Source organism: Nonomuraea sp. NPDC004354, assembly GCF_053602555.1.
Genome location: NZ_JBSGDV010000010.1, coordinates 167,706 through 224,519, shown reverse-complemented (window position 1 = coordinate 224,519; position 56,814 = coordinate 167,706). Strand labels below are relative to the sequence as shown.

General features: G+C 72.6%; 48 protein-coding genes, 3 tRNA genes and 1 pseudogene (2 of these 52 running past the window's edge). 21 read left to right on the top strand and 31 right to left on the bottom strand.

What is annotated here, in order from left to right; translation table 11 throughout:
• The 3 genes from ACWENQ_RS26745 to ACWENQ_RS26735 all read left to right on the top strand — a co-directional run.
• On the top strand, positions 1-149 hold the final stretch of the coding sequence (locus tag ACWENQ_RS26745; protein ID WP_452416717.1) for a MetQ/NlpA family ABC transporter substrate-binding protein. Its footprint begins 673 nt before the window's first position; the window shows 149 of its 822 coding nt (coding positions 674-822); its start codon lies beyond the left edge, outside the window; it ends in the stop codon at positions 147-149.
• A 238-nt stretch (positions 150-387) separates the two neighbouring features.
• Positions 388-1,914 carry an acyl-CoA synthetase gene (locus ACWENQ_RS26740; protein WP_452416716.1) on the top strand — a complete coding sequence of 509 codons (1,527 nt, stop codon included), beginning with the start codon at positions 388-390 and terminating at the stop codon, positions 1,912-1,914.
• A 298-nt stretch (positions 1,915-2,212) separates the two neighbouring features.
• Complete coding sequence (locus tag ACWENQ_RS26735; RefSeq protein WP_452416775.1) at positions 2,213-3,349, top strand: S1C family serine protease; 1,137 nt, start codon at positions 2,213-2,215, stop codon at positions 3,347-3,349.
• 69 nt (positions 3,350-3,418) lie between these two features.
• Here the strand turns inward: ACWENQ_RS26735 and ACWENQ_RS26730 are convergent, their stop codons facing one another.
• The 5 genes from ACWENQ_RS26730 to ACWENQ_RS26710 all read right to left on the bottom strand — a co-directional run bounded on the left by ACWENQ_RS26730 (position 3,419) and on the right by ACWENQ_RS26710 (position 8,459).
• Complete coding sequence (locus ACWENQ_RS26730; RefSeq protein ID WP_449925979.1) at positions 3,419-4,159, bottom strand: ABC transporter permease; 741 nt, start codon at positions 4,157-4,159, stop codon at positions 3,419-3,421.
• Positions 4,152-5,033 (bottom strand): ABC transporter ATP-binding protein, encoded by an 882-nt coding sequence (locus ACWENQ_RS26725; RefSeq protein WP_354920776.1) that lies wholly within the window; start codon positions 5,031-5,033, stop codon positions 4,152-4,154. Before ACWENQ_RS26725 ends, ACWENQ_RS26730 begins: the two co-directional genes overlap by 8 nt.
• Entirely contained in the window at positions 5,030-5,332 is a 303-nt protein-coding gene (locus ACWENQ_RS26720) for a transcriptional regulator (RefSeq protein ID WP_354920773.1), read from the bottom strand. Before ACWENQ_RS26720 ends, ACWENQ_RS26725 begins: the two co-directional genes overlap by 4 nt.
• Positions 5,329-5,943: a hypothetical protein gene (locus ACWENQ_RS26715; RefSeq protein WP_452416714.1), complete on the bottom strand. Its 615-nt coding sequence runs from the start codon at positions 5,941-5,943 to the stop codon at positions 5,329-5,331. The genes ACWENQ_RS26720 and ACWENQ_RS26715 overlap by 4 nt, the downstream gene beginning before the upstream one ends.
• 161 nt (positions 5,944-6,104) lie before the next feature.
• The gene (locus ACWENQ_RS26710) at positions 6,105-8,459 is read right to left on the bottom strand and encodes an ExeM/NucH family extracellular endonuclease (protein WP_452416713.1); all 2,355 of its coding nucleotides are present in this window, start codon (positions 8,457-8,459) and stop codon (positions 6,105-6,107) included.
• Between the two features lie 124 nt (positions 8,460-8,583).
• Between ACWENQ_RS26710 and ACWENQ_RS26705 the strand changes: the two genes are divergently transcribed.
• A complete protein-coding gene (locus ACWENQ_RS26705; protein ID WP_449925989.1) occupies positions 8,584-9,969 on the top strand; it encodes a pentapeptide repeat-containing protein in 1,386 nt (461 codons plus the stop codon).
• Positions 9,970-10,037: 68 nt separating this feature from the next.
• Positions 10,038-10,706, top strand: coding sequence for a permease prefix domain 1-containing protein (locus tag ACWENQ_RS26700; RefSeq protein ID WP_354912490.1), 669 nt, complete (start codon positions 10,038-10,040; stop codon positions 10,704-10,706).
• A gap of 7 nt (positions 10,707-10,713) precedes the next feature.
• On the opposite strand, the gene ACWENQ_RS26695 is transcribed toward ACWENQ_RS26700, so the two are convergent.
• Positions 10,714-11,058, bottom strand: a complete 345-nt coding sequence (locus ACWENQ_RS26695) for a helix-turn-helix transcriptional regulator (RefSeq protein WP_449925993.1) — start codon at positions 11,056-11,058, stop codon at positions 10,714-10,716.
• Between the two features lie 90 nt (positions 11,059-11,148).
• Here ACWENQ_RS26695 and ACWENQ_RS26690 point away from each other — a divergent pair, with 90 nt between their 5' ends.
• The 7 genes from ACWENQ_RS26690 to ACWENQ_RS26660 all read left to right on the top strand — a co-directional run bounded on the left by ACWENQ_RS26690 (position 11,149) and on the right by ACWENQ_RS26660 (position 23,116).
• Positions 11,149-12,321, top strand: coding sequence for a cytochrome ubiquinol oxidase subunit I (locus ACWENQ_RS26690; protein ID WP_449925996.1), 1,173 nt, complete (start codon positions 11,149-11,151; stop codon positions 12,319-12,321).
• 1 nt (position 12,322) lies between these two features.
• The gene (locus ACWENQ_RS26685) at positions 12,323-13,051 is read left to right on the top strand and encodes a cytochrome d ubiquinol oxidase subunit II (RefSeq protein WP_449925999.1); all 729 of its coding nucleotides are present in this window, start codon (positions 12,323-12,325) and stop codon (positions 13,049-13,051) included.
• A 32-nt stretch (positions 13,052-13,083) separates the two neighbouring features.
• On the top strand, positions 13,084-14,883 hold the full coding sequence (cydD, locus tag ACWENQ_RS26680; protein WP_452416712.1) for a thiol reductant ABC exporter subunit CydD: 1,800 nt from the start codon (positions 13,084-13,086) through the stop codon (positions 14,881-14,883).
• Positions 14,880-16,685 (top strand): thiol reductant ABC exporter subunit CydC, encoded by a 1,806-nt coding sequence (gene cydC / locus ACWENQ_RS26675; RefSeq protein WP_452416710.1) that lies wholly within the window; start codon positions 14,880-14,882, stop codon positions 16,683-16,685. The genes cydD and cydC overlap by 4 nt, the downstream gene beginning before the upstream one ends.
• 91 nt (positions 16,686-16,776) lie before the next feature.
• Entirely contained in the window at positions 16,777-19,953 is a 3,177-nt protein-coding gene (locus tag ACWENQ_RS26670) for an FtsX-like permease family protein (RefSeq protein WP_452416708.1), read from the top strand.
• Positions 19,950-22,679: an FtsX-like permease family protein gene (locus tag ACWENQ_RS26665; protein ID WP_452416706.1), complete on the top strand. Its 2,730-nt coding sequence runs from the start codon at positions 19,950-19,952 to the stop codon at positions 22,677-22,679. The genes ACWENQ_RS26670 and ACWENQ_RS26665 overlap by 4 nt, the downstream gene beginning before the upstream one ends.
• A gap of 59 nt (positions 22,680-22,738) precedes the next feature.
• Complete coding sequence (locus tag ACWENQ_RS26660) at positions 22,739-23,116, top strand: thioredoxin family protein (RefSeq protein WP_449926013.1); 378 nt, start codon at positions 22,739-22,741, stop codon at positions 23,114-23,116.
• Between the two features lie 47 nt (positions 23,117-23,163).
• Here ACWENQ_RS26660 and ACWENQ_RS26655 read toward each other — a convergent pair whose 3' ends face one another.
• From ACWENQ_RS26655 to ACWENQ_RS26640, 4 genes are all read right to left on the bottom strand, one after another.
• A complete protein-coding gene (locus tag ACWENQ_RS26655; RefSeq protein WP_452416705.1) occupies positions 23,164-23,940 on the bottom strand; it encodes an SAM-dependent methyltransferase in 777 nt (258 codons plus the stop codon).
• A 235-nt stretch (positions 23,941-24,175) separates the two neighbouring features.
• Positions 24,176-25,504 (bottom strand): class II 3-deoxy-7-phosphoheptulonate synthase, encoded by a 1,329-nt coding sequence (locus tag ACWENQ_RS26650; protein WP_354912471.1) that lies wholly within the window; start codon positions 25,502-25,504, stop codon positions 24,176-24,178.
• A gap of 138 nt (positions 25,505-25,642) precedes the next feature.
• Positions 25,643-26,809, bottom strand: coding sequence for an FAD-dependent oxidoreductase (locus ACWENQ_RS26645; RefSeq protein WP_452416703.1), 1,167 nt, complete (start codon positions 26,807-26,809; stop codon positions 25,643-25,645).
• 45 nt (positions 26,810-26,854) lie between these two features.
• Entirely contained in the window at positions 26,855-27,802 is a 948-nt protein-coding gene (locus ACWENQ_RS26640; RefSeq protein ID WP_452416701.1) for a LysR family transcriptional regulator, read from the bottom strand.
• A 75-nt stretch (positions 27,803-27,877) separates the two neighbouring features.
• On the opposite strand from ACWENQ_RS26640, the gene ACWENQ_RS26635 reads away from it, so the two are divergent.
• Positions 27,878-30,142 carry a M64 family metallopeptidase gene (locus ACWENQ_RS26635; protein ID WP_452416700.1) on the top strand — a complete coding sequence of 755 codons (2,265 nt, stop codon included), beginning with the start codon at positions 27,878-27,880 and terminating at the stop codon, positions 30,140-30,142.
• Here the strand turns inward: ACWENQ_RS26635 and ACWENQ_RS26630 are convergent.
• The 7 genes from ACWENQ_RS26630 to ACWENQ_RS26600 all read right to left on the bottom strand — a co-directional run bounded on the left by ACWENQ_RS26630 (position 30,139) and on the right by ACWENQ_RS26600 (position 37,613).
• A complete protein-coding gene (locus tag ACWENQ_RS26630; RefSeq protein ID WP_452416698.1) occupies positions 30,139-31,116 on the bottom strand; it encodes a phosphotransferase in 978 nt (325 codons plus the stop codon). The two genes, ACWENQ_RS26635 and ACWENQ_RS26630, sit on opposite strands and share 4 nt — an antisense overlap.
• Complete coding sequence (locus tag ACWENQ_RS26625) at positions 31,116-31,943, bottom strand: aldose 1-epimerase family protein (RefSeq protein WP_452416697.1); 828 nt, start codon at positions 31,941-31,943, stop codon at positions 31,116-31,118. The genes ACWENQ_RS26630 and ACWENQ_RS26625 overlap by 1 nt, the downstream gene beginning before the upstream one ends.
• A 48-nt stretch (positions 31,944-31,991) precedes the next feature.
• The gene (locus ACWENQ_RS26620; protein WP_452416695.1) at positions 31,992-32,996 is read right to left on the bottom strand and encodes a LacI family DNA-binding transcriptional regulator; all 1,005 of its coding nucleotides are present in this window, start codon (positions 32,994-32,996) and stop codon (positions 31,992-31,994) included.
• Positions 32,997-34,397 carry a GH1 family beta-glucosidase gene (locus ACWENQ_RS26615; protein ID WP_452416694.1) on the bottom strand — a complete coding sequence of 467 codons (1,401 nt, stop codon included), beginning with the start codon at positions 34,395-34,397 and terminating at the stop codon, positions 32,997-32,999.
• The gene (locus tag ACWENQ_RS26610) at positions 34,394-35,236 is read right to left on the bottom strand and encodes a carbohydrate ABC transporter permease (RefSeq protein ID WP_354912458.1); all 843 of its coding nucleotides are present in this window, start codon (positions 35,234-35,236) and stop codon (positions 34,394-34,396) included. The genes ACWENQ_RS26615 and ACWENQ_RS26610 overlap by 4 nt, the downstream gene beginning before the upstream one ends.
• Positions 35,233-36,189 (bottom strand): carbohydrate ABC transporter permease, encoded by a 957-nt coding sequence (locus tag ACWENQ_RS26605; RefSeq protein WP_452416692.1) that lies wholly within the window; start codon positions 36,187-36,189, stop codon positions 35,233-35,235. Before ACWENQ_RS26605 ends, ACWENQ_RS26610 begins: the two co-directional genes overlap by 4 nt.
• 86 nt (positions 36,190-36,275) lie before the next feature.
• Positions 36,276-37,613 carry an ABC transporter substrate-binding protein gene (locus ACWENQ_RS26600; protein ID WP_452416690.1) on the bottom strand — a complete coding sequence of 446 codons (1,338 nt, stop codon included), beginning with the start codon at positions 37,611-37,613 and terminating at the stop codon, positions 36,276-36,278.
• Positions 37,614-37,880: 267 nt separating this feature from the next.
• Between ACWENQ_RS26600 and ACWENQ_RS26595 the strand changes: the two genes are divergently transcribed.
• The gene (locus tag ACWENQ_RS26595) at positions 37,881-38,510 is read left to right on the top strand and encodes a TetR/AcrR family transcriptional regulator (RefSeq protein ID WP_449926045.1); all 630 of its coding nucleotides are present in this window, start codon (positions 37,881-37,883) and stop codon (positions 38,508-38,510) included.
• A gap of 164 nt (positions 38,511-38,674) precedes the next feature.
• A complete protein-coding gene (locus ACWENQ_RS26590) occupies positions 38,675-40,048 on the top strand; it encodes a hypothetical protein (RefSeq protein ID WP_449926048.1) in 1,374 nt (457 codons plus the stop codon).
• A gap of 102 nt (positions 40,049-40,150) precedes the next feature.
• Here ACWENQ_RS26590 and ACWENQ_RS26585 read toward each other — a convergent pair whose 3' ends face one another.
• Both ACWENQ_RS26585 and ACWENQ_RS26580 read right to left on the bottom strand, forming a co-directional pair.
• Entirely contained in the window at positions 40,151-41,671 is a 1,521-nt protein-coding gene (locus ACWENQ_RS26585) for an MFS transporter (RefSeq protein ID WP_452416688.1), read from the bottom strand.
• Positions 41,672-41,697: 26 nt separating this feature from the next.
• Positions 41,698-42,243, bottom strand: a complete 546-nt coding sequence (locus ACWENQ_RS26580; protein ID WP_452416687.1) for a hypothetical protein — start codon at positions 42,241-42,243, stop codon at positions 41,698-41,700.
• A gap of 86 nt (positions 42,244-42,329) precedes the next feature.
• Here ACWENQ_RS26580 and ACWENQ_RS26575 point away from each other — a divergent pair, with 86 nt between their 5' ends.
• Positions 42,330-43,727, top strand: a complete 1,398-nt coding sequence (locus ACWENQ_RS26575) for a helix-turn-helix domain-containing protein (protein ID WP_452416686.1) — start codon at positions 42,330-42,332, stop codon at positions 43,725-43,727.
• A gap of 165 nt (positions 43,728-43,892) precedes the next feature.
• On the opposite strand, the gene ACWENQ_RS26570 is transcribed toward ACWENQ_RS26575, so the two are convergent.
• Together ACWENQ_RS26570 and ACWENQ_RS26565 are read right to left on the bottom strand one after the other, a co-directional pair.
• Positions 43,893-44,864: an alpha/beta hydrolase gene (locus tag ACWENQ_RS26570; protein WP_452416685.1), complete on the bottom strand. Its 972-nt coding sequence runs from the start codon at positions 44,862-44,864 to the stop codon at positions 43,893-43,895.
• Between the two features lie 274 nt (positions 44,865-45,138).
• The gene (locus ACWENQ_RS26565; RefSeq protein ID WP_452416683.1) at positions 45,139-45,903 is read right to left on the bottom strand and encodes a VOC family protein; all 765 of its coding nucleotides are present in this window, start codon (positions 45,901-45,903) and stop codon (positions 45,139-45,141) included.
• A gap of 138 nt (positions 45,904-46,041) precedes the next feature.
• On the opposite strand from ACWENQ_RS26565, the gene ACWENQ_RS26560 reads away from it, so the two are divergent.
• Entirely contained in the window at positions 46,042-46,290 is a 249-nt protein-coding gene (locus ACWENQ_RS26560) for a hypothetical protein (RefSeq protein WP_354912439.1), read from the top strand.
• A 314-nt stretch (positions 46,291-46,604) separates the two neighbouring features.
• On the opposite strand, the pseudogene ACWENQ_RS26555 reads toward ACWENQ_RS26560, so the two are convergent.
• The 7 genes and pseudogenes from ACWENQ_RS26555 to ACWENQ_RS26525 all read right to left on the bottom strand — a co-directional run.
• Positions 46,605-47,108: pseudogene (locus ACWENQ_RS26555) on the bottom strand (O-acetyl-ADP-ribose deacetylase); the annotation flags it as partial.
• 30 nt (positions 47,109-47,138) lie between these two features.
• A complete protein-coding gene (locus ACWENQ_RS26550) occupies positions 47,139-48,542 on the bottom strand; it encodes a dihydrolipoyl dehydrogenase family protein (protein WP_452416681.1) in 1,404 nt (467 codons plus the stop codon).
• A gap of 34 nt (positions 48,543-48,576) precedes the next feature.
• A complete protein-coding gene (locus tag ACWENQ_RS26545) occupies positions 48,577-48,744 on the bottom strand; it encodes a hypothetical protein (protein WP_452416679.1) in 168 nt (55 codons plus the stop codon).
• A 43-nt stretch (positions 48,745-48,787) separates the two neighbouring features.
• Positions 48,788-48,862 (bottom strand) — tRNA-Val (locus ACWENQ_RS26540).
• Position 48,863: 1 nt separating this feature from the next.
• Positions 48,864-48,934: transfer RNA gene (locus tag ACWENQ_RS26535), tRNA-Cys, on the bottom strand.
• Between the two features lie 29 nt (positions 48,935-48,963).
• Positions 48,964-49,035, bottom strand: a tRNA-Gly gene (locus tag ACWENQ_RS26530).
• A 56-nt stretch (positions 49,036-49,091) separates the two neighbouring features.
• Positions 49,092-49,745, bottom strand: coding sequence for an ACT domain-containing protein (locus tag ACWENQ_RS26525; RefSeq protein ID WP_449926070.1), 654 nt, complete (start codon positions 49,743-49,745; stop codon positions 49,092-49,094).
• 137 nt (positions 49,746-49,882) lie between these two features.
• On the opposite strand from ACWENQ_RS26525, the gene dusB reads away from it, so the two are divergent.
• From dusB to ACWENQ_RS26510, 3 genes are all read left to right on the top strand, one after another.
• Positions 49,883-50,992, top strand: coding sequence for a tRNA dihydrouridine synthase DusB (gene dusB, locus ACWENQ_RS26520; protein WP_452416677.1), 1,110 nt, complete (start codon positions 49,883-49,885; stop codon positions 50,990-50,992).
• 67 nt (positions 50,993-51,059) lie between these two features.
• A complete protein-coding gene (locus tag ACWENQ_RS26515) occupies positions 51,060-52,946 on the top strand; it encodes a TRAP transporter permease (protein WP_452416675.1) in 1,887 nt (628 codons plus the stop codon).
• Positions 52,943-53,926, top strand: a complete 984-nt coding sequence (locus ACWENQ_RS26510) for a TAXI family TRAP transporter solute-binding subunit (RefSeq protein ID WP_449926079.1) — start codon at positions 52,943-52,945, stop codon at positions 53,924-53,926. Before ACWENQ_RS26515 ends, ACWENQ_RS26510 begins: the two co-directional genes overlap by 4 nt.
• 46 nt (positions 53,927-53,972) lie before the next feature.
• On the opposite strand, the gene ACWENQ_RS26505 is transcribed toward ACWENQ_RS26510, so the two are convergent.
• Positions 53,973-54,467 (bottom strand): DUF2087 domain-containing protein, encoded by a 495-nt coding sequence (locus ACWENQ_RS26505; protein ID WP_449926082.1) that lies wholly within the window; start codon positions 54,465-54,467, stop codon positions 53,973-53,975.
• 48 nt (positions 54,468-54,515) lie between these two features.
• Here ACWENQ_RS26505 and ACWENQ_RS26500 point away from each other — a divergent pair, with 48 nt between their 5' ends.
• Entirely contained in the window at positions 54,516-55,112 is a 597-nt protein-coding gene (locus tag ACWENQ_RS26500; RefSeq protein WP_452416673.1) for a hypothetical protein, read from the top strand.
• A 213-nt stretch (positions 55,113-55,325) separates the two neighbouring features.
• On the opposite strand, the gene ACWENQ_RS26495 is transcribed toward ACWENQ_RS26500, so the two are convergent.
• A complete protein-coding gene (locus tag ACWENQ_RS26495) occupies positions 55,326-56,510 on the bottom strand; it encodes an ROK family transcriptional regulator (RefSeq protein WP_452416671.1) in 1,185 nt (394 codons plus the stop codon).
• A 69-nt stretch (positions 56,511-56,579) separates the two neighbouring features.
• On the bottom strand, positions 56,580-56,814 hold the 3' portion of the coding sequence (locus ACWENQ_RS26490) for a DEAD/DEAH box helicase (RefSeq protein WP_354912421.1). Its footprint extends 2,270 nt past the window's final position; 235 of the gene's 2,505 nt are visible here — the last part of the coding sequence; its start codon lies off the right edge, out of view; its stop codon occupies positions 56,580-56,582.

Below are 56,814 nucleotides of genomic sequence, written 5' to 3'. Positions count from 1 at the left end.
CGGAGGGCAACCCGTACGCCAACGGTCTGGTCGTGCAGGAGGGCAAGCAGAGCGACCCGCGGGTGCAGAAGCTGGCCAAGCTGCTGCAGAGCCCCGAGGTCAAGAAGTACATCCAGGACACCTACAAGGGCGCGGTCATCCCCGCCTGAACCGTCCTGACCGGCGCCCGGTCGCCACGGCGGGCCGGACGGCTTCGACCCCGGCCGGCTTCGCCCCCGGACGGCTTCCGTTCGGGTCGGCGTGACCTCCACCGCGAGACCGTGATCCCGCACGCGGGATCACGGTCTCGGCGTTTCCGGAACGGGACGTGAGCGGCAGGCCGGGCCTCGCCCGCGGGGCCTTGCGGGGGCCTTCCGAGGGAAGTGGTGACCGAATACTGTTCTGGTCATGTATCCGGGAGCCATCGCAGCAGTCACCCCCGACAAGCCCGCTGTGATCATGGCGGGCTCCGGGGAGGTCGTCACCTACCGCCGGCTCGAGGAGGAGTCGAACAGGCTCGCGCACCTGTTCCGCTCCGCCGGGCTCAAGCCGGGCGACCACATCGCCTTCATGCTCGAGAACCATCCTCTTTTCCTGGTCATCGCCTGGGCCGCGCACCGCTCAGGGCTCTACTACACCGCCGTCAGCTCCCGCCTGCAGAGCGAGGAACTGTCCTACATCGTCGACAACTGCGAGGCCAGGGTCTTCATCTCCTCGGCGCGGCTCGCCGGCGTGGCGGGCGCGATCGAGGCTCCCGGCGTGGAGCTCAGGCTCATGATCGACGGGGTGGCCGACGGTTTCGTCTCCTACGAGGAGGCCGTCGCGGTCCATCCGACGACGCCCATCGCCGACGAGTGCCAGGGCGCCGACATGCTCTACTCCTCGGGCACCACGGGCCGGCCCAAGGGCGTCAAGCCGACGCTCTCGCAGGCGCCGCTCGACACGCCGGGGCCGTTGCTGCAGCTCATCCAGTTCCTCTTCGCGCCGTCGGCCGACAGCGTCTACCTGTCGCCCGCCCCGCTCTACCACGCCGCGCCACTGCGCTACTGCCTGCAGTTCCAGCGACTGGGCGCGACGGTGGTCGTCATGGAGCGCTTCGACCCCGCCGAGTACCTCGCCCTCGTCGAAGGCCACCGGGTCACGCACACCCAGCTCGTGCCGACGATGTTCATCAAGATGCTCAAGCTGCCCGACGAGGTCAGGGCCGGGCACGACCTGTCGTCGCTCCGGTGCGCGATCCACGCGTCGGCGCCGTGCCCGGTGCCCGTCAAGGAGCGGATGCTCGAGTGGTGGGGGCCGGTCATCCACGAGTACTACGCCGGAACCGAGGGCAACGGCTTCCTCTACGCCGGACCCGCCGACTGGCTGGCCCACCCGGGCACGGTCGGCCGCGCCCTGCTCGGCGTGGTGCACGTCTGCGACGAGGAGGGCAACGAGCTGGGGCCCGGCGAGCACGGCACCGTCTACTTCTCCGACGGCCCCCGCTTCGAGTACCACGGCGACCCCGACAAGACCCGCTCCGCGCAGGATCCCCAGGGCAGGGGCTGGACCACCCTCGGCGACATCGGCTACCTGGACACGGACGGCTTCCTCTACCTGACCGACCGCCGCTCCTACATGATCATCTCGGGCGGGGTGAACATCTACCCCCAGGAGGCCGAGAACGTACTGGCCCTCCACCCCAAGGTCGCCGACGTGGCCGTGTTCGGGATCCCGGACGAGGAGATGGGCGAGCAGGTCAAGGCCGTCGTCCAGCCCGCCGACGACGTCGCGGCGGGCCCGGCGCTGGAGGCCGAGCTGATCGAGTACTGCAGGGCACGGCTGGCGCACTACAAGTGCCCCAGGTCGATCGACTTCCGCGACGAGTTGCCGCGCCATCCCACCGGCAAGCTCTACAAGCGGCTGCTGCGCGCGGAATACCTTAAAGTTCCATGAGAGCCGGACCCGGCACCCCCGTCGCGACCTCGCCTGATAAGGCGTGCGTCAGGGGGTGCGCCACGCCCTGTTCGACGGCTTAAGCAGTGCTTACACCCTCATTGGCACCCTGGAAGTACGACGGCACGCCACAGTGGCGCGCCAGAGCGGCTTCTTGGGGATGGACATGAACACGAACGAGCCTCGTGAGCACGGCGAAGGCACTGTGGGTGGGGGTTGGACCCAGTTCGGTTCCAAGCCTCCGGTCGCCGGCGAGTTCCAGCACGGCGCGCCGTCGCCGGGTGGCGACACCACGATCATGCCGGTGCCTTCGGTACCGAAGCGGCAGTCGATGTTCACGGCCGGGCAGAAGGCCGTCGCCGGACTCGCCCTGGCGGCGACGGCGCTGGTCGGTGGCGTGGTGGGGGCCGCGACCGTCAGCGCCCTGGGCGGCGGGGGAACCACGAGCGTGGCGGCCGCGCCCAGCCCGGCCTTCAAGCCGGCGTCGAACGCCATGACCGTGGCCGACGTCGCCCAGAACGTGCAGCCGTCGGTCGTGATGATCCAGGGTCAGACCGGCGAGGGATCCGGCGTGGTGCTGTCGGAGGACGGCCTGATCCTCACCAACAACCACGTGGTGGTCGGCGCCGGCCAGGGCGGCGGGTCCATGACGGTGAAGTTCAGCGACGGCAGGACCGCCAAGGCGTCGGTCGTCGGCACCGACCCGGCCACCGACCTGGCCGTCATCAGGGCCACTGGCGTGTCGGGTCTGACCAAGGCCACCCTCGGCGACAGCGACGCGCTCAGGGTCGGCGACGCGGTGCTGGCCATCGGCAGCCCGCTCGGCCTGGACGGCTCGGTCACCGCGGGCATCGTCAGCGCGCTGGACCGCACGCTCACGGTCGGCGACCAGGACCGGCAGCAGCTGCCGCCCGGCTGGGGCAACCAGCGCGAGCAGTCGCAGTCCTCGACCACCACGATCGGCGGCGCCATCCAGACCGACGCCGCCATCAACCCCGGCAACTCCGGCGGCGCGCTGGTCAACGCGTCAGGCCAGCTGATCGGCATCAACACGGCGATCGCCACGGGCGGTGGCACCGGCAACATCGGCGTGGGCTTCGCCATCCCGATCAACACCGCCAAGCAGGTGGCCCAGCAGCTCATCGACAACGGCAAGGTGAGCCACGCCTACCTCGGCGTCAGCGTCACCGACGCCTCGGGTGACGTGCCGGGTGCTCTGGTACGGCAGGTGCAGGAGGGAAGCCCCGCCGCCAAGGCCGGGCTGAAGACGGGCGACCTGATCACGAAGATCGGCGAGACGCCGGTTGACGGGGGAGATACCGTAGTGGGACAGGTCAGAGGTTTCAAAGTGGGCCAGCAGGTCAAGATCAGCTACATGAGGGACGGAAAGACCCAGGAGGTCACCGTCACCCTCGCGGAGAAGACGGGCGAGTAGAACCCCCCTCGTGAAACGGAGGTGCCGTCGAGATCGCTGCGGACTCGGCGGCACCTCCCCCCATGCGGTTCAGCGGAACCTGCGGCCCTCGTCCCTGCGGTAGGCCCACACGGCGGCCGCCGCGCCCGCCACCGTCCAGACCGCCAGCATGACCAGCGGCAGCGGCCGGGGCGGCACACCCGCCGTGGCGGCCCACACCAGCTCCATCGCGCCCCTGCTGGGCAGGTACGGCGCGACCGCCCCGATGAAGGCGGGCGGGTCGAGCGGGTTGCCGAACATCCCGCCGCCGATCGCGATCGGGAAGAACAGCACCTGCGAGACCGCGATGGCCGCCTTCGACGGCAGCGCGTAGCCGACGAGCAGCCCCAGCATCATGAACGGCAGCGCGCCCACGATCAACGCGCCCAGGCCGGACAGCAGCTGGAGCGGGGTGGCCGTGGCCTCGGTGAGGAAGGCGGCGACCAGCACCACGGGCACGACCGCGATCAGCATGATGGCCAGCGAGGTCAGCATCCGTCCCGCGAACCGGGGGAAGGGGCCCGCGGGCAGCGTGCGCACGTAGGGGTCCCAGGGCTTGCCGCGGTCGTCGGCCACGCCGATGGCCAGCCCCATCAGCGAGCTCGACATGACGGCGAACAGCGTCATCGACGCCGTGCCGACGGTGGCCATCAGCGGGTCGTCCCCGGTGAACGGCACGACGAAGGCCAGCATCGAGATGGTGGGGAAGAAGACGCTCGCCACGATCGCGATCGGGACTCTCAGCTGCTCCAGGAACTGGTAGCGGGTGTGCGTCCAGACCAGGCTAGACACCGGCGGCCTCCTTCGAGGTGATGGCGAGGAAGGCGTCCTCGAGCGTGGCCGGGCTGATCTCGAGCCCGGAGAAGGGGACGCCGCTGGCGACCAGGTCGAGCACCAGCCGGTCGGAGTCCGAGGTGAGCAGCTCGTGCCGGTCGCCCACCCGCTGGGCGTCGACCACGCCGGGCAGCGCGGGCAGCTCGGGGGCCGACAGCGACACCCTGCGCACCCCCACCATGCCGCGCACGGCCTGCATCGTGTCGTCGGCCAGCACCCTGCCCTTGCCGATCACCACGACGCGCTCGGCCAGCGCCTCCACCTCCTCCAGGTAGTGGCTGGTGAGCACGACGGTGCCGCCCTCCGCGTGGAAGGCCCTGATCCCCTCCCACAGCGACCTGCGGGCCTCCACGTCGAGGCCCGTGGTGGGCTCGTCGAGGAAGACGATGCGGGGGTTGCCGGCGAAGGCGAGCGCCACCGCGAGGCGGCGCTTCTGGCCGCCGGACAGGCCGCCGACCTGCCGCCGGGCGAGGTCGTCGAGGCCGAACCTGGCCAATAACTCCGGCGTGCCCGCCCGCTCGGGGAAGTGCGCCGAGACGAAGTCGACGATCTCGCCGACCCGCAGCGCCTCGGGCAGCCCCGTCTCCTGCGGCGTCACGCCCATGCGCTGCCGTACCCGGGGGTCGGAGGGGGCGCCGCCGAGCAGTTCGACCACGCCCTTGGTGGGTCTGCGCAGGCCGACGAAGAGGTTGACGAGCGTGGACTTGCCGGCCCCGTTCGGGCCGAGCAGGCCGACGAGCCGGCCCGCGGGGATCTCCAGGGACACGTCGTCGAGCGCGGTCACCTCGCCGTAGCGTCTGGTGACCCCGATGGTTCTGGCCAGGACGGTCATGCTTCTCCTCCGATCAGGGCGCGGATGGCGACGGTGTACTCCTCGAAGGCCAGCCGTCCGCGTCTGGTGAGCGCGACGTAGGTGACGGGCGTGCGGCCCTTGTGCGTCTTGGTGATCTCGACGTAGCCCGCGTCCTCGAGCTTGGTCAGATGCACCGACAGGTTGCCCGCCGTCATCGCGAGCAGGTCCTTCAGGCTCGGGAAGGCGATCTGGTCGCCTTCGGGAAGGGCGTTGAGCGTGGCCACCACGCGTAGCCGGGCCTGCGCGTGGATGACGGGATCGAGTTCGGGCAGCGTCACCGGCGCCGCCTGAGCACGATCCCGGTGACCAGGAACGCGCCGCCGACCAGCAGCGAGATCAGCAGGGCGTGCCAGCCGGGCCCGAGGGCGGCGCCGGCCGCGTCGACGACCGCGGTCCAGACGCCCAGGAAGAACATCGGCCACTCGCGCCAGACGGCGCCGCCGGCCATGTAGAGGGTGGCGACCACCAGCATCGAGACCGCGGCGTAGAGCAGGCTGACCTCGTCGCGCGGGATCATCGGGGCGAAACGGCTGAGGATCAGGCCCATCGCCATCATCGCGACGAACCACGCGTAGCCGTACATCATCCCGCGCTGGGTGGTCACGCCGCGGGTCTTCAGGCCGGAGGCGCGGGCACACCAGAACAGGAACGCTCCGGCCAGCAGTTGCCCGCCCATCAGCACCGCCAGTGCGAGCTGCCAGGAGATCGGGGCGAGCGGGCGGCCGTCGAGACCGTGGGCCAGGAAGAAGGCGCCGAAGCCGGCCATCCAGGCCACGCCCCAGGGGGCGTAGAGGAGGAGCGGGTCGGGCTGCAGCCTGCGCGTGGCCGCCGCGCTCTGCTCCTCGATGAGCCGCATCATCTCGGCGGGGCTCAGGTCCTCGTCGTCCACATCATTCCAAACCAGTCGAAACCATCAACTGGTTTGCAGCATAAACCTGATTGCGCCACAAACGGAAGCGTGGCCCTCACCTCGGAAGGGTGGGGCCGTTCCATGAACGAAGGAGCGGCCCCTCCCCGGAGGGAGAGGCCGCTCGGTTCCACGATGTCCGGCTAGCTGCCGCCGCCGGGCAGCGACAGGCCGATGACCAGCGGGTCGTGGTCGGAGGAGCGGAAGGCGTCGGGCTGGTAGAGGCCCGGCGGGTTGAACTCGGTGTTGTAGTCGAGGATCCGCGGCTCGTCGGAATTGACGTGCCAGATCGTCGCGCCCGTCACCCGCTTGAGCAGCTGCTTGCCGACCAGCGCGTGGTCGAGCTCACCGGCCAGCCCGTTGAACAGGTAGCTGTAGCGGAACGGCGCCGGCACGAACCGCTTGGTCACGCTCGTCAGCCCGCCGGCCTCCAGCGTGTCGATCGGGTCCTCCTCGCCGTAGGCGTTGAGGTCGCCCAGCACCAGCGGGTTGGGCAGGTCGAGCGAGGAGAGCAGCCCCAGCACCGCCTCGGCCTGCTTGATCCGCAGCGGGTTCCAGCAGCCCTGGCCGTCGCCCTGGTCGCTGTCCGGACCGCTCGGCGGGCAGGAGCCCTTCGACTTGAGGTGGTTGACGACCATGGTGAACGGCTGGCCGCCCCCGGCGCGGCGGAAGGTCTGGATCAGCGGCGGCCTGCTGAAGACGGGATCCTGCGACGACAGCGCCGCCCCGACGGGCGCCACGCGCGCCGGCTTGTAGATCATCGCCACGTGGATCAGGTCCGTCCCGGGGAACGGGTGCGCGAGCGCGGCGTAGGTGCCGGCGCCCACCTTGGCGTTCAGCGCGTCGACCAGCGCCTGCAGGGCCGTCTGGCCGTTGTTCTCGACCTCCATGAGGCCGACCACGTCGGCGTCGAGGCCCTGGAGCGTGGCCACCAGCTTGTCGAGCTGGCGCTTCTGCTCCTCGGCGGTGGTCGCGCCGCGCGAGCCCAGCGTGGTGAACCAGTTCAGCGTGTTGAGGCTGGCCACCTTGACGTTGCCGCCGACCGGCAGCGGCTTGGGCAGGCGCGGGTTGGTCCGCAGGAAGCTGATCGGCTTGGTGGGCTGGAGACGGTAGGAGCCGAACCCGTAGCCGAGCACGCCGGTCACGCCGATCGCGGTGTCACCGGTGCGCACCACGCGCGGGCTGGTGTAGGGGATCGTGGCCGGGTTCTCCCGGGAGGAGCCGTCGTCGATGAGCAGCGTACGGCGGGCGTCGAGCGCCGCGTCCACGCCGGCCCGGTCGGTCGGCTGGTACAGGCGTCCCTCGGAGGAGACGGTGACCTCGCCGAAGCGGCCGAGGTTGTAGTGCTCGGAGACGGTCAGCGGCTCGGGGAAGGTGACGAGCATGTTCTCGACCGGCTCGAAGGTGGCGCCCTCGGCCCTCGGCAGCCGGTACTGCTGCGCGGGAAGCGTCCCGGTGCCGCACACGTCGACCGCGGTGACGGGCGACAGCTCGGTCCACCCGTTGAACTCGGTCACCTTGCCGGTGACGAGCACCCTGTCGCCGACCTTGACGTCCTTGACCGTGTCGCGGGCGAAGGCGAACAGGCCCTCGGAGGTCTTCGGATCGTCGTCAGGCGTGGGGTCCTGCAGGAAGAAGCCGCTCAGCTCGGTGGACTTCTGGAAGTCGCCGGTCACGACGCCTTCGACCCGCACGGTCTGTCCCGCCAGGGGGCTGGCGTCGCCCGCGCCCTGGACGGCGGCGATCTGGTGGGTCGCGGCCGTGTCGCAGGGCGCGACCGTGGGTGTGGGGGTCGGGGTGGGTGTGGGCGTCGGGGTCGGCGACGGCGTGGGCTCCTGGCCGCCGTCGCAGGGCGCGGCGGCTGTCGCGGTGTTGCGCGGGGCGGGTGCGCCGGCCTCCAGGTCCGCGGCGTTGTCGTCGGTGTCGGCGCAGCCGTGCGTCTTGCGGAGGGCGGCGGTGGTGTTCGTCAGGCCGGGCGCGGCGGCCGTGCCCTCGAAGAAGTTCGCGTTGCCGAAGCCGACCAGGTCGGCGATCTGCGCGGTCTGCTCGGCCGTGCACGCGGTGGGGGTGCCGTTGCAGGCCAGGCCCGTGGCCGAGCGGACCAGCGCGACCTTGCCGGCGCCGGAGCCGACGTTGATGGTGGCGGTGGCGTCGGGGGTGGGCAGTGCCGCCCCCGGGTTGCTGCCGGCGGCGAGCTGCACGAGGTAGTACCGGCCAGGGCCCAGCGTGCCCGACAGCGGGGCCACGTTGGCGGCGAAGTGGCCGGAGCCGGTGGCGCTGGTGTACTGCACCGACCAGCCGTCGAGGGCCACGGGCGCGGAGCTTCTGTTGAACAGCTCCACGAAGTCGTTGGCCAGCGTCGCTCCTGAGTTGCCCCCGCCACCGTAGACCTGGCTGATGACGACGGGGCCGGGCGCCGCGGACGCGGGGGCGATCGAGAGGGTCGCCACGCCCGCGGCGGCGACACCGAGGGCGACAAGGGCGGATAAGGCTCGCATGACCCGCACTTTAGATGGAGAAAACGTAACGTACCGCCACCAAACGATGAAATCATCGACCCTTGACAGACGGTGCCTGGCGCCATGTCGTCTCATGACCTAGCAACCCGGGTATGACCACGCCATGGACTGGGTCACGTGTTCCCGCTCCCCGTCGTGCACGGGAGTCGCGCGCCAGCCGTACGGCAGCTGCTTGGCCCACCTGTCGCCCGAGCAGCTGGCCGACGCCCTCGCAGCCATCCGCCCAGGAGGGCTGCTCGACCTGCGAGGCACCACGATCGACGGCGAGCTGCTGGCCAAGGTGCTCGCCGCCGCCGGGGGAAGGCCGGGCAGGGCTCGCATGGACCTGGCCCGCTTCACCGGCGAGGCGCGCTTCGCCGAGGTGAGCTTCCAGGGCGACGTGTCCCTTGACGGCGCCAGGTTCGACCGGCTCGCCTCCTTCTTCAACGCCGCCTTCGCCGGCAACGTGTCGTTCACCGGGGCACGGTTCGCCCGCCGCCTGACCTTCCACGGTGCCCGGGTGCGCGGTCACGCCGGGTTCGACCGGTCGGTGGTGGCCGGCGACGCCCTGTTCGGCCAGGCGGTGTTCGCGCGCGGGCTGTCGGCCGAGCGCGCCAGGTTCGACGGGTTCGCCACCTTCGACGGGGCCGAGTTCGGCGAGCGGGCCACCTTCAGGGGCGCCAGGTTCGGCCGCACGCTGTCGTTCAGGAAGGTGCGCGGGCGGGCGGGGTTCGAGTCGGTCCACTTCGCCTCCGGCGCCTACCTGTCGGCGACCGGGCGGCTGGCCGCGACCGGGGCGCGCGTGGACGGCGCGCTCGACCTGGCCGTCCACGACTGCTCGGTCGACCTGCGCAAGGTCGAGGTCAGGGGGACGACCGCGGTCCGGCTGTCGCGCGCCCACGCCGATCTGGAGGCGGCGGTCCTGCGGGGGCCGGCGACGGTGAGCGGGCGGGGCTTCTGCACGATCAGCTCGCTGCGGGGGGCGGTCGCGCCCGATCTGTCGCTGTTCGAGCTCGACCTGTCGAGCTGCCGCTTCGCGGGCCTCGCGCACCCTTCGGGGCTGCGGCTGACGGGCTGCACCTTCGCCTTCACCCCCCGCGGGGTGCGCTTCAGTCTGCGCTGGCCGCCGCTGCGCTGGTTCTCCAGGCGCAGGGCGCTGGCCGACGAGCACGGCTGGCGTGGCTGGTCCCAGGACCCCGGCGACCCGCCGACACCCGACGGCCTGGCCACCCTGTACGACGAGCTGCGCCACTCGCCCGACGACCACGGCACCGCCGCCGACTTCGCCTTCGGCGCGATGGAGATGCGCCGGCACGCCAACCGCCGCTGGTGGCTGTCGATGTACTGGCTGCTGTGCGGCTACGGCCTGCGCACCGGCCGGGCGGTGGCCTGGAGCGCCCTGCTGCTGGCGGTGACGGCGGGCGCGGTGCTGTGGTCCAGCACCTCCCACGCCGCCAGGCGCGCCTCCACGCCGCGCCCCGCCGTCCCCGCGCCATCCGTGCACCACTGACCAGGAGCGGCGGGAATCAGGGCTTTCCCCGATGACGGCCCTGCGCGGCCCTTCGTAGACTGGAGACCGTGCTCATCGACGACTACGTGGCCGCGCTGCACCGGGCCCTCGCCGGCCCCTCCGGAGCCAAGCGCGACCTGGTCCTCGAGGCGCGCGACAGCCTTGTCGACACCGCCGAGGCCTACGAGGCCGGGGGGCTGGCCCGGCCGGAGGCCGAGCGGCTGGCGGTGGCCGAGTTCGGCGAGCTGCGGGAGGTGGCGCCCGGCTACCAGCGGGAGCTGACCGCGACGGCCGGGCGCAGGCTCGGCGCGCTGCTGTTCGTCAGCGTGCCCCTGACCACGCTGATGTGGAGCCTGGTCTGGGCGTTCTTCCCGGTGCACGCCGCCGACTGGGCCAACCGGCCCGCGTGGTTCCTGACCGTGGCCCGGACGCTCGACGTCTTCCACCTGGCCACCGGCGTGCTCGGCGGGCTGGCGCTGCTCGCGCTGACCCGGGGCGCGCGCTGGGTCCGCGGGCCCGAGCGGGTGACCAGGATCCTCGCGCTGTGGGTGTGGGCGATGCTGCCCGTCACGCTGCTGCTGAGCGCCGCCCTGCAGTACGGCTCGCGCGGCCCGGCCGGGTTCTCCGCCTTCCTGCCCGGCGTGATCCTGTCGCTGACCACGCCGGTCCTGAACGGCCTGCAGCTCTACGGCGCGGCCCACTGCCTGCGCCTCACCCGCCGGACCCGCCCGGCCTGACGCCTGCCTACCCGGCGGCCTCGGGCCGCCTGGCGTCCGGCTCGAGCACGCTGCCGATCACGCCGGTGAACTCCCGCCATGCCGACCGCTCGCCCGCCAGCTGCCTGGTGCCCGAGGAGGTCAGCCGGTAGGTGCGCCGCTTGCGTCCGCCGACCGTCGCCCACTCGCTGACCAGGTAGCCGACGCGCTCCAGCCGGCGCAGCGCGGGATAGACGGTGCCCGTCGGCACGGTCAGCGCCCCGCCGCTGCGCGCGGTCAACGCCTCGATGATGGCGTAGCCGTGCAGCGGTTCGTCCTCCAGCACGGAGAGCAGCAGGGCGTCCATGTGCCCGCGAAGCGCGTCGGGATTCACATCGCCCATCCTAGGTCGGCGTGCTGCATGTAGTCAGTCTACATGTAGGCTCTCTATATGTAGGCAGACACAATGCTCGGAGATGATGCTATGGACGTCCTCGACCTGGCCCGGCTGCAGTTCGCGCTGACCGGCAGCCTGCACTTCCTCTTCGTGGTGCTCACGCTGGGCCTGGCCCCCCTCGTGGCGATCATGCACACGCGCTGGGTGCGCTCGGGCAACCCCCTGCACGAGCACATGACCCGCTTCTGGGGCCAGATCTACGTGATCAACTACGCGCTCGGCATCGTCACCGGCCTGGTGATGGAGTTCCAGTTCGGGCTGAGCTGGAGCGGCCTTTCGCACTACGCGGGCGACGTCTTCGGCGCGCCGCTGGCCATGGAGACGCTGATCGCCTTCTTCCTGGAGTCGACCTTCCTGGGTCTGTGGATCTTCGGCTGGCACCGGCTGCGCAAGGGCCTGCACCTGGCCTGCATCTGGATCGTCACCCTGACCGCCTACGGCAGCGCCTTCTTCATCATGGTCGCCAACTCCTTCCTGCAGAACCCGGCCGGCGCCGTGGCCGACGGCGACCGCCTGCGGCTGGCCGACTTCGGCGCGCTGCTGACGAACAAGATGCTGGTCCTGTCCTTCCCGCACGTCATCGGGGCGGGCCTGACGGCGGGCGGGTTCGTGGTGATGGGCGCCAGCGCCTACCAGCTGTTCCGCCGTACCGGCCACGCGGAGTTCTTCACCAGGTCCCTGCGCACGGGCGTCGTGGTGGCGGCCATCGGGGTCCTGGTGGCCGTCGGCACCGGCTACGCGCAGTTCGGCGTCGTCCAGGACGGCAAGTTCCAGGGCAACACCGGCGCGGCGGTGGGGCTGGGCTTCATGACGCTGATCGGCGAGCTGCTGCAGCTGGTCGTGCCGTTCCTGCTGTTGCCCGTCATCTACTGGCTGCCGCGCTGGCGGTGGACCCACCCGATCCTGATGATCATGACGCCGCTGCCGTTCCTGGCGGCCGTCTTCGGCTGGATGGCCAGGGAGATCGGCCGCCAGCCCTGGATGATCTGGGAGCGCCTCAGCGTCGCCGACGCCCTGTCTCCTGGCCTGACCCCGGGCATGGTCACCGCGTCGCTGATCGGCTTCACCGCCGTCCTCGGCCTGCTCGCGGTCGTCGACTACGTCCTGATCGCCCGCGTCGTCCGGCGCGGGCCCGGCGACCTGGCGCTCGGCGCCTGGCCCGCCACCACCGCTGCCGCGCCCGTCCGCCTGGAGGTCTGACATGGACGTCGTCTGGCTCGTCGTCTTCGCCGCGCTGCTCGTGGGCTACTTCGCCCTGGAGGGCTTCGACCTCGGAGCGGGACTGCTGCTGGTGGGCCGCTCCCAGGAACGCAGGGACCGCACGGTCGCCGCCATGGCGCCGTTCGTGCTGGCCAACGAGGTGTGGCTGGTGGCGGTCGCGGGTGTCCTGTTCGGCGCCTTCCCGCTGCTGGAAGGGGAGGTGATCTTCGCCCTCTACCCCTTCGTCGTGGCCATGCTGCTGGGCTGGGTCCTGCGCGACGCGGGTCTGTGGTTCCGCCGCAGGATCGAGGGCCGGGCATGGCGCGCCTGGTGGGACCTGATGATCTGGCTGGGCTCGCTGGTGCTGGCCGCCGGCTGGGGGATGGCCATCGGCCGGCTCGCCGGCCTGCCGTGGATCGCGGGGCTCGGCCTCGGGGCGCTCACCACCGCGCTGTTCGCCTTCCACGGCAGGACCTTCCTGGCGTGGCGGGAGTCCAGGGGGACGGGTCGCGGCCTGGCGCTGTCGGCGCTGGCCGCCGCCGCGCCCGTCGTCGTGCTCCTGGCGGCCGCCGCCCCCCACCTGCTGGACAACGCGGCGCCCGCCGCGACACTGAATGTGCTCAGTCTCATGCTGGTCCCGTTCGCGCCGGTCATGGTCGGCGCGCAAGTATGGGTGTGGCGCACCTTCCGGCCAGTCAAGGGCGTCGACCGCATTCCGTCGTTCTTCTAGAGGACCCGTTGCACAAGGACCTACTGCGGCTCATGCGAGCCGAGCGCGCGGTGCGCACGCACCTGACCGTCACCATGGCCGCCGCCGTGCTCGCGGGTCTGCTCGTCCTGGTCCAGGCCGAACTGCTGGCCGGGGTGCTGTCCGGCAGGTTCACCGCCGTGGCGTTGCTGGGGCTGGCGGCGGTGGTGGGGCTGCGCGGCCTGCTGGGCTGGACGCAGGGCATCTTCGCGGCGCGGACGGCCACGGGAGTGAAGTCCGCGCTGCGCCACCGGCTGCTGGCCAGGCTCCAGGAGCTCGGCCCCGCCCGCCTGACCGGCCACCGCTCGGGCGAGCTGGTCACGCTCACCGGGCGCGGACTCGACGCGCTCGACCCCTACCTGACCGGCTACCTGCCCGCCATGGCGGTCGCGGGCGTGGTGCCCGTCGCCGTCCTCATCAGGCTCTTCGCCGCCGACCTCGCCAGCGCGATCATCGTGCTGATCACGCTGCCGCTCATCCCGATCTTCGGAGCGCTGGTCGGCATGCACACCAAGGCCGTCACCGAGCGGCAGTGGCGGGCGCTGTCCAGGCTCGGCGGCCACTTCCTCGACGTGGTGCGCGGCCTGCCCACCCTGCGCGCCTTCGGCAGGGCCCGCCACCAGGCAGGCGTCATCCGGCAGGTGGCCGACGCGCACCGGTCGGCGACCATGCGGACGCTGCGGGTGGCCTTCCTGTCGTCGCTGGTGCTCGAGCTGTGCGCCTCGCTCTCGCTGGCGCTGGTCGCGGTGCCGATCGGGCTGCGCCTGCTCGGCGGCTCCCTCGACCTGACGACGGCGCTGCTGGTGCTGCTGCTGGCGCCGGAGGCGTACCTGCCGCTGCGGATGATGGGGACGCGCTTCCACGCCTCGATGGAGGGAGTCGCGGCGGCCGACGCCGCCTTCGCCGTCCTGGACGACAGCGCCGACCAGGCGGCACCCGCGTCGCCGGCGGCCTCCGCCGCCGCGCGGACCGGTGGCGAGCCTCCGGAGATCCGCCTGGAGAACGTCACCGTCCGCTATCCCGGCCGCGACGACCCCGCGCTGGAGGACGTCTCCCTCGTCATCACCCCCGGCGAGCGTGTGGCGCTGGTCGGCGAGAGCGGCGGCGGCAAGAGCACGCTGCTCCACCTCCTGCTCGGCTTCGTCCGCCCCACCGCGGGCCGCGTGCTCGTCGACGGGACCGACCTGCGCGATCTCGACCTGGCCGCGTGGCGCGACCGGCTGGCGTTCGTGCCCCAGCGGCCGCACCTGTTCGCCACCTCCGTCGCCGACAACATCCGCCTGGGCGCCCCCTCGGCCACCCCCGACCAGGTACGGCAGGCCGCCAGGGCCGCGCACGCCGACGAGTTCGTCAGCGCCCTGCCCGCCGGCTACGACACGCAGGTCGGTGAGCGCGGCGCGAACCTGTCCGCGGGCCAGCGGCAGCGGCTCGCCCTCGCCCGCGCGTTCTGCCGGCCGCGGACCGCGGTGCTGCTGCTCGACGAGCCCACCGCCCGGCTGGACGGGCGCAGCGAGGCCGCCGTGGTGGCCGCCACCGCCGAGCTGAGCGAGCAACGCACCGCCGTGATCGTCGCCCACCGCCCTGCGATGATCGAGCTGGCCGACCGGGTGATCCGCATCCAGGAGGGCCGCGTCGTCTCCGACACCGCGGCCCCTCGGCCGCCCGCCGCCATCGGTGCGCCCGCCCTCTCCCATGCCCCGGTTCCCTCCGCCACGGCCGCCTCCGCCCGCGCGGCGCGGGATCCGGGCGGGCGCCGTCCACCCGAGGGCGGCACGAGGGACGACAGGACGGCACAGGCGGGAGACGAGCGATGACCACCACGCGGCAGCGGGACCCGCGGGCCGCCGCACCCGGCGAGGGCGGGCGGATGGGCCCCCGCCTGCTCTGGGCCGTGCTCGCCGGCGCGGCCGCCGAGCTGGCCGGCATCGGGCTGACCGCCTCGGCCGCCTGGATGATCACCAGGGCCGCCGAGCAGCCGCCGCTGGCCGCGCTGAGCGTGGCGATCGTGGCGGTAAGGGCCTTCGCCACCAGCAAGGGCGTCTTCCGCTACGCCGAGCGCCTCACCGGGCACGACGTCGCGCTGCGCGCCCAGGCCGCCACGCGCGAACGCCTCTACCAGTCGCTCATCCCGCCCAAGCGGCCGGCGCACGGCGGCGCCGACCTGCTCAGCCGGATGGTCGACGACACCGACGCCGTGCAGGACCTGCTGGTGCGCTGCCTGCTGCCCGCGACGGCCGCGCTCATCACCGCGCTGGCCGCCTTCGCCATCGCGCTCGTCGTCCACCCGGCCGCCGCGCTGGTGCTGCTGGCGGGGCTGGCGGTCGCCGGCGTGCTGCTTCCCGCGGCGACGGTCGCGGCCGCCCGCCGCTGGTCGGCGCGCATCGCCCCGGCGAGGGCCGCGCTGGCCGCCCGGGTGGCCGACCTGGTGCACGGCTCGGCCGACCTGGCCGCCTACGGCGCCGAGGACCGGGCCCTGGCCGACGCCGGGGCCGCCGACGCCGACCTGTCCACGCTCGAACGCCGCCAGGCCCGCGTCCACGCGGCGGCGCTGGCCGCCGGCGTGCTGGTGCAGGGGCTGACGGTGGCCGCCATCGTGCTGCTGGCCCAGAAGACGGGGGCCGACACCGTCGCGACGGCCGTCCTGGCGCTGACGGCGCTGGTCTCCTTCGAACCGGTGCTGCCGCTGGCCGCCGCGGGGGAGAGGTACGCCGGGATCGCGGCCGCGCTGCGCCGGTTGAAGGAGGTCGAGGCGGTTCCGGCCGCCGTCACCGAGCCCGCGGCGCCCGCTCCCGTGCCGGACGGGCCGCTGACGGTCGAGATCGACGACCTGGTCGTCCGGCACGCCCGCCCCGCGCCGCAGGCGGCAGGGGCGCCGGCGCACCCGGCCGACGCCGAGGCTCACGCGGCCGGGCGCGGCGCCGGCTCGGCGAACGGGGCGGCGGCGGTCGACGGGGTGAGCCTGACGCTGACGCCGGGCAGGCGGGTCGCCCTCGTCGGCCCCAGCGGCGCCGGCAAGAGCACCCTGCTCGCCGCGCTGATGCGCCTGGTCGAGCCCGAGTCGGGGACGATCAGGGTCAACGGCGTCGACATCACCGCCCTCGACTCCGACGACGTCAGGACGCTGATGACCGGGCTCACCCAGGACCCCTACATCTTCCAGACCACGCTGCGCGACAATCTCCGGCTGGCGGGGCCCGGCAGCAGCGAGGAGGAGCGGGAGCGGGCCGTCCGCAGGGCCAGGCTGGAGCGCTGGGTGGCGCGCGTCGGCTGGGACGCCGAGCTCGGTGAGGACGGCAGGACCGTCTCGGGCGGCCAGCTGCAGCGCCTGGCCCTGGCCAGGGCCCTGCTGTACGATCCGCCCGTGCTGCTCCTGGACGAGCCGGCCGAGGCGCTCGACGAGGTGACCGCCGACGAGCTGATGCGCGATCTGCTCGACGTGACGCACGGCCGTACGACGCTGCTGGTCACCCACCGGCTCAAGGGGCTGGAACAGGTGGACGAGATCGTGGTGCTGGAGCAGGGCAGGATCGTCCAGCGGGGTCACCACGACGACCTCGTCCGCGAACCGGGCTACTACCGGGACCTGTGGCAGTCGGAGGCGCTGATCTCGGGATGATCTCAACTCTGTGTTGAAATCCGGGCATTTCTTGCGAATGTGAGTTTCGTCCCGCGAATGTTCTCCCGAACGGATGCGAGGGGGAAGCCGGATGCGCGGCCGGACGGCATGGGTGCTCAAGCGTGCGGTCAGCGAGCCCCTGCTCCCACTGACGGCGTTCGCGGCCATCCTGCTGGCCACGACGACGCTGGTGGCGCTGTCGATCTCCATCTCCGCGGTGGTCGACGTCGGCGTCCGATGGAGCGTGACAAGGGCCGACCGGGCCGGCACCTCGGCGGAGGTCACCCAGTGGATCAGGCGCGCGAGCTTCCCCCAGGCCGACGCCGCCGTGCGTGCCCAGGCGGCGGAGTCCTTCCCCCGGTTCGCCCCGCAAGTGGTCTCGTCCATCACCTCCGGCCCGTACGAGCGGGAGGACGGCGAGCGGCTGGCGTTCGGCACCCGCTCCGACCTCGAGAGCGTCGCCACGCTGGTGGACGGCGCGTGGCCCGCACCGGGTGAGCCGCTGCGGGCGACGCTCTCCCGGGAGACGGCACAGCGGCTGGGCGTCGAGGCGGGCCAGGAGCTGACGCTACGGCGCCGCGAGACGGACCCGCCGCTGAAGGTACTGGTCACCGGCGTGTTCACCGTACGGGGCGAGCCGTATCCCCGCCTCGGCGAGGCCCTCATGGTCCCCCGGACGACGTTCCTGGACCGGTTCGCCGACCAGGTGCTCGGCTACTGGCACGTCACGCCCGACCTGACCGGGGTCTCCACCGCCGACCTGGGCCCGCTCGCGGCGGCGGCCGCGCGGCTGCCCGACCGGCTCAAGGCCAGGCCCGCGTGCGCCGACTGCACGGTGCGCGAGGAACTGTCGGGCTACCTCGCCCAGCTCGACCGCAGCGCCCTGGTCGGCCAGTCGACGATGCTGGTGCCGGTGCTGCAGCTGCTGATCCTGGCGGGGTACTCGCTGATGCTCACCGCCAGGATGCTGGCCGAGCGCCGCCGCATGGAGGTGGCGCTGCTGCGCGCCCGCGGCGCGGGCATGGGCGGGCTGATGGCGCTGAGCCTGACCGAGGCGCTGCTCATCGCGCTGCCGAGCGTGGTGGTCGCCCCCTTCGCCGCGCCCCACGTGCTCAACGGCGTCAGCGGACTGCTGTGGGCCCAGGCGGGCGCCGTCCGGGTGCCGGCGGCGCCCGGACCCGGCACGTTCGCGATCGCGGCGGCCGCGGCGCTGGCCGGAGCGGCGCTGCTGGCGGCCGCGGCGGTGCGCAGCGCCCGCCGTTCCTACGTCGAGGAGCAGGCGGCGCGCGGGCGCGGCGAGCGCAGGGGCGTGCTGGCCAGGGCGGGCGGCGACGTCGCCCTGCTCGTGGTGGCGGGCCTGGCCGTCTGGCAGCTGACCAGGTACGGCTCGCCCGTCACCGCCGCGGCTCAGGGCGCGCTCGGGATCGACCCGATGCTCGTCACCGGGCCCGCGCTGGCGCTGCTGAGCGGCGGCATGCTCGGCATGCGCCTGGTGCCGTGGACCTCCAGGCTCGTCGCGGCGTTCACCGCGCGGCGCGCCACGCTGGCCCCCGCGCTCGGCGCCTGGCAGGTCAGCCGCCGCCCCCTGCGCTACGCCGGCCCCGCCCTGCTGCTGACCATGGCCGTGGCCATCGGGGTGCTGTCGATCATCACCACGACCACGTGGGAGTCGTCGCAACGCGACCAGGCCGCCCACCGGGTGGGCGCCGACCTGCGGATCTCCCCGGCCGCAGGGCAGGGCGAGGTGGGCGGGCCCGGCGCGGGCAGGCTGTACGCCGCGCTGCCCGGCGTGCGCGCCGTCAGCCCGGCCGTCCGCGACTCGGTGGCGATCGGCTCAGGCTCGGCCGAGCTGCTCGCGCTCGACGCCGACCGGCTCGACCGCGTCATGAACCTGCGCGCGGACCTGTCGGCCACCTCGCTGACCGACATCGCCAAGGCGCTCAGGGCCGGGCGGCCCGCGCTCGGTTCGGTGCCGATCCCCGGCACGCCGGCCGAGCTGTCCGTGCTCGTCCGCACCGAGGCGCCGGCCCCGCTGGAGGCCGAGATCCTGGTCAGTGACGCCGACGGCGTCCGCTGGCGGCTGGAGCTGGCCGACGGAGGAACGGGCGGCGAGCGGACGCTGGTGGCCGACCTGGCCGCGCTCGCGGGCCGCTCGGGCAGGATCGCCTACCCGCTGGCCCTGCGCGGATTCGCCTTCGGCCGGACGCCCGCCCCCGTCGTGGTCGGCGCCCTCCGCGCGGGCCCGGCCGACGTCCGGCTGCCCGGCGACCTGGCCTGGTCCGGGTTCGAGCAGGTCGGCCGGGTCCAGGGCGGCGGCGTCGGCGAGGGGAGCGCCAAGCCGGTCCGCGCCGAGCAGGGGACGCTGTTCGGGCTCGACGCCGTGCCGGAACGCGGCAGGGCGGTGGTGCTGGCCGTACCGCGTGACCTGCCGCCGGAGCGGGTCTTCGGCGCCACCGTCGGCGGCAGGGCCACGCTGCCCCAGCCGCTGCCCGTCGTCGTCACCGACGAGCTGGCGGCCGAGGAGAAGCTGGCGCCCGGCATGCGGCTGTTCCTGCCGTTCGACGCCACCACCTCGGGGCTCGTCGTGGTGGCCGTCGTCGACAGCCTGCCCGGCATGGCCGTCGGCCAGGCGGGCGTCCTCGTGGACCTGCCCACGCTCGCCGACAGGAACCTGCTCACCGTCACCGCCCCGCCCAGGGTCACCGAGTGGTGGGCGGCGACCCGCGACGGCGATCCCAGCGCCGCCGTCGCGGCGCTGGCCGCCCACCCCGGCTGGAGCTCCCACGTCGTCGACAGGCAGGCGGTCTTCGCCGAGCTGCGCGACGATCCGCTGGCGGGCGGCCTGCAGGGGGCCCTGCTGATCGGTTTCGGCGCCGCGGTGATCTTCGCGGGGCTCGGCTTCGCGGTCAGCGCGGCCGTCGCCGCCCGCGAACGCGCGGCCGAGCTCGGACTGCTGCACGCGCTCGGGGTCAGCTTCCGCCAGGTGCTCGGGCTGCTGGCCGTCGAGCAGACGTTCCTGATCGGGCTCGGCCTGGCGGGCGGCACCCTGCTGGCCGGCGGCACGGCGGCCGTCGTGGTGCCGCACCTGGTGCTGTCCGGGCAGGTCACGGCGGTGACCCCGCCGGTACGGCTGGACATCCCGTGGGCGGCCACCGCGCTCCTGCTCGCGGTCATCGCAGCGGCGCTGTTCGCGATCGTGGCCGCGCTCGCCGGCTCGCTGCGCCGCCGTGGCCTGGTGCGGGCCCGGCACGTCGGGGAGGACGCATGACCGTCATCGGGCTGGCGGCGCGCCTGGCGCTGCTGCACCGGGGGATCGCCGCGCTGCTCGGCGCGCTGGTGCTCAGCATGACGCTGCTGGGCGGCGCGCTGCCCAGGGTGTTCGAGGCCTCCTACGAGCGCTCGCTGCACCAGGCCGTCGGCCAGACCAGACCCGAGCTGCTGGAGATCGGCGTCGACGCGCAGTCGGTCGCGCTCGGCGGACGGCCCGCCGACGCGGCGGCGCTGGCCGCGCGTACGGACGCCCTCCGCAAGGCCATGCCGCCCGCGCTCGCCTCGCTCGTCGGCGAGGTCACCTACGGCGTGAGCACCAACCGGCTCAGGCTCGCCGGCCACGCCGGGCACGAGCCACGCGCCGACAACTTCGTCGACCTGGCGTGGAACAGCGGCGCCGCCCAGCGGGTCCGCTACGTCAAGGGCGTCCCCCCGTCGAAGGTGGCCACCGGGCCCAACCCGCTGACCGCCGGCTCGATGCCCAACCCGCGCCAGGACCCGGCCGTGGCCGTCATGCTGGACCGGCCCCGGGTCACCACCGTCGAGGTCGGCCTGCCCAAGGACGTCACCGAACTGATGGGCCTCGACGTCGGCTCTCTGATCGTCTCGGCGGGAGAGGTCCTCATCGAGGTCACCGGGCTGTACGAGCCGATCGACCCGGCCGACCCGTTCTGGTCGGCGTTCCCCTCGATGGGCCGCGTCTACATCCCCAACCCCGGCGCCAACGCGGCCTCCTTCGTCGTCACGGGCCTGGCCGACCGGCAGGTGGTCGCGGTGCTCAGCCAGGTCAGGGAGCGGATGAACTACCGCTGGGCGTTCCCGGCGCGGCCGTCGGCCTTCACCATCGAGGGCGCTCCGCTGATCAGGCCCGGCCTCGACGCCTTCACGGCGGCCGCCCGCCGTATGTCGACGCCGGTCATGCCGTACCGGGTGAACAGCCGGCTGCCCCAGGTGACCGACGAGTTCCTCGGCAAGCTCGGTACCACCCAGACCCTCATGGGGCTGCAGCTCGTGGGGCTGTTCGCGGTCGCCTTCGGGGTGGTGGCGCTGGTGCTCGGCCTGCTGCTCGACCGTGTCGCCGCCGGCCTGGTGGCCGCCAGGGCCAGGGCCGCCTCGGCGGCCCAGTTCACGGCCATCGGCGCGACGGTGATCCTGCTGGCCGTCGTCCCCGGCGCGCTCCTCGGCTTCGGGCTGTCGCGGCTGGTGCCGGGCCTGGACAGCGCGATGTCCCTGCTGCCGGCGCCGCTGCTGGCGCTGGCCGCCGTCCTGTACGGCACCGGCCGCCTGCTGCTGGCCCACCGCGGCCCGCTCACCGAGCACCGCGCCGACCTCGTCGCCAGGCCGTTCACGCCGCGCAGGCTCGTCGTCGACGCCCTCGTCGTCGTCCTGGCCGCGGCGGCCGGCTACCTGGCGATCAGCCGGGGCGTGACGGCCGCCCGGCCAGGCGCGGGCGGCGACCCGCTCCTGGTGGCCGCGCCTACCGCGGTCGCGGTCGCCTGCGCGCTCGTCCTGCTGTGGGGTTACCCGTTCCTGCTGCGCCTGCTGTCCATGGCCGCCGCCAGGAGCAGGCGCGCGGTGCTGTTCCTGGCGGTCGCCGCGGCCGCCCGGTCCAGGACCGCCGCCACGCTGCCCGCGCTGATCCTGGTGCCCGCGCTCACCATGTCGGTCTACGGCGCGCTCACCCTGGACGCGCTGGCCGCGGGGCAGAGCGCCGCGGCCTGGCAGCGGACTGGCGCCGACGCCAAGGTGTCGGTCGGCGACGGCACCATCACGCCCCGGCAGGTCGAGCAGGTGCGCAGGCTGCCGGGCGTGCGTGAGGTCATCCCCGTCGAGCTGCGCGCGGGGCGCCTGTCCGGCGGCATGCTCGCCTTCACCTACCTGCGCATGGACACCGCCGCCTACGCCCGGCGCCTCGGCGCGGCCCCGCCCGCCGTGTCGGCGCCCGTCGCCGCCGCCGACCGCGCCGCCGGCTCCAAGGCGGGCACCGGCGCGCCCGTCCTGGTCACCAGGGGCCTGGGCACGGCACGCGCCAGACCTGTCGTGCTGTCGGGCGACGACACCGCGCCCGTCGTCGTCGACCACGTCGGCTTCCTCGAGCGCTTCCCCGGCGTGGATCCCGCCGGTGAGCTGCTGGTGCTGCCCACCTCGGTGCTGCCGGAGGCGAAGGCGGCGCTGCGCCCCAACCAGCTGTTCGTCTTCGGTGAGGGGATCCGGGCCGCCGCGCTGGAGAAGGCGCTCGGCGCCTGGGCGGTGGCCGGCACCCGCGAGGCCGACCTGGCCGCGATCGTGTCGACCCCGCTCACCAGGACGATCACCCTGGCCTTCCGGCTGTCGGCCCTCGTGCTGGCCCTCTACTCGCTGCTGGCCGTCTGGGTCACCGTCGTGTCGGGCGGCGCCGAACGGCGGCGCGGCCTGTCCTACCTGTCCACGATGGGGATGTCCGCCGGGCAGGCGCGGGCGGTGACGCTCGGCGAGGTCGCCCCCCTCGTGGTGACGGCCGCGCCGGCGGGGATCCTGCTCGGCACCGCCTTCCCGGCCCTGTTCGGCGCGGGCGTGGACCTGAGCGGATACGCCGGCGGCCTGCCCGTGGGCCACGCCGTCACCTGGACGACCCCGCTGCTGCTGGGCGCAGGGATCACCGCCGTCGCGCTGCTCGGGGCCGTCGCGCACGTCGCGGTGTCGGGCCGGCGCCGCGTCGGTGTGGCGCTGCGGGTGGGGGAATGAGCGTGTAATGCTTGAGGTTCTAACGGATGCAAGCATGACGACGATATGAGGAGCCACTTGTGGCGACCATCGAAGTAACCGACCAGAACTTCAACGACATCGCCGACAAGGGGATCGTGCTGCTCGACTTCTGGGCGGCGTGGTGCGGGCCGTGCCGTACCTTCGGGCCGATCTTCGAGCAGGCCTCGGAGCGGCACGCCGACGTGACGTTCGGCAAGATCGACACCGAGGCGCAGCCGGGGCTGTCGGAGGGGTTCGAGATCACCTCCATCCCGACGATCATGGCGATCCGTGATGGCATCGTCGTCTTCGCCCAGCCGGGCGCCCTTCCCGCGCCGGCCCTCGAAGACCTCATCGGGCAGGTCAAGGCGCTTGACATGGACGCCATCAGGGCCGAGCTGGCGCAGGAGATGGGCGCCGCTCCCGAGCAGAACTGACGCCGGACGCCCCGGAGCCCCCTGCCCGAGCAGGGGGCTCCGCCGTGTCAGCGCAGCACGCCGACGCCCGCGTAGCCGACCGATCCGGCGCTGTCGCCGACCAGCGGCGGGTGCTCGGGGCGCCAGTCGGTGGGGAAGACCAGGCCGGGCTCGACCAGCTCGTAGCCGTCGAAGAAGCGCTCGATCTGCTCCCTGGTCCGCAGGTTGAGCGCGGCGGTGGCCCGCTTGTAGACCTCCAGCGCCTCGGGCGTGGTGTCCGGCTTGGCGTCGATGGCGTGGCTGATGACCAGGTGACTGCCCGGCACACTGGCCTCGCGCAGGGCGCCGACGAGAGGGTGGGCCTCGGCGTCGGGCAGGAAGTGCAGGACGGCGAGCATGAGGAAGGCCACCGGGCGGGTGAAGTCGATCAGCTCGCCGAGCTCGACGAGCATCTTGTCCGGCTCCCGCACGTCCCCGTGGAGCATGGTCACGTTCGCGCCGTCGGCCAGCAGCGCCCTGCCGTGCGCGCACACGACGGGGTCGTAGTCGACGTAGACGACCGTCGCGCCGGGCGCGCTCTCGTGGGTGTTGCCCTGGGTGGGCAGGCCCGAGCCGAGGTCGACGATCTGGTCGACGCCCTGGGCGACCAGATGGCGGACGGCCCGGCCGAGGAAGGCGCGGTTCTCCCTGGCCGACTGCCTGGTGTCGGGGAACAGCTGGAGGATCTGGTCGGCGGCCGCCCGGTCGGCGGCGAAGTTGTTCTTGCCGCCGAGGTAGTAGTCGTACATCCGCGCGACGTTGGGGACGTTGGGGTCCACTCCCTCAGGCGCCGGCTGACCATCCACGATGTCTCCCGAGATATCCGATGATTTCCAGGCGATCATAGAAGACGATTCGGTTTCACGTCCGCCGTACTTGCCACTTGCCGGGCCGCCCCGGCGCTCCCGGCGAGGGGGTCGGGAGAGCTGGCGCGGTCAGAACCGCGAGCGACAGGAAGGCCCCGGAGGTCCCACGGGACGGACCCGCGAGACGCCGAACGCCCGCCCCCGGAAGGAGGCGGGCGTCGCGCGCTGAGGCGGGTCAGACCGACCGGTACAGCTCCGCCACACGGAAGGCCAGGTCCAGCGACTGGCTCCGGTTGAGGCGGGGGTCGCACGCCGTCTCGTACCGCAGGGCCAGATCGTCCTCGACGATCTCCTGCCCGCCGCCCACGCACTCGGTGACGTCGTCGCCGGTGAACTCGATGTGGATGCCGCCCGGGTGGGTGCCCAGCGCCCGGTGCACCTCGAAGAAACCGGCCACCTCGTCCAGCACGTCGTCGAGCCGCCGCGTCTTGTGACCGCTCGGGGCCTCGAAGGTGTTGCCGTGCATCGGGTCGCAGAGCCACGCCACCTGCGCGCCCGATGCGTTCACCTTCTCCACCAGCAGTGGCAGGTGCTCACGGATCTTGGAGGCGCCCATCCGGGTGATGAACGTCAGCCGGCCCGCCTCGTTCTTCGGGTTGAGCTTGTCGATGAGCGCGAGCGCCTCCTCGGGCGTCGTCGTCGGCCCCAGCTTCACCCCGATGGGGTTGCGGATGCGGGAGAAGAACTCCACGTGCGCCCCGTCGAGCTGGCGGGTGCGCTCGCCGATCCAGACCATGTGCGCCGACACGTCGTACGGCAGGCCGGTGCGCGAGTCGACCCGGGTGAGCGCCCTGTCGTAGTCGAGGATGAGCGCCTCGTGCGAGGAGTAGAACTCCACCGTGTGGAACTCCTCGGGGTCGGCCCCGCAGGCCCGCATGAACGCCAGCGCCTGGTCGATCTCGCGGGCCAGCTGCTCGTAGCGGCGCCCCGCGGGCGACTCGGCCACGAAGTCCTGGTTCCAGGCGTGGACCTGGCGCAGGTCGGCGTAACCGCCCTTGGTGAAGGCGCGGGCCAGGTTGAGCGTGACGGCGGAGGAGTGGTAGGCGCGCAGCAGCCGCCACGGGTCGGGCTCGCGCGACTCGGCGGTGAACTCGAACCCGTTGACCATGTCGCCGCGGTAGGCGGGCAGCTCCACGCCGTCGCGGGTCTCGGTGCCCTTGGAACGGGGCTTGGCGAACTGCCCCGCCAGGCGGCCGATCTTGACCACGGGGACCTTGGCGGCGTAGGTGAGCACGATCGCCATCTGGAGCAGCGTCTTGAGCTTGTTGCGCACGTTGTCGGCGGTCGCCCCGGCGAAGGTCTCGGCGCAGTCGCCGCCCTGCAGGACGAACGCCTCGCCCCTGGCGACGGCCGCCAGCTGGGCCTTCAGCTGGTCGCACTCGCCGGCGAAGACGAGCGGAGGCAGTCCGCCGAGCTCGGCGACCACCTTCTCGAGCTCGCTGCGGTCGGGCCAGTCGGGCTGCTGGGCCGCGGTCAGAGTGCGCCAGGCGTCAAGGTTGCTCACGGCATATGAGGGTATTCCACCTGCCCCCCGCACGCCGAGCTCGGCGTCCACGTTGTGAGAACGCGGCGACGCCGGTTCCCCGTGGCCGACGCCGCGAACGCCCGCCGGAAGGGACCTGCGCGCGTGCGGCGTGTCATGTCACCTGGAGGCCACATGTTCGGGACGGACGCCGTTGCCGATGAAGGTCCTGGTCAACCTGTTGATCACCGGGATCCGCGCCAGCTCGGGCACCCGGGTCAGCCGCAGCGATCCCTCCAGCGCGGGCGCGATGAGCCGCTTCTGCGCCACCCGCTGGGCGAACTGCGTCACCACGGTCGGGAACATGCGGCGCCGCTGCACCGCGCCCACCGCGGACGGGCCGTGCTTCAGGACGAGGTTGGCCGTGGCGACCGCGTCCTGCACCGCCAGGTTGATCCCCACGCCGAACACCGGCGACATCGCGTGCGCCGCGTCGCCGATGCACAGGAAGCCCGGCCGGTACCACCGGCGCAGCCGGTTCAGCGCGACGGTGAGCACGCTGACGTCGTCGAAGCTTCCCAGCAGCGTGACCCGATCGGCCAGGAACGGCAGCAGCCGGCCGACGTGGTGGCGCAGCTCCTCGATGCCCGCGGCGCGCAGCCGCTCGGCCCCTCCCTTGGGGATGACGTAGCCGAGCTGCCAGTAGGTCTCCCTGTTGATCGCGACCAGGAGCCGGCCCGTCGAGACGCGCAGGAACGTCTCACCCGGGTCGCCGTCCTCGCGCGGCATCCTGAACCAGACGACGTCCATGGGCGCGCCCATCTCCACCGGCGCCAGCCCGGCCGCCACACGCAGGGTCGAGCCGCGCCCGTCGGCGGCCACCGTCAGGTCGGCGCGCAGCTCGTGCTCGCCGTCCTTGTCGTGGTAGCGCAGGCCGCGGACCGTGCCGCCGTCGCGGATCAGGCCGTTCGCCTCGGCGTTCATGAGCAGCCGGAACGAGGGGTACTTCGCGGCCTCGGCGGTGAGGAGGTTGAGGAAGTCCCACTGCGGAACGAAGGCGATGTAGTCGTAGCCCCCGCGCAGCCCGCGCAGGTCGGCCAGCCGGCTGGCTCCCGTGTCGGTCACCAGCGTCAGCCCGTACGCCTTGCGGTGCGGTATCCGGTGGAAGGCCTCGGCCAGGCCGATCTCGTCCAGCACCCGCAGCGTCGACGGGTGGATGGTGTCCCCCCGGAAGTCGCGCAGGAAGTCGGCGTGTTTCTCCAGCAGCGTCACCTCGACGCCGGCTCGGGCGAGCAGCAGGGCGAGCATCGCGCCCGCGGGGCCGCCGCCTGCTATCACACAGCGCATGAATTCAGCATGCGTTGAAATCTGTCCGGGCGCAAGAGTGGCCGGTCAGGCGAAGTCGGGCGGCGTGCCGTACCGGGTGGTCCACGCCCGGTACGGCACGCTGCGCGCGGCCACGGCGCGATGCGCCGCCACGGCCGCGGCCAGCACGCTCGCCGACTGCGCGGCGACGGGACCCGCGCTGCGCCACAGCAGCACGTGCCGCATCCACAGCGGGTTGCCCCTCAGCGGCAGCACGGTCACCGCGGGCCCGGCGTCGTAGAGCGCCTGGCAGGCCGAGACCGCGTGTCCCGCGCCGACCAGCTCCCGCCGCACCCCCGCCTCGACCATCTGGTAGCGCGCCCGCGGCGAGAACCCCGCCGCCGTGCACGCCTCCAGCAGGTGCTCGGGCCAGCCCATCCCGTCCGAGGGCGGCAGCACCCACTGCTCGCCCGCCAGCTCCGCCAGGTCCACCTCGGTACGGCCGGCCAGCGGATGGCCCGACGACAGCGCGACGAAGACCGGTTCGACCGCGACCACGCCGAGCCCCAGCGAGGCGTGCGCCCGCAGCGCGTGCCCCGGGTAGTCGGCCACGAGCGCCACGTCCAGCCGGTCGTTGGCCACCATGTCCACCAGCACCCTGACGAAGTGCTCGGTCTGCAGCGTGATGCGCGAGTCCGGCAGCGTCCTCGACAGGCTCTCCAGCAGGGTGACGACGATCGGGTTCTCGAAGCTGCCGACGCGCACCACCGGATGCGCGGGCGGGCGCGCCTGCAGCAGGTCGTCCATGCCGGCGATGACGGAGCGTGCCCTGGCCAGCACGAACTCCCCGAAGGCGGTCAGCGAGACGCCGGTGTGGTCGCGTTCGAAGACCGGGCCGCCGAGCGCCTGCTCGATGCGGCGCAGCTGGGCGGTCAGCGCCGGCTGTGAGACCCCGAGCGACGCCGCGGCCCTGGTGACGCTGCCCTGGTCGGCGATGGCCCGCAGCACCCTCAGATGCCTCAGCTCCAACTGCATTTCCGGACCATAACACTGGAGTTATCCAGATATGGGATGTCCCGGTGACCCCGGTGTGGGCTGATATTTCGGGGCATGCGGATATTCGTTGCAGCGGTGCTGGCTCTCGTGTGGCTGGTCCCGCTTCCTGCCCTTGCCGAGCCAGGCAGCGCCACGGTCACGCCGGTCCAGGTGACGGGCCCGCCCGCCAAGCGGTTCAACCTGATCATCATGGGTGACGGCTACACCGCGAGCGAGCAGGCGGCCTTCAGGACCGACGTCGACCGGCACCTCAACGTGATGTGGTCCATCGAACCGTTCAAGTCCTACCGGACCTACATCAACGTCTACCGCGTGGACATCGTCTCGGGCGAGTCGGGCGTCAGCTGCGACCCCGACCTGTCCTCCCCGAGGAAGAACACGCCGCTGAGCATGGGCTTCTGGGGCGGCTGCAACCCCGCGAGCGTGCAACGCCTCATCACGATGAACAACGCCGCCGCCACCCGCTACGCCGACCTGGTCACCGGCACCACCTCCACCAACCGGCAGATCATGGCGCTGGCCAACAGCGGCACCTACGGCGGCGCGGGCGGCTCCTACGCCACCGCCTCCGGCAGCAACGCGATGTCCGCGCTGATCAGCCCGCACGAGCTGGGCCACTCACTGGGCGGCCTGCAGGACGAGTACGACTACTACCAGCGCGGCGTCCCCGGCGGCGCCTACACCGGCGGCGAGCCGGGCAGCGCCCACCACACCCTGCTCACCGAGCAGCAGATGAAGGACCAGCGGCGCAAGTGGTGGCGCTGGCTGGGCGACGACAGCGAGTCCGGCGGCCCGATCGGCCGCTACGAGGGCGGCCTGTACGCGACCACGGGCGTGTGGCGGCCCAGCAGGCACTCCATGATGAAGACCCTCGGCTACTACTTCGACCAGGTCAGCCGCGAGGTCATGGTCCGGCGCATCACCGCCAAGACCGACCTGGTCCAGGACTCCACCCCCACGGCCGCCCCCGTCGGCGCCGACCGGGTGCTGTGGGTCGAGCCGATGCACCCCGTCAGCCACGGCCTGGTCACCACGTGGAACGTCGACGGCAAGGACCTGCCGGGCGACGTCGACAGCCTCGACCTGCGCACGCTCGGCCTCACCCCCGGCACGCACACCGTGAAGGCCACCGTCACCGACCCGACTGGCTTCGTCAGGGACCCGGCGATCCGCGCCGCCATGACCGGCAGCCGTACCTGGACGGTCGACACCGCGATCACCACCCCGCCCGACGGCGTCACGCCCGCCATCGTCTCCTCCACCCCCACCGACCGGCCCGTCGGCGGCGGCGACGTCGTCCGCGTCGAGACCACCCATCCCGCGACCGCCGTCCCGGCCGTGACCTGGGCACTGGACGGCAGGCAGGTCGCCACCGGCACGGAGGTGGCGCTCAAGGGCCTGACCACGGGCACCCACACGCTCACCGCCACCCTCGGCGGCCAGACCCTCACCTGGAAGGTCGACGCCGTCGCCCCCACCACCGGCTACGAGCTGTCGCAGCCGCTGCTGAAGCCGGACAAGGACACCTACATCTTCAACGGACCCTTCTCCATGAAGCTGACCGGCGCCGACGACAACGGCGGCCACATCGTCTCGGAGTCGCGCGTGGACGGCGACGGCTGGTTCAACTACTTCGGCTGGCCGACATCCTCCGAGCTGCCGTGGACCTTCACCGAGACCGGCACCACCATCGACCACCTCGTGTACGGCAGGCTGCCCCGCGGCCGCCACACGATCGAGTACCGCTCGATCGACGCCGCAGGCAACCACGGCCGGGAGCGCGCGTTCACCGTGACCACGATCGCCCCGCCGCCCGCCTGCACGACCACCCTCACCGGCACCCACAGGGGACCCCTGACCGTGCGCGAGGGCGTGACCTGCCTCACCGGCGCCGACGTCACCGGCCCGGTGACCGTACGGCAGGGCGCCTCGCTGGTGATGAGGGGCGGCACGGTCGACGGCGCCCTCACCGCCTCGAACGCCGCCGAGGTCCACGTCCTGGACGGCGAGGTCGCCGGCGCGCTCACCGTCACGGGCGGCGCGCTCACCGTCGTGGGCGCCACCATCCGCGGCGCCGCCGTCCTGAACGGCACCACCGGCGCGATCATGGCGGGCACCACCGTCAAGGGCGCGCTGGCCTGCGCGGCTGCCGGGCCCGACGACCTCGGCGCGCCCAACACCGTCACCGGCGCCTCGACCTGCCGGTTCGCCGAGCAGGCGGCCAGGGCGAAGGCGCTGACCGCCGGGACCGGCCAGGGCTACGAGGCGGTGGCCAACTCCGCCGAGCCCGAGCACGGCGAGGAGGGCCACCGGCACTAGAGCCGGTCGAGGACCCTGATCAGCGAGGCCGTCGCCAGGTCGCGCAAGGGAGCGTAGTCGGCCTCCGGGTACTGCCGGGGGCCGTTCTCCACCAGCAGGATCAGGTAGAGGTAGGCGCGATAGAGGTCGAGCCGCCGGTGCGCCCCCGCCGACAGCTCCAGCGGGCGCACCGCGCGGTAGCCGGCCAGCAGCGGATCGTCCTCGTCGATCTCGCCGAAGAGCGTCGGCGTGATGAGCTCGGCCAGCGGGTCGCCCCAGAAGGCGCGCTCGTGGTCGATGATCGCCTGGATGCGCGGCCGCCCGGACAGGTCGAGGAAGACGTTGCCGGTCCACACGTCGAAGTGCACCAGGTGCGGCGTGGCCACCTCGTCGAGCACGTCCGACGCGCCCTCCAGCAGCGCCCGCAGCTCGGCGACCGGACGGGGGAGCGGGGTGGCCGGATAGCGCAGCGCGTCGTCCAGCAGCGCCCCGGCCATCCGCAGGTACGCCTCGCGCCACGTCGAGCCGGTCAGCCCGCTGTGCGGATAGCCGAACACCTCGCCCGTGACGGAGTTGAGCCGCGCCAGGTGACCACCCAGCTCGTGACGGAGCGCAGCGGTGGCCTGCCCGTCGAGGGCCACCTGGTTCCATGGCGTGCCGTCGAGCGCGGACAGCACCAGGTAGTCGCCGCCGAGCACCGGATCGTCGAAACCCGCCTTCAGCAGCGCCGCCACCGGCACGCCCGCCGACGCCGCCAGCGGGTAGGCGGCCGCCTCCATGCGCAGCAGGTCGCGCTCGTAGGTGAGCTGCTCCAGCTCGGGCGACGGCGACAGCTTCAGCACGACGTGGCGGCCGTCGTCGAGCCGCAGCCGCCACACCGCGTTGGCGAAGCCGTCGGCCAGCTCCACCGCCTCGCTCACGTGCGCGCCGACCGCCCGATGGGCGAGCAGGGACAGCTCCCGCGCGGTCAACCTGCGCTTGGTCCTACTCTCCATCAGCGGACCCCGATCGTCCACGCGGCCTCGTGCCGGCCGCCCGGCTCCAGCACGACGAGGTCGCTGCCGGAGCCGAACGCGTCGGGCGGACAGGTCATCGGCTCGACCGCCACGCCGACGTAGCCGAGGTGCCTGCCGGTGCAGACCTGCACCCACGGCAGCACCGCCGGGTCCCAGCTCACCCTGATGTCATCGACCAGGACCTCACCCGCCGACAGCCCGGTGAAGGTGTGGTCGACGCGGGTGCCGCCGAGGTCGCGAGCCTGCCTGAAGTCGTACGGCGTGCCGGCCACGTCCTCCAGCGAGCGGGGGAGCAGCCGCTCGTCGGCCAGCAGCACCTTCGCGGCGGGCACCCGCAGCCGCTCGCCGAGCAGCCACGGGTGCGGGCCGCAGCCGTAGGGCGCGGCGCGCTCGCCGGTGTTCTCGCAGGTCACCGTCGTCGTCAGGCCGTCGTCGCCCAGCGCGTGGACGACCTCGAAGGACAGGGTGAAGGGATAGCCGGGCGAGGGCTCGAGCGTGTACGCCAGCCGTACCGACGACGGCCCCTGCTCCGTCACCCGCCACTCGGCCGCGTGGACCAGGCCGTGCAGCGCGTGGCCGCGCTCGGGCTCGTTCACCGGAAGCTCGTAGCGGGTGCCCGCGAACGTGTAGGTGGCGTCGCCCACCCTGTTGGGCCACGGCGCCAGCAGCGTGCCCGCGTAGTAGGGGACGGGCCCGCCTTCGGGCCAGCTGGTGAGCAACTCGCGCGCGCCGAGACGCAGGCCGCGAACGGCGGCGCCGAGGGTGCTGATCTCGGCGGTGTAGCCGGCACCGGACAATATGGGCACAGGGGGATCCTTTCGACCGGCAAAGGATACAGAGGAGCGGTCCGGCGCTCAGGCGCTGCCGCGCAGCACCAGATGGGTGTCGAGGATGAGCACGGGCTGGCGCAGTTCCTCACCGTTGATCCTGGCCACCAGCAGGTGCGCCATCTGCCGGCCCATCAGCTCCGTCGGCTGGTGGACGGTGGTCAGCGGCGGGTCGGTGTGCAGCGCCACCTTGGAGTCCTCGAACCCGACCACGGCCACGTCGCCGGGGATCGAGCGGCCCGCGGCCTTCAGCGCCCGCATCGCGCCCGTCGCCATCAGGTCGGAGGCGGCGAACACCGCGTCGAGCCCGGGATGGGCGGCCAGCAGCTCGCGCATCGCCTGCTCGCCGCTCTCCTCGGAGAAGTCGCCGAAGGCGACCAGCTCGCCCATGCCCGAGGCCAGCAGGGCGTCGCGGTAGCCGGCGAGCCGGTCGACGCCCACGCCCATGTCCTGCGGGCCCGCGATCGTGGCGACCCTGGACCGGCCGGCGGCCAGCAGGTGCTTGACCGCCTGCCGCGCCCCCGCCCTGTTGTCGACGTCGACGTAGCTGAAGGCGTCCAGCCCGACCGGCCGCCCGCCGAGGACGGTCGGCACGCCCATCGCCTCCAGCCTGCCCGGCAGCGGGTCCTCGCCGTGCAGCGACAGCAGCAGCACGCCGTCGACGTGCTGCCCCGTCAGGTAGTGCTCCAGGCGCTCGTGCTCCTCCGGCGACTGCGCCATCGCCAGGATGAGCTGCAGCCCCGTCTCGGCCAGCGCCGAGCCGATGCCGCGGATGATGCCCGCGAAGTACGGCTCGTCGAAGATCCGCTGCTCGGACTCCGACACCACCAGCGCCACCGTGTCGGTGCGCCGCGTGACCAGCGCCCTGGCCGCCCTGTTGGGCACGTAACCGAGCTCCTCGATGGCCTTCAGCACCGCGTCCCTGGCCTTCGTGCTCACCTTCGGTGAGCCGTTGACGACGCGGGACACGGTGCCCCTGCCGACCCCGGCGCGCGCGGCGACCGCTTCGAGCGTCGGTCGGTTCATGGCCATTCAGCTATTGTGCCGGATGGTCTCGGCGTACCACAGCGCGCTGTCCTTGGGGGTTCTGCGCTGGGTGGCGAAGTCGACGTGCAGGAGCCCGAAGCGCTTGCCGTACCCCCAGGCCCACTCGAAGTTGTCCATCAGCGACCAGGCGAAGTAGCCCTCCAGCGGCACCCCCTCGTCGATCGCCGCCCTGCAGGCGCGCAGGTGGGCCTCGAGGAAGGCGACCCGGTCGCCGTCGCGGACCCGGCCGCCCGACAGCACGTCGTCGAAGGCCGCGCCGTTCTCCGAGACGACCAGCGGCAGGCGGGGGTAGTCGGCCGCCACCCGCGCCAGGACCTCCCTCAGGCCGCCGTCGTCGATCTCCCAGCCCATCGCCGTGACGGGCCGGCCCCCGCTGACGAACGAGACGTGCTCGCTGCCCACCCAGGGGGAGGCCGCCGCGGTCGGCGCCGCCGCGGCGGAGGCGGGACCACCGGGGGCGCCGGAGACGGTGAAACGGCTGTAGTAGTTGACCAGCAGCATGTCGATCGGGGCGGCGACGGTCCGCGCGTCGCCGTCCTCCACGAACGCCATGTCGGTGACGGGCTCCAGGTCCGCCAGCACGTCGGCCGGGTAGCCGCCCTTCAGCAGCGCGTCGAGGAAGAACCTGTTCTGCAGCCCGTCGACGCGGCGCGCCGCGTCGAGGTCGGCCGCGCTGTCGGTGGCGGGCGAGACCGCGTACAGGTTCACGCACCCGCCCACCCTGTTGCCCGCGGTCCTGAGCACCCGCGCCGCCAGGCCGTGCGCCAGGTTCAGGTGGTGCGCGGCCCGGACCGCGCTCACCGGCTCACGCCGTCCGGGCGCGTGCTCGCCCGAGGCGTACCCGAGGAAGGCCGCGCACCACGGCTCGTTGACCGTCGCCCAGTGGCGCACCCGGTCGCCCAGCGCCTCGTGGACCGCTGCGGCGTACTCGGCGAAACGGTAGGCGGTGTCCCGCTGCGGCCAGCCGCCCCTGTCCTCCAGCGGCTGCGGCAGGTCCCAGTGGTAGAGCGTCACCCACGGGTCGATCCCGTGGCCGAGCAGCTCGTCCACCAGGCGCCGGTAGAAGTCGAGCCCCCGCTGGTTGATCGGGCCCGTCCCGTCGGGCCGCACCCGCGGCCACGAGACCGAGAAGCGGTAGGCGCGCAGCCCCAGCTCCGCCATCAGCGCCACGTCGCCGCGGTAGCGGTGGTAGTGGTCGACGGCCACGTCGGCGTCGTCGCCGCCGAGCACCCGGCCGGGCTTCCTGGTGAACACGTCCCAGATGGACTGGCCGCGCCCGTCCTCGCCGACCGCCCCCTCGATCTGGTACGCCGAGGTCGCCGCGCCCCACGCGAAGCCGGTGGGGAACAGCAGCCGGTTGTCGAGCCGGTCCTGTCGGGTTGTCACGCCTTGACCGCACCTTCCATGATGCCGCCGACGATCTGCCGGCCGAACGCGATGAACACGATGATGAGCGGAATGACGGACAGCGCGGTCCCCGCGAAGATCAGCACATAGTTCGTGGAGAACCGCTCGTTGAGCGCCTGGATGGCGATCTGCACGGTCGGGTTGTCCGGCGTCAGCACGATCATCGGCCACATGTAGTCGTTCCACAGCAGCATGAAGGTGTTGATGCCGAGCACGGCCATGCCCGGCCGTACGGCGGGCAGCACGACGTTCCACCAGATCCGCATCGTCGAGGCGCCGTCCACCCTGGCCGCCTCGACCAGCTCGTGGGGCACCGCCTGCTCGGTGTACTGCGTCATCAGGAACACGCCGAAGCCGTTGAGCAGGTACGGCAGGATCACCGCCGTCAGCGTGCCCGTCCACTCCAGCTCCACCATGAGCCGGTAGAGCGGCACGACGCCCATCTGCTGCAGCGGCACCATCATCGTCAGCAGGATCGTCAGCAGCAGCAGCCGCCTGCCGCGGAAACGCAGCCGCGAGAAGGAGAAGCCGGCCAGCGTCGAGATCAGCACCACCGACACCGTCACGACCGAGGCCACGACGAAGGAGTTGGCCAACCCCGTCAGGAAGTGGGCGTCCTCGTTGGCCAGCACCGCCGCGATGTTCTCGCCCAGGTTGCCGCCGGGCAGGAACGGCGGCGGGACGTCCACGGCGTCGTCGTTGGTCCGCGAGGCGATGACGAGCATCCAGTAGAGCGGGAAGGCCGACAGCGTGATCGCCACGGCCAGCATGACCCTGGTCATGACGGTGGCCTTCCACATCGTCGCCGAGCCGGTCATCCGGTCCCTCCGATACGGCGGACGAACAGGAAGTTGACCAGGGCGCCGAGCAGGATGAGCAGGAACAGCAGCCAGGCCGCCGCGGCGGCGTAGCCGTAGTCGAACTCCCTGAAGCCCTGCTTGACGATGAACATCGCCACCGTCTGGAACTGCCCCTGCGAGCCGCCGTCCACGTTTCCGTTGTAGAAGGTGGTGGGCTCGGCGAACAGGGTGAGACCGCCGATCGTCGAGTTCAGCACGACGAAGATCAGCGTCGGGCGCAGCATCGGCAGCGTGATCTGCCAGAACTGCCTGCGCCGCGAAGCCCCGTCGATCGCCGCCGCCTCGTACAGATCGCGCGGGATGGTCTGCATGCCGGCCAGGAAGATGATCGCGTTGTACCCGGTCCAGCGCCAGTCGACCATGGTGGCGATCGCCAGCCAGGACGGCAGCCGTTCGGCGCGCCAGTCGACCGGCTCGACGCCGAACCAGCTCAGCGCCCAGTTCACCAGGCCCCAGTCCCTGGCGTACAGCTGGGTGAACACCACGGCGACCGCCACCACCGAGGTGACAAGCGGCAGCAGCACGCTCATCCTGATCGCCAGCCGCAGCCGCAGCCGCTTGTTGAGCGCGTTGGCCAGCAGCAGCGCGAGCAGCAGCTGCGGGATCGTGGCCAGCAGGAAGATCCCGACGGTGTTGCCGACCGCGTTCCAGAAGTCCTCGTCGGCCAGCAGCTGGGCGTAGTTGCCCAGGCCCGCCCACGCGGTTGTGCCCGCCAGGTCGTAGTCGTAGAGCGAGTACCACAGCGTGAACGCCAGCGGGAACAGTCCGAAGACCGCGAAGAGCACGAAGTAGGGGGAGATCAGGACGTACGGCATGGCCCTGATGTCCAGGACCGAGCGCCACCGCCGGCCGCCCGGCGGCGGCGGTGGCGCGGCGACCACCAGGGGCGCCTTTTCCAGGTGAAGGCTCATGGAGACCTCTCGCGTCGGGGACGGGCGGCCGGCCCGCCGGCGACATCGCGCGGCGGCGGGCCGGCGCTGTGGGGGTGCTGGGGGGCTCAGCCCGCGGCCTTCACCGCGTCGTCCACGAGCTGCTGCCAGGCCTTGTCCCGGGCGACCGAGCCGTCGTCCATGCCCTGCACCACCGACTCGATGGCGTTCTTCACCTGCGTGTGCTTCACCCCGAGGAACACCGGCTGCAACGAGGCCGCCGACTTGGCGAAGATGTCGCCGATCGGGGCGTCGCTGAAGAAGGCGTTCCTGGCGCCGGTCACCGCCGGGTCCTGCTGGGCCTTGATGTTGCTCGGCATGTTGCCGAAGTCGGCGAAGACGCTCGCCTGCACCTTGGCGCCGGTCAGGTAGTCGGCGACCCGCGCCGCCTCCTTCGGATGCGCCGACTGCTTCGGTACGGCCAGCCACGAGCCGCCCCAGTTTCCGCCACCGCCCGGCACGGCCGCGACGTCCCACTGGCCCTTGGCCTGCTCGCCCGCGTTGCCGCTGACGACGCCCAGCATCCACGACGGGCAGCCGACGGTGGCGAAGGCGTTCTTCTTGGTGCCGGTCGCCCACTCCTCGGTGAAGTTGCGCAGCTTGGCGGTCAGGCCGAGGGCGGTCATCTTCTGGGCGAACTCGAAGGCGGTCTTCACCGCGGGGTTCTTGTCGACGACGAGCGCGTTGGAAGTGTCGAAGTAGGAGACGTTGCCGTTCTTGGCCGCCTCCTGGACCAGCACCACGTTGTAGAGGGTGTTGGTGCCGTCGGTGAACCTGGCGTCCTTCACCTCGGCCTGGAACCGCTGGCCGACCTTGAGGAAGTCGTCCCATGTCGGCCACAGGGCGCTCACCTTGTCGCGCTCGGTGGGCAGGCCCGCCTGCTCGAACAGCGTCCTGTTGTAGCAGATGCTCATGCCGCCGATGTCGGTGCCGAGAGCGAACACCTTGCCGTCGGCGGTGACACCGTTCTGCCACTTCCACGCCGGGTAGTCGGCCTGGCGGCCCGACAGGCCCTGCTCGCCCAGGTCGGCCCACCACTCGGGGTGTGCCTTGGCCAGGCCCATGCCGCCCTCGTCGATGCCGACGACGTCGCCCGCGCCCTTGCCTGCCTGCAGCCACTGGATCATCTGCGGCCAGTAGACCTGCTCGAACTGGTCGGTGAGGACCTCCAGCTTGATCTGGACGTCCTTGTGCTCGGCGTTCCACGCGGCGACGGCGTTCTTGTAACCGAAGTTCTCGCCGCCGCCGAACACCTGGACCCTGACGGTGACGGGAGCGGCCGCTCCTGAGGCGGCGGGGGCGCCGGAGGCCGGGGTGTCGGTCGCGCCCGAGCCGCAGGCGGCGAGCGCCAGGGCGGTCGCGGTCAGGGCGGCGGCCAGGCTGGCGCGGCGCTGGATGGTCATCATTCTGGACCCCTTCTCGGGTGGTCACGGCCTCGTCCCCGACCGGTGGAACCGCGACGGACATCTGTGGGAGCGCTCCCACGAAGGGTGGCCGAGCGGGGCTGGAACGTCAATACGACGAAACGGAACCGTTACCCGCATGGGGATGTGGCCTGGTGAAACCGGATGATCGGCGATGAAAGGTCCATAATGATCCTTGGGAGCGCTCCCATCGCGCCGGAGCATAAATTTCCAGTTTGTGGAAAATTCTAGAGGGTGTATGTTCGATCCATGGAGGAGTCGCGTCGCGACCGCAAGAAGCGGCTGACCAGGCAGCGGATCGTCACCGCGGCCATGAGGTTGTTCGCCGAGCAGGGGTACGAGCAGACCACGGTGGCGCAGATCGCCGTGGCGGCGGATGTCGACCCCAAGACGTTCTTCAACTACTTCCGCAGCAAGGACGAGGTGGTCTTCGCCGACACGGAGCACATCGCCGACTTGCTGCTCGGGGTGCTCGCGGAACGGCGCCCGCAGGAGGGGCCCGGCGAGCTGCTGGCCAGGATGGTCCAGGAGTACGCCGCCCTCCGCCGGCCCGTCGTGCCGCACAAGGAACCGGAGGAGCTGTCGGCGGCCTCCCGCCTGCTGATGACGACGCCGGCGCTGCAGGCCAAGGGGCTGTACCTGATGGTGGATCTGCAGCGGCGCATCGCCGGCGAGCTGTTGAAGGCGTTTCCCGGCCGGTTGGATCCGATCACCGCGGCGGCGATGACCGGATCCCTGATCGGCGCCATCCAGCAGGCGAGTCTGGCGAGCGTCGAGCTCGGCCGGTCGCAGGACGAGCTGTGGGAGGCCGCGCGGCACGGCCTCGACATCGCCATGCGCGGCCTGCTGTCGGTACGGCCGGACCCCGGCGGTGCGTGACGCGCGCGGCCACACGCGCTCATGACGAGCGCGTCCGGCGAGCGTGCTGTCACGAGCGTGCTCGCGGGCGCGTTCGGCGACCCATCGATCGAGTCATCGACGGGGGCGCGACCCAGCCCTGAGGCGGGCCGACGTCCGCCCATCGGAGGAAGGAACAGCCCGGCATGACGGAAAACCAGCGGCACTTCACCCGCGACGCACGCCGTGCCCTGCGGGAAGGCCCCGCGGCCATCGCCCGGCGGCAACGCGCCCGGTTGGCCGAGATCGTGGCCTACGCTCGCGCTCACTCACCCTACTTCCGCGAGGTGTACCGGGACCTGCCGGAGGAGGTGGACGACCCGGCGTTGCTCCCGGTCACCGACAAGAAGACGCTGATGGACCGCTTCGACGACTGGGTCACCGACCGCACGGTGACCCTCGAGAAGGCCCAGGCGTTCGTGGCCGACCCCACGCTCGTGGGCGAGCGGTTCGAGGGGCGCTATCTCGTGGCCACCACGTCCGGCACCAGCGGCCTGCGCGGCATCTTCCTCCAGGACGAGCGGAGCCTGGCCGTGGGCAACGCCGTCGGACAGCGCGCCCGCACCGGGCTGGGAATCGGCGACGTCATCCGCCTCCTGCGCGGCGCCGGCCGTACCGCGATCGTCTCCGCGCCCGGCGGCCACTTCGCCACCGTCGCCGGAGCGGCACGGTTCCGCCGGGACCACCCACGGCTCAGCTGGCTGGTGCGGGAGTTCTCGATCCACCAGCCGCTGCCCGAGCTGGCCGCGCAGCTCAACCGGTACAACCCGAGCTCCCTCACCGGCTTCTCGAGCATGCTCGGACTGCTGGCAAGAGAACAGGAAGCCGGCCGCCTGCGCATCCACCCAGGGATGGTCATCGCCGGCGGTGAGGCGCTGACGGCGGAGAACCGCGCCCGCATCGCCGGCGCCTTCCACGCCCAGGTCCGCTCCGCCTACGCCGCCACCGAGTGCGGCTTCCTCGCGTACGGCTGCGCGCACAACTGGCTGCACGTCAACAGCGACTGGGCCCTGCTGGAGCCGGTCGACGCCGACCTTCGGCCCGTCCCGCCAGGTCAGCCGTCGCAGACCGTTCTGTTGAGCAACCTCGCCAATCAGGTCCAGCCCATCCTGCGCTACAACCTGGGCGACAACGTCCTGCTGCGTCCCGACGCCTGCCCGTGCGGCAGTCCGCTACCCGCCGTCCAGGTGCGGGGCCGCGCGGCTGAGATGCTCGCCTTCCCCACCGAACGGGGCGAGCCCGTCGGCATCTCTCCCATGGCCTTCGGCACCCTGCTGGACCGGGTTCCCGGCATCCAGCAGTTCCAGCTCGTCCAGACCGCGCCCACCGCGCTGCGCGTGCGCCTGAGATCCGCGGACGGCGCCGACCCGGATCACGTGTGGCGGACGGTGCACGACGAGATCACTCAGCTGCTGACCGCGCACAAGGCCGACCACGTCACGCTCGAACGCGCTGAGGAGCCGCCCGAGCGGTCGGCCGGCGGCAAGTTCCGAAGGGTCATCCCGCTGACCACGCCGTGACCCCGCGACCTGGCCCCGCCACGAGATGACGGCGTCACGGTGAGCTTCCCTCCGCCGCGGTGCGCTGCTGCTCGGCGCGTACGGTGACCTGGGCGTCGTGCCCTAGGACGACTGTCTCACGACAGCGGACGGCGAGCCTGGGCCGTCCACCCGCCTGGCCGGGCGGTACGAGAGGACGAAGGCCGCGGCGGCGGTGAGCTGGACGGCGGCGCCCACCAGGAGCGCGGCCGTGGGGGAGTGGCCGGCCAGCGGTCCCGCCGCCGCCGAACCGAGCGCGAACGAGGTGATCTTCAGGCTGGCCCCGGTGGTGAACACCTGGGTGCGCAGGCGGGACGGTGCCTCGCGGTGCCGTACCGCGAAGAGGGCGGTGAGTTGCGGCCCCTCGCCCACCCCCACGAGCGCCACGGCCAGGACCGCCCACGCGAACGTCCCCGCGAAGGCGGCCAGCGCCAGGCCCGCCCCGATGACCAGGGCGCTCACCGGTACGACGATGTCGGGACGGGTGGCGGGGAACCTGGCGAGCACCGCGTTCGCCACCAGCGCGGCGGCGGCCAGCAAGGACAGCAGCAGCGCGCCGTACCCGGGATCGCCGAGCAGGTCCGCGCCGAGCAGCGGGGCGGAGACCACCAGCATCGCGAGCCCCGCGTAGGAGATCATCGAGGCCAGGGTGGCGCGCCGGAGGCTTCCGTTCCGCGCGAGAGCGGCGAACCCGTCGATCAGCTCGCGGCGCATGCCGGATTGCGGCTCCCCCGCCGCCGGGGCGGTGTGGGAGCCGGCCTGCGACGGGTGCGGTTCGGCTGGGTCCGTGGCGGCTGGTGCCGGTTCGGGTGCCGGTGCGAGGGCGGCTGGTGCGGGTGCGGGTGCGGGTGCGGGCCCGGGGGCGGTGCCGGCCTCCGGTGGCGGCGAGGCCGTGGGTGCCGGTACGGCGGGGGCGGTGCCGGCCTCCGGTGGCGGCGAGGCCGTGGGTGCCGGTACGGCGGGGGCGATGCCGGCATCCGGTGACGGCGAGGCCGTGGGTGCCGGTACGGCGGGGGCGATGCCGGGCTCCGGTGAGGCCGTGGGTGAAGGTACGGCGGCTGCGGGCCGGGCGGGCAGGAACCAGGCGGCGGGCAGGGCGGCGGCGATCAGAGCGGCCGAGGCGACGACGGCGGACCAGGCACCCCCGGCGGCGGCGACCAGCCCGGCGAGGGCCGGGCCCGCCAGCCCGGCGAGGTTGTAGGCGATGGAGTCGAGGGCGTTGGCGCGCGGCAGCCGGTCGGGCGGGACCAGGAGGGGAAGCTGCGCGGTCCAACCGCCGGACAGGGCCGGGCCGAGCAGCCCTGCCAGCACGGCCACCCCGATCGCCACCGGATCGGGCGCCCTGCCGACCAGCGCGAGGATGATGACCAGACCTGCCGCGTACCCGGCCAGAAGGGCGGCGAGGAGCCGTCCCGGCCTGCGGGTTCGGTCGAGCGCGGCGCCGAGCACCGGGCCGCCCCCGGCGGCGGCGACCGTCAGCCCCGCCAGCAGCCACGACGCCAACGAAGGAGAGCCTGTGGCCGCCAGCCCCAGCAGCAGGAGCGCGGGCCCGGACATCTCGTCACCGGTCCGGGCGGCCACCACGGCGGCCAGGTAACGTCTCATCGCTCGCAAACGTTACAAGAGCCGCTCTACCCCGCGTAGCCGTTGCGCTGGTTGGCTCGTACGGCGCCCTGGTAGGCGTCGATCAGGCCCCACACCCACAGGCCGAAGGAGACTGGCAGGATCAGCAGGCCGACGACGACGAACGCCAGGATGAACCCAAGGAACATCGTCATGTACGACCCGAGGAGAATGCCGACCCCCTTGCCGGTGTCGCCGTTGACGATCGACCCCACCCCCGGCAGGAGGAACGACAGCAGCAGCGAGATCGCCGGCTCCTTGCGCGGCGGCCGAGGGACGGGCGGGCCCTGCCTGTACGGCACGGCGGGGTGGCCGAAAGGTCCCGGGATCTGCTGGCCGTACGGGATCGGCGCGCTCGACGGCACGTCGTAGGACCCCGACGGGTACCCCGGGTTGTACGAAGCCGGCGCGCTGGACGGCATGTCGTAGGTGCCTGACGGGTACCACGGGCCGTGCGAAGTCGGAGCGTTGGACGGTATGTCGTAGGAGCCTGACGGGTACTGCGGGCCGTACGGGTCGGACGAGCCGTACGGATATGGCTGCTGGTCGGACAAAACGCCCCCAGGGACGAGACGGGTTCGTCCCACAACCCTATGCCGGGCACCGCCGGCGCAGCAGGAATCCTGGCTACCCTGACCGTGTGCAGGGACTGTTGCTGCGCCTGTCCGCGCTCGACACGGGCGCCGAGAGCGCGGTGCGGGTGATCGCGTACTTCGACTCGCTGGTGCGTGACCACGTCGGGGTGGCGACCCTGCTGCAGGCGACGGCGACGCTGGCGCAGTGCCCGGTGGGGCTGTTCGACGCCTCGACCGGACGGCGATGGCGCGCCATTCCCGGGCAGCGGGCCACCGCCGAGCGTGAGTCCGCCGCCCAGGGGCCCGCCGCCGCGCGTGGATCCGGCCACGCGCAGGTCTCCAGCACTTCGCCAGGGGCCGCCGACGTCCAGGGTGCCGGTCCTTCGAAGGGGCTCGTCGACGTCCGGGATGCCGGCCATTCGCGAGGACCCGTCGACGTCCAGGCGGCCGGTCCCCCGAAGGGGCTCGTCGAGGTCCAGGGCGCCGGGCACTCGAGAGGAGCCGTCGACGTCCCCTCGAAGGGGCTCGTCGAGGTCGAAGGGGCCGGCTGCTCGCCAGGACCCGTTGACGCGCCGGAGTCCGGTTCCTCACCAGGGACCGGCAGCGGTCGGGGACCGGACCTCGCGCCCACGTCCCACGGCGGGCCCGAACCCGGAAGACAAGCCGGCGCCGGGCCGCTCACCAGGGAGCTCGGCGCGGGGCTCGGCACGGTCTGGATGGAACGTGAAGGCGACCCGCACGGCCTCGACGAGATCGTGCTCGAGAGGTTGGCCGTCGCGGCCGAGGTGACGCTCGAACGCGCCGCCCCGGCGGCCGATCCCGCCCTGGTCGAGCTGGCCCTGTCGGCCGACACCGGCGAACCTGAACACGCGAGGGCCCTGCGCCTGCTCGGCTTCGACGCGGGCGTTCCGCTGCAGGTGCTCGCCGCGCCCGCCGCCTGCCGGTCCGCGCTCATGGCGGGTCTGCGCGCGGACGGTCTGCACGCCAGGAGCGCCGCGGTCGGCGAGCTGGCCGTGGTGATCGTGACGGCCGAGGTCGCAGGGCTGCCGCCGGCCGTACGGGCCGGGGTGGGACCGCCGGTGAGCCCGGCCAAACTCGTCGAGTCGTGGGAGGCGGCCCGCCTGGCGCTGCGCTTCACCGGCGACGGGGCGCGGGACCGGGTGGTGCGCTGGGCCGATCTGGGCGCACTCGCGCTGCTGGCCGCTCACGTGCCCGACGCGGCCGTCGCCGCGCTGCCCGACGTGCGGGCGGTGCGCTCGCTGCCGCCCGAGGTGGCCGCCGCGGTGCGGGCGCTGTGCGAGGAGGGCTCGGTACGGCGGGCCGCCGCGGCCGCGCACCTCCACCACAGTTCGATGGCCGCCCGTATCGCCAGGGCGGAGGTGGCGCTGGGCTTCCCGCTGGCCGCGCCGGCGGGTCGGCTGCGCGCTCACCTCGCACTGTCACTGGCCCGCCTGGTCACCTGACCCGTCACCCGGACGGTCATCACCCGCCGCGTCCGGTGAGTGCAGACGAACACCTCCCGGACGGAGCCGACAGATCCCGTGGAAGACACCGTGGTCAGTCAGAGCAAGGGCCAGGCTCCACCGGGAGGCGTTCACCTGCATCCTCGTTGTCAGGCATCCTCGTTGTCAGGGCAGGAGGGCCCGTCGCAGGGCGCTGATGCGCGCCGCCCCCGCCTGGCGGCTCACCTCCACGTCCGGGATGATCATGTCGAAGCCGTGGAAGGTCCCCGCGTAGAGGTGGAACTCGGTGGACACCCCCGCCTGCGCGAGCCGCTGCGCGTAGGTGAGGCACTCGTCGCGGAACACCTCCAGAGCGCCCACGTCGATGAACGCGGGCGGCAGCCCCGTCAGGTCGTCCGCCCTGGCCGGAGCCGCGTACGGCGAGACGTCGGCGGTGCCCCTGCGGTCGCCGAGCAGCGCGCTCCAGCCGAAGACGTTGGCCGCGCGGTTCCAGACCACCGCCTCCTCGAACTCCAGCGTGGACGGCGTGGCGTCGCGGTCGTCGAGCATCGGGCAGATCAGCAGCTGGTAGGCGACGGCGGGACCACCCCTGTCCCTGGCCAGCAGCACCGTGCCCGCCGCGAGCCCGCCACCGGCGCTCGCCCCGCCCACCGCCAGGCGTGCGGGGTCGACGCCCAGCTCGGCGGCGTTCTTCGCGGTCGACAGCAGGCCCGCGTAGCAGTCTTCGACCGGCGCGGGGTCGGGGTGCTCGGGCGCCAGGCGGTAGTCGACGGCGACGACCACGCACCCGACCTCCTTGACGAACCGCGCGGCGAACGCGTCGTCGCCGTCGGCCGAGCCGACCACCATGCCGCCGCCGTGCACCCAGTAGAGGCACGGCAGCGGGCCGGGCGCGGGCTGCGCGGGACGGCTGATGCGCAGCCGTACGTCGGGAGCGCCCTGCGGGCCCTGCACCCACCTCTCCTCGACCGAGACGAGCGGGTCCTCGACCACGGTCGCCGCGCGCATGGTGGCCGTCTGCGCCCGCAGCGCGGGCAGGTCGTCGAACGTCAGCGTCGAGATGTCGGGGAAGGACATGTCGAGCAGGTCGAGCGCGGCGGCGAGTTCGCGTGCGAGGTGCGGGTGGTGGGGCATCATGCGGAACCTTCCGGTCGACGGGCGTGCATCTCGATGGTGCGTGGCGGTGCGCGCCCCGCACAACCGCAAGGCGGCGGGCATGCGCGCCGATCCCACCGCCGGATGGCGGTCCCCGGCGGCACCGGCGAGCGGCCCGCATCGGGCGGCGCTCAGGCACCGGTGACCGGCCTGCGGCGGGCGGCGCTCAGGTGCCGGTGACCGGCCTGCGGTGGGCGGTGTTCAGGTGCCGGTGACCGGCCCGCGGTGAGCTGTCACCTGGCGCCGGCGGCCGTGCTCAGGAGGAGCTGGTGATGATCGCGCAGCGTGCGCCGAACGGGTCGTCGACGGCCGCGAAACGGCCCACTCCCTCCACCGACTCCGCCGGCATGACGACGGTGGCGCCGAGCTCCTGCGCGCGGGCGAGCGTGGCGTCGCAGTCGGCGACCTCGAAGTAGGGCAGCCAGTGCGGCGCGTCACCCTCCCCGAGCGGCGCGAGGCCGCCGAAACTCGCGTCGTCGCCCTCGGCGGTCGAGATCACGATGTAGTCCATGGGGCCCATCGGCACCGTCTCGACCCTCCATCCGAAGACGGCCTGGTAGAACGGCTGGACGGCGGCGGGATCGGACACGTGGAGCTCGGCCCAGGCCAGCGAGCCCTGTTCGGTGACGAGGTCGAGGCCCTTGGTGTCGCCGCCCTGCCAGACGGCGAAGCGGGCGCCGGCCGGATCGGTGAAGTGCGCCATGCGCCCCGCGGTGAAGACGTCGAACGGCTCGGCGCGGACACGGCCGCCGTGCTGGACGACCAGCTTGGCCGTCGCGTCGGCGTCGGGGGTGGCGAAGTAGGTGGTCCACGCCGCGGTGGCCCCCTCTTCCATGAGCGGCCCGAGAGCCGCGACGGTCCTGCCGTCCTGCTGGAAGAAGCCGTAACCGCCGGCGTCGGGCCCCGCCGACTGGAAGGCCCAGCCGAAGACGCCACGGTAGAAGGCGGCGGCCGCCTCGACGTCGGGAACGCCGAGGTCGATCCAGTCGGGCGCGCCTGGAAGGAACTGGGTGGTCAGCATGCAGCCAGCTTGACACCCGCCACCGGCGAAAACCGGGAACGCCGACGGGCGCAGCGGGTCGCGCGTGCGGGGGCGCGTTTTCCCTCCGAAACCGGGTAGCTGATCGCCGTCATGTCCCAGCGAGCGGGGAGGCCGACGATGCCGCTCATCGACACCGAATGCGTTCGGAAGCTGCTGGAGTCAGGCGACCCCGACGCGACCCTGGTGTACGTGCGGGGCGACTGCGTGGTGATGCCGGGTGACCAGATCGACGAGGCGCACCGCGGCCTGGTCATCGCCAGGCGCGCCGACCTGAGGGAGTTCGTCGCCGGCGAGCACGCCACCGAGCAGCAGCTGGAGACGCTCGCGCACCGGCTCGACAACGTGGTCCGCGACCTGGGCTCGTAGGGGCGGGGTCACCACTCGTTCTCGTACCAGCGGCGCAGCCGGTCGAGGACCGCCCGCAGCGCGTCCGGGTCGGCCGCGGGTCCGCCGGAGCGGGCGTCGCCGGCGATCGAGGCGGCCAGCCGTACGGCGTCGCTGACGTGGGCCTCGGCCACGTCGACGGTCGTGATGCGCCGCCAGAGCGGCCAGTCGAGGTCCACGGCCGCGCCGAGCTCGTGGAGCACGCCCACGTCGCCGGTCTCGAACGCCGCGCGCCAGTGGTCGCCCGCCTGCGCCGCCAGCACGGCCATGATCTCGTCGTCGGTCGGCCCGGCGCCGGCCGCCGCCTGCTCGAAGGCGGCGTAGGCGTCGGGCCCGAACAGCACGAACCGCACGTCCTCCACGTCGGTGTGCGCGGCGGTGACGGCACACACGGCGATGCGGGCTGCGTCGTCGAGCGGCCAGCCGTAGATGCCGGCGGAGACGGCGGGGAAGGCCACGCTGGCCGCGCCCAGCGAGTCGGCGACCTTCAGCGACTCGCGGTAACAGGAGGCCAGCAGCGCGGCGCGGTCCTGCTCGGCGGAGTGGACGGGGCCGACCGTGTGGATCACCCAGCGGGCCGGGAGCCGGCCCGCCGTGGTGGCGGCGGCCTGGCCGGTCGGCAGGCCGCGGCCGTACCGAGAGGCGCGCAGTTCGCGGCACTCCTCCAGGATCGCCGGACCGCCGCGCCGGTGGATGGCGCCGTCCACCCCGCCGCCGCCCATGAGAGAGGAGTTGGCGGCGTTGACGACGGCGTCGACCTGCTGCTCGGTGATGTCGCCCTGGACCAGCGTGAGCCTCATGTGAAGGTCCTACCCCCGGATGCGCGGCTGTCAGAGCCCGTACTCCTCCAGCAGCCGCAGCCACACCTCGCTGACCGTCGGAAACGCCGGTACGGCGTGCCACAGCGTCTCGAGCGGCACCTCGGCCGTGACCGCGACCGTGGCGGCGTGCAGCATCTCGGCCACGGCGGGCCCCACGAACGTGACGCCCAGCAGCACCCTGCGCCGCTCGTCGACGACCGCCTTGACCCGCCCGGTGTATCCCTCGCCGAGCAGCGACGCGCCCGCGACGCTGCCCATGTCGTACTCGACCACGCGCACGTCGAAGCCCTCGTCGCGGGCCGCCCGCTCGGTACGGCCGACCGAGCAGACCTGCGGGTGGGTGAACACCACCTGGGGGGCGCCCTTGCCGTCGGCGCTGTCGCGCAGCGAGGGGGCGTCGTCGGGCCTGCCGTCGGCGCGGGCGGCGATGACGTCGCCGCACACCCTGGCCTGGTACTTGGCCATGTGGGTGAGCAGGTTGCGGCCGTTGACGTCGCCCACCGCGTACAGCCAGTCCGATCCGGGTACCCGCATGCTGTCGTCCACCTCGACGGGGCCGTTCAGATCGAGCCCGACCCCGTCGGTGGCGGGCCGGCGGCCGGTGGCCACCAGCAGTTCGTCGGCCACCACGCTGTCGCCGCCCTCCAGGTGGACGGTGACGGGGCCGCCGTCGCCGTCCCGCTCGACGCGGGTCACCTTGGCGCCGAGCCGTACGTCGATCCCCGCCTCGCGCATCGCGTCGACCAGCATCCGCCCGGCGTACGGCTCCATCCGCCCGAGCAGGCCGCCGCCGCGCACCAGCACCGTCGTCTCGGCGGCGCCCAGGGAGTGCAGCGCCTGCGCCATCTCGCAGGCCACCACCCCGCCGCCGAGGACGATCAGGCGACCGGGCACGTCGCGGACCGTGGTGGCGTCCCTGCTGAACCACGGCCTGGCCTCGGCCAGCCCCGGCACCGGCGGGACGACGGGGACGCTGCCGGTGGCCAGCACCACCGCGTGCCGGGCGCGGAGGGTGGTGACCGTGCCGTCCTTGCCCGTCACCTCCACCAGACGCTCGCCCGCCAGGCGCCCCCTGCCGCGCAGGAGCGTCGCGGGCAGCGAGGTGACCCACTCCGCCTGGCCGCTGTCGTCGAGGTTGCCGACCGCCTTGTCCCTGGAGTTGAGCACCGCCGCCACGTCGATGGGCCCGTCCAGCGTCAGGCCGGGGACCATGGCCACCTCGGCCGCCAGCTCCATCGGCCGCAGCAGCGCCTTGCTGGGAACGCACGCGTAGAAGGAGCACTCGCCTCCGGTGAGGTGATCCTCGACCACGGCGCAGGACAGGCCGCCGCGCACCACCCGCCCTGCCACGTTCTCTCCTGCGGGACCCGCGCCGATCACGACCACGTCCACGTCGGTGCTCTGCATCGTCATGTTCCGACGGTACGGCCTGCGGGACGGAAGACCGTCACCAGGTCAGGCGAACCGCCTCGGGGAGCGGTGGCAGGAAGGTCGGCCCCCGCCGCCTGCGGGCCTCGGCGCAGACGGGGCACGGGTCGCGGGAGAAGGCCTCCGCGGTCACCCGCTCGTCGTCGCGGGCGCACGATCTCCGGACAAGATCCAACCGTGCGGTCATGGCCGGAGAAACACGAAACCCCAGGCCCGAGGGCCTGGGGCAGTGGTGGACGATACTGGGATTGAACCAGTGACCTCTTCCGTGTCAGGGAAGCGCTCTCCCGCTGAGCTAATCGTCCGAGGTGGAGACGGGATTTGAACCCGTGTGGACGGCTTTGCAGGCCGCTGCCTCGCCTCTCGGCCACTCCACCGAGGGAGGCCTTCAGCTATGGCCTCTCCGAGCGGAAGACGGGATTCGAACCCGCGACCCTCACCTTGGCAAGGTGATGCTCTACCACTGAGCCACTTCCGCGTTGCCGCTCGTTCGCGGCGACAAGGAAACTCTAGCGGAGTTTCCGAGCACATGCGTCATCCATCGCTCCTGCGTAGCTGCCTGGCGACACTCCGCTCCGTCGACGGCAGGCTCAGGAAGATCTCCAGGATCCTGGTCAGCCGGTGGACCTCGATGCGATGGAAGGCGGGACCCTCCGAACGCGCCAGCATCAGCACGAGCGCCAGCGGGGGCAGCGGAGCGGCGATGACGTGCAGACCAGACTCCAGGCTGGCGGCCAGCGGCCGCGGCGGGGTGAGGTCGAGCATGGGCACCTCCCGCGGGGCGCGCCAGCTGGAGTAGACGGGGGTGCGCGGATCGCCGTCGGTGGCCGCCGCCGCCCAGTCGGCGCTGAACAGCACCGGCATCGAGTCGATCAGCGTGGACAGCCCCCTGTCGCCCGCGGTGGCGATGTACTTGAGGATCTCCAGCTCGGGATAGGTGCCGGGGGCCTCGCGCGTGGTCCAGAAGCCTTCCACCGTGACGCCCGGCACCCCGGCCAGGCTCTTGGCCAGGGCCTCCTTCGAGACGCCGTCGGGACAGAAGACCGTGAGGTCGTCGAGCGCCCTGCCCGCGCCCCGCTCAAGTACGGTGACCTGGGTGATGTCGGCTCCCGCCGTACCGAGGACGTGGGTGATCCGGCCAAGGGCGCCGGGCCGGTCGGGCAACGCGACGCGCAGTCGCAGAAGCATCCATGGCCTCCCGAGGTCGCAGATCGATCCCAGATCATCACACCCTATCCGCGAATAACGCTCACGGCCGCTGGTGCGCTAGAACTTAACGAACCGCAAGCCGAAGCAGTCACAGGAAGCGAGGGCGGCGTTCCGCCATGAAGATCGGGCCCCTCGAGGTGTGGCCACCGGTGGTGCTCGCGCCCATGGCGGGCATCACCAACGCGCCCTTCAGGGCGCTCTGCCGCGAGCAGGGCGCCGGGTTGTTCGTGTGCGAGATGATCACCACCAGGGCCCTGGTCGAGCGCAACGCCAAGACCCTGCGGATGATCAGGTTCGCCGACACGGAGCGGCCCAGGAGCATCCAGCTCTACGGCGTCGACCCCGAGATCGTCGGCAGGGCGGCGAAGATGATCGCCGAGGAGGACCTGGCCGACCACATCGACCTCAACTTCGGCTGTCCCGTGCCCAAGGTCACCCGCAGGGGCGGCGGGTCGGCGCTGCCGTACAAGAGGAACCTGCTGCGGCGGATCCTGCGCGCCGCGGTGAGCAACGCGGGCGCCCTCCCCGTGACGATGAAGATGCGCAAGGGCATCGACGACGACCACCTCACCTACCTCGACGCCGGCCGGATCGCGGTCGAGGAGGGCGTGGCCGCCATCGCCCTGCACGGCCGTACGGCCAGGCAGCACTACGGCGGCGTCGCCGACTGGAGCGCGATCAGGCGGCTGAAGGAGGCCGTCACCGAGATCCCCGTCCTCGGCAACGGCGACATCTGGAGCGCCGACGACGCCCTGCGCATGGTGGCCGAGACCGGCTGCGACGGCGTGGTCGTGGGGCGCGGCTGCCTCGGGCGGCCCTGGCTGTTCAAGGACCTGGACAACGCCTTCAACGGCGGCGCGGAGCGGGCCAGGCCGACCCTCGGCGAGGTCGCCGACACCATGGCCAGGCACGCCGAGGGGCTCACCGCGTGCTTCGACGTCGAGCGCTACGCCGTCGCCGACTTCCGCAAGCACGTCGGCTGGTACCTCAAGGGCTTCTCCGTCGGCGCCGACCTGCGGCGCGAGCTGGCCACCGCCGAGTCGCTCGACGGGCTCAGGGCGGGCCTGGCCAAGCTCGACCGCGACCAGCCGTGGCCGCCCAACACCGACACCCCGCGCGGCAAGTCGGGCGAGCGCGACCGGGTGCACCTGCCCGACGGCTGGCTCGACGACCCCTACGACAGCGTCGTCCCCGAAGAGGCGGAGTCGGACGTCTCGGGTGGCTGACCGGCTCTTGACCGGCATCACATGATCCCTTGACTATCTGTCGGTGCACCTGGGTAACGTGCCCAGCGTGAGCGCCTCTTCCACCGAGGACCTGATCGCCGCCTACGACGCCGAGCGGCCCGTCCGCCGGCTCAGCGAGCGCCCCGCGGCCCTGGTGACGATCGTCTCGCTCGGGCTGGCGCTCTACGTGCTGTGGTGGACCTTCTTCCCCGGCGCGCTCCAGCCGTACCGGATCGGGTTCCTGGCGGTCGTGCTGCCGCTGGTGTTCATCTGCTACGGCCGCGACAAGGAACGCCCCTCGCTCCTCGACTGGACCCTGGCGGGCCTGTCGCTGGTGGCCTGCCTCTACCCGCTGGTGACCTTCGACGAGTTCATCAGGCGCGCCTTCGACCCGACCACGCTCGACGTCGTCACAGGCCTGGCGATCACCGCGCTGGTGCTCGAGGCGGCGCGCAGGACCGTCGGCTGGATCCTGCCGGCCGTCTGCCTGGTCTTCATCGCCTACGCCTACTGGGGCGGCTGGATCCCGATCGGCTGGGCGATCGGCCATCGCGGCTACGACGTCGACCGCATCGTCGTCGCCTTCACGATGGGCACCGAGGGCATCTACGGCGTCCCGCTCGACGTGGCGGCCACCTACATCATCCTGTTCACGATCTACGGCGCGGTCCTCGACCACTCCGGCGCCGGCAAGTTCTTCGTCGACGTCTCGCTGGCCGCCTTCCGCCGGTCACGCTCGGCGCCCGGCCGTACGGTGGCCATGGCGGGCTTCCTGCTCGGCACGGTCAGCGGCTCGGGCGTGGCCACCACCGTCAGCGTCGGCAGCGTGGCCTGGCCGGTCCTCAGGCGCGCCGGGTATCCGCGAGAGCAGGCCGGCGGCGTGCTGGCCGCCTCCGGCATCGGCGCGATCCTGTCGCCGCCCACGCTGGGCGCCGCGGCGTTCATCATCGCCGAGTACCTCAGGGTCAGCTACCTGCAGGTGCTGCTCTACGCCACCATCCCGACGGTGCTCTACTACCTGGGCATCTTCCTGGCGATCGAGATGGACGCCAGGAAGTACGGCACGCACGCGGTCGCCGTCGACGCCCCCAGGGCGGGACACCTGATCAAGCGGTTCGGCTACCACTTCAGCTCGCTCTTCGTGATCATCATCCTGATGGCGGCCGGCCAGTCGCCCTTCCGTGCGGTCGTCTACGCGACGCTGCTGGCCTTCGCGCTGTCGTTCCTCGACCCCGAGCACCGGCTCACGCCGCGCAGGGCCGCCGAGGCGCTGGCCGCGGGCGTCAAGGGCGTGCTGCCGGTGGCGGCCACCTGCGCGGCGGCCGGCACGATCGTCGCGGTCGTCACGCTGACCGGGCTCGGGCTGAAGGTCAGCTCGCTCATCGTCGGGCTGTCGGGCGGCAACCTGGTCGCCACCGCCGTGCTGTGCGCGGTGGCGGTGCTGCTGCTCGGCCTGGCCGTGCCCGTGACGGCGTCGTTCGTGATCGCCGCCGTCATCATCGGGCCCGCGCTGACCAAACTCGGGGTGAGCTTCCCCGAGGCGTACATGTTCATCTTCTACTACGCGGTGCTGTCGGAGGTGAGCCCGCCGACCGCGTTGTCGGCCTTCGCCGCCTCCGCCCTGACCGGCGGCAACGCCTACCGCACCATGCTCGCCACGTGGAAGTACTCCCTGCCCGCCTTCCTCGTGCCGTTCGCGTTCGTGCTGACCCCGGCGGGAGGCGCCCTGCTGGGGCAGGGGACCCCCTGGCAGATCGCCTGGACGTTCGCCGCGTCGGCGCTGGCGGTCGTGGCGCTCGCGGTGGCCACGGGCGGGCCGGCGGGTCCCGCCGAGCGGGTCCTGTGCGGGGCGGCGGCGTTGCTGCTCCTGGTGCTGTCCCCGGTGCCGATCGCGATCGGCTCAGGTCTTGCTCTGCTGGCGCTCGCCGTACACCTAGTGAGGAGACGCACATGAGGTTGTTGTCCGCGGCGTTCATGGCGGCCTGCATGGCCGGGGTGGTGGCCCTGGCCGGCTGCGGAGGCGACAGGAGCGCCGAACGAGCAGAACAGCCGACGGGAGGCGGCGGCGGGAAACGGCTGTCGATCGCGACCGGCAACACCACCGGCGTCTACTACATCATGGGGGGCGGCCTGGCCGACCTCATCACCAAGAACCTGCCCGGCTACGAGGCCACGGCCGAGGCGACCGGCGCGTCGGTGGAGAACATCCAGCGCGTGGCCAGGGGCGACTCCGACCTCGGCTTCACCCTCGCCGACTCCGCGGCCGACGCGGTGCAGGGCAAGGGCGCCTTCTCCGCGCCCCAGCCGATCAGGGCCCTGGCGCGCCTGTACAACAACTACACGCAGGTCGTGGCGAGCGCCGAGTCCGGCGTCAAGAGCATCGCCGACCTCAAGGGCAAGCGGGTCTCCACCGGCTCGCCCAACTCCGGCACCGAGGTGATCTCGCTGCGGCTGCTCAAGGCGGCCGGCCTCGACCCCGACAAGGACGTCACCCGCCAGGCGCTCGGCCTGCCCGAGAGCGTCGACGCGCTGAAGTCCGGCGGGCTCGACGCGCTGATCTGGTCGGGCGGGCTGCCCACCCCCGGCATCACCGACCTGACGACCACCATGAAGGACGAGGCGGTCTTCGTGCCGCTCGCCGACGTGCTGCCCAAGCTGCAGGCCGAGCACGGGCAGGTCTACACGGCGGGCAGCATCGGCAAGGACGTCTACCAGGCGCCGGCCGACGTCGCCACGGTGGTGGTGCCCAACCTGCTGGTCGTCAACGAGAAGATGGACCCCGCGCTGGCCGGGAGCATCACGAAGCTGATCTTCGACCACCACGCCGACCTGGTGGCGGTCTCGAAGGCGGCCACGGAGATCAACAAGGAGACGGCGGTGCGGACCGAGCCCGTCATGCTGCACGACGGGGCCAAGAAGTACTTCGGCTCCTAGCCGAGATCTTTCACAGATCCAGAAGACCGGGCGCGCGGCCGCGGCGTCACACCTCGACGGGGCCGCCGCTGCGCCAGTAGACGTTGGCGTCCCTGCTCAGCAGGTCGTGATCGACCAGGTAGCGCCGCAGCGCCGAGAAGTCGTGGTGGAAGGCCCGCAACGCCACGTTGACGTCCTTCTCGGTGTAGCGGACGCCCGGCTCGAACACCCTCACGATGTGGCGCAGGACCACCAGGCGCTTGTCCGCCTTCGCCGGGATCTCCCTCAGCCGGCCGTCCACCAGGAACGCCTGCAGGACCCGCTCCTCCTGGGTCATGGCCCGCGGTGGCGGGGCCGCCGCCTTCAGCAGCTCGCGGAACCGCTCGGGGCGCGCCGCCCAGCTCCCGTCCGCATGCCGTACGGCCAGGCCGCCGCGCTCGAGCCGGACGAGGACGTCCTCGTCGGCCTCCGGCCGCTCGCCCAGCACCAGCGCGGCGAAGGCGCGCAACGTCGCGTCCTGGTGGAGGAGCCCGAGGACTCGCCGGATGTCTTCGTCGTTCATGCAGCCATTTTGAACCATTGGATCACCTCAAGCGTCTGATCCACCGTGATGACCAACTTCCTGCTCGCCGGCGCCCTCGCGTTGACCGCCTCCGCCCCCACCATCCCGCCTGGCTTCCTGCTCTGGGACAAGGCGGCGACCGCGAAGGACAACGACCCCGAGACGAACTGGGCCGTCAGCAGGCGCACCACGGCCAAGCTGACCGTGAACCCGTGCGACAAGGCCGCGCTCGCCTCGGCGGGCCGCGTCGCGGCCCGGACGATCATCTACACGGCGGTGCCCGACTTCCAGAAGTCCGAGCAGGTGATCCTCTACTCGACCAAGGAGCAGGCCACGCAGGCGCTGGCGGATCTCAGGTCGGCGGTGCGGACCTGCGCGTCGGCCAAGAGCGGTCAGTCGGACTACAGGTACTCGGTGAAGGCCGTCACGCTGGGCGACGAGGGCCTGGCCGTGACCGGGCAGGTCTACATGGGCCGCAAGGCCGCCATCGGCGGCGAGCGCGCGATCGTCGCCCGCAAGGGCACCGCCCTGGTGCTGTACTCGCAGGCGGGGGAGTGGGGCAAGCCCGCCGCCGCGGATTTCGTGGCCCAGACGAAGGACGCCACGAAGATGCTGGGGAAGATCTGCACGATCGCGTCGTGCTGAATGTCACGAGCTTGAGACAGGATCATGACACGATCGCGGCGTCGTGACGGGAGGCTTGGTGGAGAAACGTGTGCCGGGGCGTCCATTGCCAGTCCGTTCCGGCACACGTTCATCGTTTCCGCGGGCTCGTACGCCGATCGCGGCCGGCTCTGGGCGGTGATGACGCGCCCGCCGGGAAACCTGGGTGTCCGCCGGTGACGCCGGCCGTTCTGGTCAGCGGTGGCGGCCCGCCGTGCCCGCGTGGAACACGCGCTCCCTGGCGAGGGACAGGGCGAACTCGACGGCGCCCGCCCGGACCGCGTTGCCGCCGACGGCGCTGGGCAGCAGCACGGTGCGCGCCTCGACATCGGCGACTCGGTCGGCGACGCGCTGGTGGAGCGCCTGGCCTCCCGCCCGCAGGAGCGGCCCGCCGAGCACCACGAGACCTGGGTCGAGGACCGCGACGAGCCCGCTGACGGCGACGGCCAGGCGGGCGGCCACCTCGTCGAGAAGCGCGGGGTGCCCGCTCGCGAGCGCGCGGGCCGCGGCCTCGGTGGCATCCCAGGACTCCGAGGCGCCACCCGGCATCCGGACGGCGGCGCGCGTCTCTTCCGGGGCGCCCGGCGCGCGGGCGGCGCCCCAGGCGCGGACGAGGTCGTTGACCGCGTCGGCGCCCAGCAGCGAGCCGAGGGGGCGGCCGTCGGGCGTCAGGATGGACCCCACCTCGCCGCCCCGGCCGGACGCGCCGCGCCAGAGCCTGCCGTTCAGGACGATGCCCGAGCCGAGCCCCTGGCCGAGCCAGAGCAGCGCGAAGGTGTCGGCTCCCCGGGCGGCGCCGGCCGCCTGCTCCTCGAGGGCGACCAGGTTGACGTCGTTCTCCATGCGGATGCGGGGATTGCCGAGCAGTTCGCGCAGCGGCGCGAGGTCGTGCACCCGCCGCCGGTGGGGCAGCCCGCTCACCGTGTCGAGGCGGTCGCCGGCGCCGCTGTCGGCGATGCCCGGCATGCCCACCACGATCTGGTCGAGGGCGGCCGCCGCCAGCCCCGCCTTGCCCGCCGCCGCGTGCAGCGCCCCGGCGAGCGTGGTGACGGGGTCGCGCTCTCCGGTCGTGGCGATCCTGTGCTCGGCGATCGGCCGGCCCGCGAGGTCGGCCACCGCCACGTCGAGCCGGGAGGAGGTGACGTCGACGCCCGCCACGTGTCCGGCGGAGCCGTCCAGCGCCCACATCTGGGCGGCGGGGCCCACGCTTCCCGACTTGCGCCCGCCCTTGCGCACCAGGCCCGCGCTCTCCAGGCGGCGCAGCACCTCGGCGGCGGCCGCCTTCGACAGCCCGGTCCTGGACTCGAGCTCGCCCCTGGTGAGCGGTCCATCGCCGAGCAGGAGCTCGAGGGCGGCGCGCTCGTTGAGTGTCCGCAGCACGCGCGGGCTCCCCGACGTCATGATGGTCCTTTCCCCGTGGCGGACCTCAGCCCCGCCTGGGAGCCCCGGTCACAGGCGGTTCAGACCGAGGACGTGGAGGACGGCGCGGCCTTCCTCGTCGGAGGCGGCCAGGTCGACCTGTGCGTCGATGCCCCAGTCGCCGTCGCCCGCCGGATCCTTGATGACCTGGCGCACCTTCCAGAGTTCCTTCTCCTCCGAGATGCGCAGCAGGCCGGGTCCGCGGGCGTCGGCGTCGGTGAAGATCTCCTCGTGCTCGTCGTAGTAGGCGTCGAGCGCCGCGCCC

Excerpts from the sequence above, each read along its gene's own strand:
- ACWENQ_RS26500 (WP_452416673.1), top strand. The coding sequence starts at position 54,516 with ATGACCAACTTCCTGCTCGCCGGCGCCCTCGCGTTGACCGCCTCCGCC.
- ACWENQ_RS26630 (WP_452416698.1), bottom strand. The coding sequence starts at position 31,116 with ATGGAGAGTAGGACCAAGCGCAGGTTGACCGCGCGGGAGCTGTCCCTG.
- ACWENQ_RS26670 (WP_452416708.1), top strand. The coding sequence starts at position 16,777 with ATGCGCGGCCGGACGGCATGGGTGCTCAAGCGTGCGGTCAGCGAGCCC.
- ACWENQ_RS26665 (WP_452416706.1), top strand. The coding sequence starts at position 19,950 with ATGACCGTCATCGGGCTGGCGGCGCGCCTGGCGCTGCTGCACCGGGGG.
- ACWENQ_RS26685 (WP_449925999.1), top strand. The coding sequence starts at position 12,323 with ATGGACGTCGTCTGGCTCGTCGTCTTCGCCGCGCTGCTCGTGGGCTAC.
- ACWENQ_RS26570 (WP_452416685.1), bottom strand. The coding sequence starts at position 44,864 with ATGATGCCCCACCACCCGCACCTCGCACGCGAACTCGCCGCCGCGCTC.
- ACWENQ_RS26640 (WP_452416701.1), bottom strand. The coding sequence starts at position 27,802 with ATGCAGTTGGAGCTGAGGCATCTGAGGGTGCTGCGGGCCATCGCCGAC.
- ACWENQ_RS26550 (WP_452416681.1), bottom strand. The coding sequence starts at position 48,542 with ATGACGATGCAGAGCACCGACGTGGACGTGGTCGTGATCGGCGCGGGT.
- ACWENQ_RS26710 (WP_452416713.1), bottom strand. The coding sequence starts at position 8,459 with ATGCGAGCCTTATCCGCCCTTGTCGCCCTCGGTGTCGCCGCCGCGGGC.
- ACWENQ_RS26545 (WP_452416679.1), bottom strand. The coding sequence starts at position 48,744 with ATGACCGCACGGTTGGATCTTGTCCGGAGATCGTGCGCCCGCGACGAC.
- ACWENQ_RS26585 (WP_452416688.1), bottom strand. The coding sequence starts at position 41,671 with ATGAGACGTTACCTGGCCGCCGTGGTGGCCGCCCGGACCGGTGACGAG.
- ACWENQ_RS26600 (WP_452416690.1), bottom strand. The coding sequence starts at position 37,613 with ATGATGACCATCCAGCGCCGCGCCAGCCTGGCCGCCGCCCTGACCGCG.
- ACWENQ_RS26735 (WP_452416775.1), top strand. The coding sequence starts at position 2,213 with ATGCCGGTGCCTTCGGTACCGAAGCGGCAGTCGATGTTCACGGCCGGG.
- ACWENQ_RS26595 (WP_449926045.1), top strand. The coding sequence starts at position 37,881 with ATGGAGGAGTCGCGTCGCGACCGCAAGAAGCGGCTGACCAGGCAGCGG.
- ACWENQ_RS26565 (WP_452416683.1), bottom strand. The coding sequence starts at position 45,903 with ATGCTGACCACCCAGTTCCTTCCAGGCGCGCCCGACTGGATCGACCTC.
- ACWENQ_RS26725 (WP_354920776.1), bottom strand. The coding sequence starts at position 5,033 with ATGACCGTCCTGGCCAGAACCATCGGGGTCACCAGACGCTACGGCGAG.
- ACWENQ_RS26690 (WP_449925996.1), top strand. The coding sequence starts at position 11,149 with ATGGACGTCCTCGACCTGGCCCGGCTGCAGTTCGCGCTGACCGGCAGC.
- ACWENQ_RS26705 (WP_449925989.1), top strand. The coding sequence starts at position 8,584 with ATGGACTGGGTCACGTGTTCCCGCTCCCCGTCGTGCACGGGAGTCGCG.
- ACWENQ_RS26645 (WP_452416703.1), bottom strand. The coding sequence starts at position 26,809 with ATGCGCTGTGTGATAGCAGGCGGCGGCCCCGCGGGCGCGATGCTCGCC.
- ACWENQ_RS26525 (WP_449926070.1), bottom strand. The coding sequence starts at position 49,745 with ATGCTTCTGCGACTGCGCGTCGCGTTGCCCGACCGGCCCGGCGCCCTT.
- cydD (WP_452416712.1), top strand. The coding sequence starts at position 13,084 with ATGCGAGCCGAGCGCGCGGTGCGCACGCACCTGACCGTCACCATGGCC.
- ACWENQ_RS26590 (WP_449926048.1), top strand. The coding sequence starts at position 38,675 with ATGACGGAAAACCAGCGGCACTTCACCCGCGACGCACGCCGTGCCCTG.
- dusB (WP_452416677.1), top strand. The coding sequence starts at position 49,883 with ATGAAGATCGGGCCCCTCGAGGTGTGGCCACCGGTGGTGCTCGCGCCC.
- ACWENQ_RS26510 (WP_449926079.1), top strand. The coding sequence starts at position 52,943 with ATGAGGTTGTTGTCCGCGGCGTTCATGGCGGCCTGCATGGCCGGGGTG.
- cydC (WP_452416710.1), top strand. The coding sequence starts at position 14,880 with ATGACCACCACGCGGCAGCGGGACCCGCGGGCCGCCGCACCCGGCGAG.
- ACWENQ_RS26605 (WP_452416692.1), bottom strand. The coding sequence starts at position 36,189 with ATGAGCCTTCACCTGGAAAAGGCGCCCCTGGTGGTCGCCGCGCCACCG.
- ACWENQ_RS26505 (WP_449926082.1), bottom strand. The coding sequence starts at position 54,467 with ATGAACGACGAAGACATCCGGCGAGTCCTCGGGCTCCTCCACCAGGAC.
- ACWENQ_RS26560 (WP_354912439.1), top strand. The coding sequence starts at position 46,042 with ATGCCGCTCATCGACACCGAATGCGTTCGGAAGCTGCTGGAGTCAGGC.
- ACWENQ_RS26620 (WP_452416695.1), bottom strand. The coding sequence starts at position 32,996 with ATGGCCATGAACCGACCGACGCTCGAAGCGGTCGCCGCGCGCGCCGGG.
- ACWENQ_RS26740 (WP_452416716.1), top strand. The coding sequence starts at position 388 with ATGTATCCGGGAGCCATCGCAGCAGTCACCCCCGACAAGCCCGCTGTG.
- ACWENQ_RS26635 (WP_452416700.1), top strand. The coding sequence starts at position 27,878 with ATGCGGATATTCGTTGCAGCGGTGCTGGCTCTCGTGTGGCTGGTCCCG.
- ACWENQ_RS26610 (WP_354912458.1), bottom strand. The coding sequence starts at position 35,236 with ATGACCGGCTCGGCGACGATGTGGAAGGCCACCGTCATGACCAGGGTC.